The organism is Bradyrhizobium sp. HKCCYLRH3073, from assembly GCF_051167995.1.
In the GTDB taxonomy this organism is placed as follows: Bacteria; Pseudomonadota; Alphaproteobacteria; order Rhizobiales; family Xanthobacteraceae; genus Bradyrhizobium.
This window is the reverse complement of sequence record NZ_JBNPUD010000005.1, coordinates 285,410-341,807: the sequence shown is the minus strand read 5'-3', so window position 1 is coordinate 341,807 and position 56,398 is coordinate 285,410. Positions and strand designations below refer to the sequence as shown.

At 66.4% G+C, this 56,398-nt stretch carries 52 protein-coding genes (2 of these 52 cut by a window edge); 21 read left to right on the top strand and 31 right to left on the bottom strand.

Features of this window, described 5'->3' with window-relative positions; translation table 11 throughout:
- From ACQR1X_RS15340 to ACQR1X_RS15330, 3 genes are all read right to left on the bottom strand, one after another.
- Nucleotides 1–187 carry the start of an NADP-dependent oxidoreductase gene (locus tag ACQR1X_RS15340; protein WP_434899135.1) on the bottom strand. It extends 836 nt beyond the left edge of the window, so only the first 187 of its 1,023 coding nucleotides appear in the window; it begins with the start codon at nt 185–187; its stop codon lies beyond the left edge, outside the window.
- 185 nt (nt 188–372) lie between these two features.
- The gene (gene guaB, locus ACQR1X_RS15335; RefSeq protein WP_434899134.1) at nt 373–1,860 is read right to left on the bottom strand and encodes an IMP dehydrogenase; all 1,488 of its coding nucleotides are present in this window, start codon (nt 1,858–1,860) and stop codon (nt 373–375) included.
- A 263-nt stretch (nt 1,861–2,123) separates the two neighbouring features.
- The gene (locus ACQR1X_RS15330; protein WP_315749790.1) at nt 2,124–2,372 is read right to left on the bottom strand and encodes a hypothetical protein; all 249 of its coding nucleotides are present in this window, start codon (nt 2,370–2,372) and stop codon (nt 2,124–2,126) included.
- Between the two features lie 134 nt (nt 2,373–2,506).
- Here ACQR1X_RS15330 and ACQR1X_RS15325 point away from each other — a divergent pair, with 134 nt between their 5' ends.
- Nucleotides 2,507–3,994: a DHA2 family efflux MFS transporter permease subunit gene (locus tag ACQR1X_RS15325; RefSeq protein WP_316239128.1), complete on the top strand. Its 1,488-nt coding sequence runs from the start codon at nt 2,507–2,509 to the stop codon at nt 3,992–3,994.
- A 15-nt stretch (nt 3,995–4,009) separates the two neighbouring features.
- Here ACQR1X_RS15325 and ACQR1X_RS15320 read toward each other — a convergent pair whose 3' ends face one another.
- Nucleotides 4,010–5,203, bottom strand: coding sequence for a sialate O-acetylesterase (locus ACQR1X_RS15320; protein ID WP_434899133.1), 1,194 nt, complete (start codon nt 5,201–5,203; stop codon nt 4,010–4,012).
- A gap of 155 nt (nt 5,204–5,358) precedes the next feature.
- Here ACQR1X_RS15320 and ACQR1X_RS15315 point away from each other — a divergent pair, with 155 nt between their 5' ends.
- A complete protein-coding gene (locus tag ACQR1X_RS15315; protein WP_434899132.1) occupies nt 5,359–6,783 on the top strand; it encodes an O-antigen ligase family protein in 1,425 nt (474 codons plus the stop codon).
- On the opposite strand, the gene ACQR1X_RS15310 is transcribed toward ACQR1X_RS15315, so the two are convergent.
- The 11 genes from ACQR1X_RS15310 to ACQR1X_RS15260 form a co-directional block, all read right to left on the bottom strand.
- Complete coding sequence (locus ACQR1X_RS15310) at nt 6,768–7,826, bottom strand: acyltransferase family protein (RefSeq protein ID WP_315805040.1); 1,059 nt, start codon at nt 7,824–7,826, stop codon at nt 6,768–6,770. The two genes, ACQR1X_RS15315 and ACQR1X_RS15310, sit on opposite strands and share 16 nt — an antisense overlap.
- Nucleotides 7,827–8,254: 428 nt before the next feature.
- Nucleotides 8,255–10,231 (bottom strand): glycosyltransferase family 2 protein, encoded by a 1,977-nt coding sequence (locus ACQR1X_RS15305; protein ID WP_434899131.1) that lies wholly within the window; start codon nt 10,229–10,231, stop codon nt 8,255–8,257.
- Nucleotides 10,231–11,451, bottom strand: a complete 1,221-nt coding sequence (locus ACQR1X_RS15300) for a hypothetical protein (RefSeq protein ID WP_434899130.1) — start codon at nt 11,449–11,451, stop codon at nt 10,231–10,233. The genes ACQR1X_RS15305 and ACQR1X_RS15300 overlap by 1 nt, the downstream gene beginning before the upstream one ends.
- A complete protein-coding gene (locus ACQR1X_RS15295) occupies nt 11,448–12,923 on the bottom strand; it encodes an HlyD family secretion protein (RefSeq protein WP_434899129.1) in 1,476 nt (491 codons plus the stop codon). Before ACQR1X_RS15295 ends, ACQR1X_RS15300 begins: the two co-directional genes overlap by 4 nt.
- Before the next feature lie 197 nt (nt 12,924–13,120).
- Nucleotides 13,121–14,620, bottom strand: a complete 1,500-nt coding sequence (locus ACQR1X_RS15290; protein ID WP_434899128.1) for a tripartite tricarboxylate transporter permease — start codon at nt 14,618–14,620, stop codon at nt 13,121–13,123.
- Nucleotides 14,620–15,114, bottom strand: a complete 495-nt coding sequence (locus ACQR1X_RS15285) for a tripartite tricarboxylate transporter TctB family protein (RefSeq protein ID WP_434899127.1) — start codon at nt 15,112–15,114, stop codon at nt 14,620–14,622. Before ACQR1X_RS15285 ends, ACQR1X_RS15290 begins: the two co-directional genes overlap by 1 nt.
- Entirely contained in the window at nt 15,111–16,079 is a 969-nt protein-coding gene (locus ACQR1X_RS15280; RefSeq protein WP_315805046.1) for a Bug family tripartite tricarboxylate transporter substrate binding protein, read from the bottom strand. Before ACQR1X_RS15280 ends, ACQR1X_RS15285 begins: the two co-directional genes overlap by 4 nt.
- Before the next feature lie 244 nt (nt 16,080–16,323).
- On the bottom strand, nt 16,324–16,686 hold the full coding sequence (locus tag ACQR1X_RS15275) for a hypothetical protein (RefSeq protein WP_316216328.1): 363 nt from the start codon (nt 16,684–16,686) through the stop codon (nt 16,324–16,326).
- A gap of 80 nt (nt 16,687–16,766) precedes the next feature.
- A complete protein-coding gene (locus tag ACQR1X_RS15270; RefSeq protein ID WP_434885940.1) occupies nt 16,767–17,045 on the bottom strand; it encodes a DUF3551 domain-containing protein in 279 nt (92 codons plus the stop codon).
- A 100-nt stretch (nt 17,046–17,145) separates the two neighbouring features.
- A complete protein-coding gene (locus ACQR1X_RS15265; RefSeq protein WP_316182643.1) occupies nt 17,146–17,841 on the bottom strand; it encodes an RlmE family RNA methyltransferase in 696 nt (231 codons plus the stop codon).
- 146 nt (nt 17,842–17,987) lie between these two features.
- Complete coding sequence (locus ACQR1X_RS15260) at nt 17,988–19,061, bottom strand: Ppx/GppA phosphatase family protein (protein ID WP_434899126.1); 1,074 nt, start codon at nt 19,059–19,061, stop codon at nt 17,988–17,990.
- A gap of 200 nt (nt 19,062–19,261) precedes the next feature.
- Between ACQR1X_RS15260 and ACQR1X_RS15255 the strand changes: the two genes are divergently transcribed.
- The 12 genes from ACQR1X_RS15255 (at nt 19,262) to ACQR1X_RS15200 (ending at nt 29,090) form a co-directional block, all read left to right on the top strand.
- Complete coding sequence (locus ACQR1X_RS15255; RefSeq protein ID WP_434899125.1) at nt 19,262–21,637, top strand: xanthine dehydrogenase family protein molybdopterin-binding subunit; 2,376 nt, start codon at nt 19,262–19,264, stop codon at nt 21,635–21,637.
- A 423-nt stretch (nt 21,638–22,060) separates the two neighbouring features.
- Nucleotides 22,061–22,351, top strand: coding sequence for a RebB family R body protein (locus ACQR1X_RS15250; protein ID WP_315805051.1), 291 nt, complete (start codon nt 22,061–22,063; stop codon nt 22,349–22,351).
- Nucleotides 22,352–22,412: 61 nt separating this feature from the next.
- Nucleotides 22,413–22,682 (top strand): RebB family R body protein, encoded by a 270-nt coding sequence (locus tag ACQR1X_RS15245; protein ID WP_315805052.1) that lies wholly within the window; start codon nt 22,413–22,415, stop codon nt 22,680–22,682.
- Between the two features lie 72 nt (nt 22,683–22,754).
- Complete coding sequence (locus ACQR1X_RS15240; RefSeq protein WP_172108194.1) at nt 22,755–23,024, top strand: RebB family R body protein; 270 nt, start codon at nt 22,755–22,757, stop codon at nt 23,022–23,024.
- Between the two features lie 74 nt (nt 23,025–23,098).
- Entirely contained in the window at nt 23,099–23,371 is a 273-nt protein-coding gene (locus ACQR1X_RS15235; RefSeq protein ID WP_172108192.1) for a RebB family R body protein, read from the top strand.
- A gap of 68 nt (nt 23,372–23,439) precedes the next feature.
- Nucleotides 23,440–23,661, top strand: coding sequence for a RebB family R body protein (locus ACQR1X_RS15230; RefSeq protein WP_315805053.1), 222 nt, complete (start codon nt 23,440–23,442; stop codon nt 23,659–23,661).
- 1 nt (nt 23,662) lies between these two features.
- Nucleotides 23,663–24,295, top strand: a complete 633-nt coding sequence (locus ACQR1X_RS15225) for a RebB family R body protein (protein ID WP_434899124.1) — start codon at nt 23,663–23,665, stop codon at nt 24,293–24,295.
- Nucleotides 24,296–24,393: 98 nt separating this feature from the next.
- Nucleotides 24,394–24,738 carry a hypothetical protein gene (locus ACQR1X_RS15220; RefSeq protein ID WP_315805055.1) on the top strand — a complete coding sequence of 115 codons (345 nt, stop codon included), beginning with the start codon at nt 24,394–24,396 and terminating at the stop codon, nt 24,736–24,738.
- Nucleotides 24,739–24,744: 6 nt separating this feature from the next.
- Entirely contained in the window at nt 24,745–25,800 is a 1,056-nt protein-coding gene (locus tag ACQR1X_RS15215; RefSeq protein ID WP_316216324.1) for a hypothetical protein, read from the top strand.
- Nucleotides 25,801–25,826: 26 nt separating this feature from the next.
- Nucleotides 25,827–26,510 carry a hypothetical protein gene (locus ACQR1X_RS15210; RefSeq protein WP_316182633.1) on the top strand — a complete coding sequence of 228 codons (684 nt, stop codon included), beginning with the start codon at nt 25,827–25,829 and terminating at the stop codon, nt 26,508–26,510.
- 122 nt (nt 26,511–26,632) lie between these two features.
- Nucleotides 26,633–27,355 carry a hypothetical protein gene (locus ACQR1X_RS15205; protein ID WP_315805058.1) on the top strand — a complete coding sequence of 241 codons (723 nt, stop codon included), beginning with the start codon at nt 26,633–26,635 and terminating at the stop codon, nt 27,353–27,355.
- A 178-nt stretch (nt 27,356–27,533) separates the two neighbouring features.
- Nucleotides 27,534–29,090 (top strand): hypothetical protein, encoded by a 1,557-nt coding sequence (locus tag ACQR1X_RS15200; protein ID WP_315805059.1) that lies wholly within the window; start codon nt 27,534–27,536, stop codon nt 29,088–29,090.
- A gap of 102 nt (nt 29,091–29,192) precedes the next feature.
- On the opposite strand, the gene ACQR1X_RS15195 is transcribed toward ACQR1X_RS15200, so the two are convergent.
- Nucleotides 29,193–30,836: a helix-turn-helix domain-containing protein gene (locus ACQR1X_RS15195; RefSeq protein ID WP_434899123.1), complete on the bottom strand. Its 1,644-nt coding sequence runs from the start codon at nt 30,834–30,836 to the stop codon at nt 29,193–29,195.
- A 304-nt stretch (nt 30,837–31,140) separates the two neighbouring features.
- The gene (locus ACQR1X_RS15190) at nt 31,141–31,938 is read right to left on the bottom strand and encodes a hypothetical protein (protein ID WP_316182627.1); all 798 of its coding nucleotides are present in this window, start codon (nt 31,936–31,938) and stop codon (nt 31,141–31,143) included.
- A gap of 125 nt (nt 31,939–32,063) precedes the next feature.
- On the opposite strand from ACQR1X_RS15190, the gene ACQR1X_RS15185 reads away from it, so the two are divergent.
- From ACQR1X_RS15185 to ACQR1X_RS15175, 3 genes are all read left to right on the top strand, one after another.
- Nucleotides 32,064–32,558 carry a YaiI/YqxD family protein gene (locus ACQR1X_RS15185; protein ID WP_316182626.1) on the top strand — a complete coding sequence of 165 codons (495 nt, stop codon included), beginning with the start codon at nt 32,064–32,066 and terminating at the stop codon, nt 32,556–32,558.
- Between the two features lie 4 nt (nt 32,559–32,562).
- On the top strand, nt 32,563–34,374 hold the full coding sequence (locus tag ACQR1X_RS15180) for an ABC-F family ATP-binding cassette domain-containing protein (protein ID WP_434899122.1): 1,812 nt from the start codon (nt 32,563–32,565) through the stop codon (nt 34,372–34,374).
- A 151-nt stretch (nt 34,375–34,525) separates the two neighbouring features.
- A complete protein-coding gene (locus tag ACQR1X_RS15175; RefSeq protein ID WP_434848029.1) occupies nt 34,526–35,605 on the top strand; it encodes a D-TA family PLP-dependent enzyme in 1,080 nt (359 codons plus the stop codon).
- Nucleotides 35,606–35,772: 167 nt separating this feature from the next.
- On the opposite strand, the gene ACQR1X_RS15170 is transcribed toward ACQR1X_RS15175, so the two are convergent.
- The 10 genes from ACQR1X_RS15170 to ACQR1X_RS15125 all read right to left on the bottom strand — a co-directional run bounded on the left by ACQR1X_RS15170 (nt 35,773) and on the right by ACQR1X_RS15125 (nt 46,432).
- Complete coding sequence (locus ACQR1X_RS15170) at nt 35,773–36,060, bottom strand: hypothetical protein (RefSeq protein ID WP_434848028.1); 288 nt, start codon at nt 36,058–36,060, stop codon at nt 35,773–35,775.
- Nucleotides 36,057–37,295, bottom strand: coding sequence for an NAD(P)/FAD-dependent oxidoreductase (locus tag ACQR1X_RS15165; RefSeq protein ID WP_434899121.1), 1,239 nt, complete (start codon nt 37,293–37,295; stop codon nt 36,057–36,059). The genes ACQR1X_RS15170 and ACQR1X_RS15165 overlap by 4 nt, the downstream gene beginning before the upstream one ends.
- 153 nt (nt 37,296–37,448) lie before the next feature.
- Entirely contained in the window at nt 37,449–38,366 is a 918-nt protein-coding gene (locus ACQR1X_RS15160) for an SDR family NAD(P)-dependent oxidoreductase (RefSeq protein ID WP_315803159.1), read from the bottom strand.
- Nucleotides 38,367–38,537: 171 nt separating this feature from the next.
- Entirely contained in the window at nt 38,538–39,014 is a 477-nt protein-coding gene (locus ACQR1X_RS15155; protein WP_434899120.1) for a MaoC family dehydratase, read from the bottom strand.
- A 7-nt stretch (nt 39,015–39,021) separates the two neighbouring features.
- The gene (locus ACQR1X_RS15150) at nt 39,022–40,752 is read right to left on the bottom strand and encodes an AMP-binding protein (RefSeq protein WP_434899119.1); all 1,731 of its coding nucleotides are present in this window, start codon (nt 40,750–40,752) and stop codon (nt 39,022–39,024) included.
- A complete protein-coding gene (mmsB, locus tag ACQR1X_RS15145; protein WP_434895575.1) occupies nt 40,752–41,642 on the bottom strand; it encodes a 3-hydroxyisobutyrate dehydrogenase in 891 nt (296 codons plus the stop codon). The genes ACQR1X_RS15150 and mmsB overlap by 1 nt, the downstream gene beginning before the upstream one ends.
- A gap of 28 nt (nt 41,643–41,670) precedes the next feature.
- Nucleotides 41,671–42,747 (bottom strand): enoyl-CoA hydratase/isomerase family protein, encoded by a 1,077-nt coding sequence (locus tag ACQR1X_RS15140; protein ID WP_434899118.1) that lies wholly within the window; start codon nt 42,745–42,747, stop codon nt 41,671–41,673.
- Nucleotides 42,744–43,889, bottom strand: a complete 1,146-nt coding sequence (locus ACQR1X_RS15135) for an isobutyryl-CoA dehydrogenase (protein WP_434892520.1) — start codon at nt 43,887–43,889, stop codon at nt 42,744–42,746. The genes ACQR1X_RS15140 and ACQR1X_RS15135 overlap by 4 nt, the downstream gene beginning before the upstream one ends.
- A 202-nt stretch (nt 43,890–44,091) precedes the next feature.
- Nucleotides 44,092–45,588, bottom strand: coding sequence for a CoA-acylating methylmalonate-semialdehyde dehydrogenase (locus ACQR1X_RS15130; protein ID WP_434899117.1), 1,497 nt, complete (start codon nt 45,586–45,588; stop codon nt 44,092–44,094).
- A 187-nt stretch (nt 45,589–45,775) separates the two neighbouring features.
- Nucleotides 45,776–46,432, bottom strand: coding sequence for a TetR/AcrR family transcriptional regulator (locus ACQR1X_RS15125; protein WP_315803152.1), 657 nt, complete (start codon nt 46,430–46,432; stop codon nt 45,776–45,778).
- A gap of 154 nt (nt 46,433–46,586) precedes the next feature.
- On the opposite strand from ACQR1X_RS15125, the gene ACQR1X_RS15120 reads away from it, so the two are divergent.
- From ACQR1X_RS15120 to ACQR1X_RS15110, 3 genes are all read left to right on the top strand, one after another.
- Nucleotides 46,587–47,357: an enoyl-CoA hydratase gene (locus ACQR1X_RS15120; RefSeq protein WP_434899116.1), complete on the top strand. Its 771-nt coding sequence runs from the start codon at nt 46,587–46,589 to the stop codon at nt 47,355–47,357.
- Nucleotides 47,358–47,494: 137 nt separating this feature from the next.
- Nucleotides 47,495–48,682, top strand: a complete 1,188-nt coding sequence (locus tag ACQR1X_RS15115; RefSeq protein WP_315803150.1) for a thiolase family protein — start codon at nt 47,495–47,497, stop codon at nt 48,680–48,682.
- 85 nt (nt 48,683–48,767) lie between these two features.
- Entirely contained in the window at nt 48,768–50,051 is a 1,284-nt protein-coding gene (locus ACQR1X_RS15110) for an MFS transporter (protein ID WP_434899115.1), read from the top strand.
- Nucleotides 50,052–50,053: 2 nt separating this feature from the next.
- On the opposite strand, the gene ACQR1X_RS15105 is transcribed toward ACQR1X_RS15110, so the two are convergent.
- Both ACQR1X_RS15105 and ACQR1X_RS15100 read right to left on the bottom strand, forming a co-directional pair.
- Nucleotides 50,054–51,613, bottom strand: a complete 1,560-nt coding sequence (locus tag ACQR1X_RS15105; RefSeq protein ID WP_434899114.1) for an acyl-CoA carboxylase subunit beta — start codon at nt 51,611–51,613, stop codon at nt 50,054–50,056.
- A complete protein-coding gene (locus tag ACQR1X_RS15100) occupies nt 51,543–52,529 on the bottom strand; it encodes an IclR family transcriptional regulator (protein WP_434899113.1) in 987 nt (328 codons plus the stop codon). The genes ACQR1X_RS15105 and ACQR1X_RS15100 overlap by 71 nt, the downstream gene beginning before the upstream one ends.
- Nucleotides 52,530–52,913: 384 nt before the next feature.
- On the opposite strand from ACQR1X_RS15100, the gene glsA reads away from it, so the two are divergent.
- The gene (gene glsA, locus ACQR1X_RS15095) at nt 52,914–54,773 is read left to right on the top strand and encodes a glutaminase A (RefSeq protein WP_434899112.1); all 1,860 of its coding nucleotides are present in this window, start codon (nt 52,914–52,916) and stop codon (nt 54,771–54,773) included.
- 676 nt (nt 54,774–55,449) lie between these two features.
- Here the strand turns inward: glsA and ACQR1X_RS15090 are convergent.
- On the bottom strand, nt 55,450–55,806 hold the full coding sequence (locus ACQR1X_RS15090; RefSeq protein ID WP_315803145.1) for a Zn-ribbon domain-containing OB-fold protein: 357 nt from the start codon (nt 55,804–55,806) through the stop codon (nt 55,450–55,452).
- A protein-coding gene (locus tag ACQR1X_RS15085; protein ID WP_316183646.1) for a thiolase family protein crosses the window boundary here: on the bottom strand, nt 55,803–56,398 show its 3' portion. It continues 541 nt past the right edge of the window; 596 of the gene's 1,137 nt are visible here — the last part of the coding sequence; the start codon falls outside the window, past its right edge — the gene reads right to left on this strand; its stop codon occupies nt 55,803–55,805. Before ACQR1X_RS15085 ends, ACQR1X_RS15090 begins: the two co-directional genes overlap by 4 nt.

Sequence of the window (56,398 nt, the reverse complement as noted above, 5' to 3'; positions counted from 1 at the left end):
GCTGGGCGTAAGACGGCCCGTCGCTCATGCGCCCGCGCATGTAAGGATCGAGCGACAGCCAGATCGTGCGCAACAGCACCTCGCCGGCGCCGGGAGTCGGGATGGTGTGCTCCTCGAGGCGGAAATCAGACGGCTTGGGCTCGCCGACGGGACGGGACGCGAGCACGATGCGCTTGGCTTGGGACATGGTGTTTCCTCTTGTTTGTTGATGTGGCGTTCGGCGCCGACCCCACGGGAGCCGTCATTGCGAGCGAAGCGAAGCAATCCAGGGCCGCGCGCGCAACCCCTGGATTGCTTCCGCCGTCGCCCTTCGGGCTATGGCGGACAAGTCGTCGCTTCGCTCCTCGCGATGACGGAGAGAGCGGTGGTTGTTTACACCCCGCCCGGATAGTTCGGGCTCTCGCGGGTGATCGTCACGTCGTGGACGTGGCTTTCGCGCAAGCCCGCGCCGGTGATGCGGACGAACTCGGCCTTGCCGTGGAATTCGGCGAGATCCTTGGCGCCGACATAGCCCATCGCGGCGCGCAGGCCGCCCGCGAGCTGGTGCATGACGTTGCCGACCGGGCCCTTGTACGGCACCTGGCCCTCGATGCCTTCCGGCACGAGCTTCAAGGTGTCCTTGATGTCCTGCTGGAAGTAGCGGTCGGCCGAGCCGCGGGCCATCGCGCCGACCGAGCCCATGCCGCGATAGGCCTTGTAGGAGCGGCCCTGCCACAGGAACACCTCGCCGGGCGTCTCGTCGGTGCCGGCGAGCAGCGAGCCGACCATGGCGACATCGGCGCCGGCGGCGAGCGCCTTGGCGAGATCGCCCGAGAACTTGATGCCGCCGTCGGCGATGACCGGCACGTCGGCCTTCTTGGCGGCTTCCATCGCATCCATGATCGCGGTGAGCTGCGGCACGCCGACGCCCGCCACGATGCGGGTGGTGCAGATCGAGCCCGGGCCGATGCCGACCTTGACGGCGTCGGCGCCGGCATCGATCAGCGCCTGCGCGCCGTCGCGGGTGGCGATGTTGCCGGCGATCACCTGCACCGCGTTGGAGATGCGCTTGATGCGGTTGACGGCTTCCAGCACGCGCGAGGAATGGCCGTGCGCGGTGTCGACCACGACGAGGTCGACGCCGGCCTCGATCAGCTTCTCGGTGCGCTCGAAGCCGCCCTCGCCCACCGTCGTCGCCGCGGCGACGCGCAAGCGGCCCTGCGCGTCCTTGCACGCGAGCGGATGCGCGACCGCCTTCTCCATGTCCTTCACGGTGATCAGGCCGACGCAGCGGTACTGGTCGTCGACGACGAGCAGCTTCTCGATGCGGTGCTTGTGCAGGATCTTCTTGGCCTCGTCCTGGCCGACGCCCTCGCGCACGGTGACGAGGTTCTCATGCGTCATCAGCTCGGAGATCTTCTGCCGCGGATCGGTGGCGAAGCGGACGTCGCGATTGGTCAGGATGCCGACCAGCTTGCCGGGGATGCCCTTGCCGCCGCCGGTGACGACCGGAATGCCGGAGAAGCCGTAGTCCTTCATCAGCGCCAGCGCGTCGGCCAGCGTCGCCTCCGGCGAGATCGTCAGCGGGTTGACCACCATGCCGGATTCGAACTTCTTGACCTGGCGCACCTGGGCGGCCTGGCCCTCGGGATCGAAATTGCGGTGGATCACCCCGACACCGCCGGCCTGCGCCATCGCAATCGCCATGCGCGCCTCGGTGACGGTATCCATGGCGGACGCCATGATCGGAATGTTGAGCGGGATCTCGCGCGTCACGCGCGAACGGATGTCGACCTCGGAGGGCAGCACATCGGACAGGCCCGGCTTCAAGAGCACGTCGTCGAAGGTGAAGGCTTCGCGAAGTGTCTGGACGGTCGCCATCGTCAACTCCTTGTCTGCGGCCAGAACGGCCGCGATGCGGTTACGGATGAGCGGCGCCGCCGTCGAGACCATGCCTCGCCGTCGAATCGGTGCCCATCGGTGGGGTTGACGCGGGTCGATAGCATGGGCCTGTGACGAATCAAAGAGCCGATCCGCCATCCTCCCGCGATTGCGAAGAACGGCCCAGACCGGCCCTGATCAGGTCCGAAACGCGCAACAAAAGGTCGCGGACGCCCCGATTCCGGAGCAGAAGTTCCGCGCCTCTAGCGCCAGGCGCCCGGCGGCGGCCCATAGCGGCGGATGGCCTCGACCACCTCCCGGTGGCGCCGGTCCTCCCGCCGCATGTGCACGGCGATCAGCGCGTGCGCCGACGGCACCAGCAGCAGCACGTGGAAGAACAGGCCGAGGACGAGGCAGACCAGGCAGAGCAGCAGATTGAAGATGGCCGCGAACGGCTGCCCGTTGAGCAGCAGGCCCAGTGGCGGCACCAGGGCGGCGAGCAGATAGATCATCGGCACATCTCCAATAACGATGACGCGGCAGCGTCACGCTGCATCTAGGGGGCCATGCCAGCAGCGCAATGGCCCCGTTCGTCGCAGGGTGCTACAGCCGCGGCGCCGGCCTTCCCCGTCCCTCCCGAGATTCGATGAACAAGCAACGCGTCATTCCGCTGATCGTCGCCACCGCCCTGTTCATGGAGAACATGGACTCCACGGTGATCGCGACCTCGCTGCCGGCGATCGCCAGGGATATCGGCACCAGCCCGCTGACGCTGAAGCTCGCCATCACGTCTTATCTGCTGTCGCTGGCGGTGTTCATCCCGGCGAGCGGCTGGACCGCCGACCGGTTTGGCGCGCGGCGGGTGTTCTCCAGCGCGGTCGCGGTGTTCATGATCGGCTCGATCGGCTGCGCGCTCGCCAACTCCGTCGAGAACTTCGTGTTCGCGCGCATCCTGCAGGGCATGGGCGGCGCGATGATGACGCCGGTCGGACGTCTTGTCCTCTTGCGGTCCGTCGACAAGAGCGCGCTGGTCGGCGCGATGGCCTGGGTCACGATCCCCGCGCTGATCGGCCCGGTGATCGGGCCGCCGGTCGGCGGCTTCATCACCACCTATTTCTCCTGGCACTGGATCTTCCTGATCAACATCCCGATCGGCATCGTCGGCATCATCATGGCGCTGCGCTTCATCGATCCGATCAAGAGCGACAATCCCGAGCCGTTCGACCTCACTGGCATGGTGCTGGCCGGCATCGGCCTCGCCGGTCTCGCCTTCGGCCTCTCGGTCGCCGGTCTCAACCTGCTGCCGTGGTCGGTGGTCGCCAGTCTCGTTGCAATCGGCGCGATCTCGATGACGCTCTATGTCCGCCACTCCCGGCGAACCAATTCGCCGGTGCTCGACTTCTCGCTGCTGCGGCTGCCGACCCTGCGCGCCTCGATCGTCGGCGGCTTCATGTTTCGCCTGGGCATCGGCGCCCTGCCCTTCCTGCTGCCGCTCTTGATGCAGCTCGGCTTCGGCCTGTCGCCGTTCCAGTCCGGCCTCGTCACCTTCGGCTCCTCTGCCGGCGCAATGGGCATGAAGGCGCTGGCCGCGCGGCTCATCCGCGCCTTCGGCTTCCGTCATCTGATGACGGTCAATGCCGTCGTCAGCTCGGTCTTCCTCGCCGCCTGCGCGCTGTTCACGCCGGCGACGCCGCTGCTGCTGATCCTGATCATTCTCGTGGTCGGCGGCTTCTTCCGCTCGCTGCAGTTCACCGCGATCAACACCGTCGCCTATGCCGAGGTCGAGACCGCCCAGATGAGCCGCGCTACGACGCTCACCAGCGTCAACCAGCAGCTCGCGATCTCCGCCGGCGTCGCGGTCGGCGCGTTCTCGGTGGAGACCACGATGTGGATGCACGGCGCGAGCCAGCTCACCGCGGCGTCCTTCGCGCCCGCCTTCATCGTCGTCGCGATCACGTCGGCGCTGTCGTCGATCCTCTTCTGGCAGATGCCGGATGACGCCGGCAGCGAGATCTCGGGCCGCAAGGTCGCCGCGATCGCCAGTCGCAAGGGCGCCGAGAAGGGCGCGGAGAAGGCCGCCAGGAAGTCGGCGAGCGAGACCACGCAGGATGCGCGGGATCAGCGGCTGGGGTAGCGGACGGTTCTCCGGTCAAGGTCTCCGCGCGCCGGACCTCCAGAATTCGGCCAGGCGATCGGCCCACATCCGCGCGTGCTGCTCGGTGCCGGCGTGGCTCATGTGGCAGCTGTCGTGGCGCAGCGGAAGGCCGATCTGGTCGGTGTCCGGCCCCGGATAGACGCCGATCGCAGGGTTCGGCACGGCGGCCTGTGCCGACCGGATGATCTCGTCGGGAACGCTGCCGCAGAGCGTCGCCGCGGCAACGAAGATCGGCGCGGTCACGTCGGCCGCGCGGAGCCCGGCCACGATCTCGAGATCGTTCCGCAAGTAGGACAGCCGTCCCGCCTCCTTCATCTTCGCGGTGACCTGCAATTGCGTGCCGTCCTCCGCGCCATTGGTCGAGAAGGCGAAGGCGTTGGACTCGCCCTGATGCCAGAGCACCGCGCTCGGCTCGAGACCCGCCTCGCGCAGGCCGGCAAGGGTCGCGAGCAGCACCTCGAAATACTTGCCGCCACGGACACGCCACTCCTCGATATACGTCCCGCCGATCGCAACGGGTGCGATCAGGATCGTCTTCGCCAGCCCGCGATCGATCAATTCGTCGCCCAGCCGCGTGGCGACGTTCTCGCCCTCGCCCGGCGTTCCCAGCAACGGATTGCGCGCCACGTAGCAGCGGCCGTCGAAGCGGTCGAAATTGTAGAACCGGTTGTGCGGCTGATAGAGCCGGCCGCTCTGATCGGGCGCGCCGGTGTTGGAGATGTTCGATTGGCCCGCGGTCAGAAGCACCACCAGCCCCTCGCGCGGAATGGCGTCGCAGGCAATCGGCGTCGCCCTGGCGCGCACCGCCTCGTTGTCCGGCAGGAGACAGCGCGAGGCGCTGCCGCCCGCGATGAAATCCGCGTCAGAACCGTACAGCGCACGGGCCAGGTTGCGTCCCTGCAGCAGGGTCTGCACCTCCGGATCTCCGCTGGCGCCATCGATGCGACGGTCGATGTCGGCAAAGGCGGCGCGCCGCGTGCGCACCTGCTCCAGCAGTGCCAGGAAGCCTGGCGCGGTCGAGACGGGTCCGACGGCGCAGGGAACGCAATTGCCGTCGCGCGATTTGGCCGAGGTGGTCGGCTGGCAGACGTCGCGTGCCGGCAGCACCTCCGCGGCTCCTGCCGTCGCAGTCAACGAGACGGCCAACCACGCGGCGACAAGAGTGGCCACGATTACGCGTCGCATCATGCTCGGATCATTTCTTTCGTCGCCTCGGTTGACGGCCGCCCCAGGCGCCGGGCCTCTGACTTTCCCGGCCATGCGGCTTTCCCAGCCATGCGCGCCGGCACGGTCTCGTTCGAACGTGCGTCGGGAGCCCTGGTTTTCCATTATAGTCCGACTTCATGAAAGAGAGCCGAATCGACCCGCAGCCGCTCGCGGCGATGGCGATGAACTGTTGGCCGTCCGCGCTTCTCCTGGCAGCAACGGCGCTGGCCGTGCCCGCACTCGGCGGTATCGTCAGGCCGGCCTTCGTGCTCGGCTGCGCGGTCGCCGGCTGGTTCGCGTGGCGTCGCAGCCCCGCGGCCCACGTGCAGTCGGCGATCCTGATGTTCGCCTTCGCTCCCTTCGTGCGCCGCCTGGTCGACATCTCCGCGGGATTCGATTCGTCCGGCATCATGCTGAGCGGCCCGCTGCTGTTCATCATCGCGCCAGTTCCAAGTCTGGTGCTCTCGCCCTCGGACAAGGACAGGCCGGGCAATCCATGGCTCGTGGCGCCCTTCATCGTCCTCGCCTGCATCGTTTATGGCGGCGCGCTGTCGATATTCCAGAACGACTGGTTCAACGCCGCCAATGGCGGAATGAAATGGGCCGCGCCCGTGCTCTATGCGATCGCCCTGCAGCAGCGGGCGCGATCCGACGGCGCCCTGCTCGATGCAATCACGCGTGTCTTCCTGCTGGTGCTGCCGGTCACCGGCCTTTACGGCATCTGGCAATATGTCGATCCGCAAGGCTGGGATCGGTTCTGGATGGTGAATGCCAGCATCACCTCGGCCGGCTATCCGCTGCCCTACATGGTCCGCGTGTTCAGCACGATGAACGGCCCCGCCAGCTACGCGACCTTCACGGCCACCGGCCTGCTGCTGGTGGGCTTCCTGCGCCCGGGATGGCTGTCGATGGCGGCGATGGCGCCCGCAGCACTCGGCCTGTTGCTGTCGCTCTATCGTACCAGCTGGATCACGCTCGCGGTGGGCGTGCTGTTCTGCATGCTGCTCCCCGCGACGCGGCGTCGCGCCGTATCGATCACGGTCGGACTGGTCGGCGCGGTGATCGTCACCGTCATGTTCACGCCGTTCGCGGAGGTCATCACCTCCCGTCTGGAATCGCTCGGCAGCGTGTCGCAGGACAGCAGCGGCAGCGAGCGGCTGGATGAGTTCGTCACGCTGTGGAATGCGCCGAACAGCATGGTCCTGGGATCGGGCTTCACCATCACCGACGTCGGCGTCGCGGGCGCGATGCCGATCGACGGGCAGATCATCGCAAGCTGGGTGACGATGGGCATTCCGGTCGGACTGATCTGCCTCGCGGCCTATGTCTGGGTCGGGCTCGCCGCCACCGGAGCCGCGTGGCGGATGCCGACGCGCGAGGGCGCCGTGCTCGGGGCGCTCGCCATCAGTGCGCTCTTGGTTCAGCTGCCGCTGACCAGCATCTCGTCCGGTGAGGTCTCGGCGCTGTTCTGGATGCTCGTCGCCATGGCCTGTCCGCTCGACCAGTCGGCCGGCGCAGCACGGCGCACCGTTGCCGCGCGGCAGCATCAGGCCGGCGCCTGATCGGACGTTGCAACGCGCGGCGTGATCGCCGCAGTCTGCGGCTTGCGGGAGGCCAGTGGTGCGAGCCCGAAGACGGCCAGCAGATTGAGCCGCCGCAGGATGGCATGCGCGATCAGAGGAAGCACCACGCCGGCCACCGTTCCGGCCAGCAGGTAGACCCATGGCAATGGCGGGATGTGCAGCTTCAGCATGATGATCCGCACGCCCGAGCCGGCAAGGATGTGCAGCACATAGATCGTCATCGACGCGACGCCCGCGGCCGCAAGCCAGCGATGGCGCGTTGGCGCGAGCAGCTTGCAGAGCCCGACCGTGCCGGCGATCCCGAGCACACAGGCCGGCAGGGAGGCGAGCCCGTTGGCGTCCATGCCGGACAGCTGGCCGCCCAGCGCCACTGCGGCCGCAAACGCAATCCCGATCACGACCGGAGAGGACCAGCCGAACGGCCGCCATTCCGCCACCACGCGGGTGCCGTAGATGCCCGCAACGTAGAACGGCAGATGATGCAGGGTGAGTGCGAGGTCAGGCCGGATCGGCAGCGCGAGGAACACGCCGAGCCCGGCCAGCGCGAGCGTGATCAAAACCGTCCGCGACGGAACCAGCACCGCGAACACATGGCAGATCATCAGCGCGTAGAGGAACCAGAACTGTGCGATCGGACGATACCATATCGCGGCGAGATCTCCGGGATGGATCGGGATGTTGGCATCCCGCGCCAGCAGCATCGTGATCCCGCCTTGGATCAACGACCACAGCACGTAGGGATAGGCGATGGTCCAGAGCTTGGAGGTGAGGAAGGAACGCGCGCCGCGCCGCAAGCTGTGCTGCACGTTCAAGCCGGCCAGGAAGAAGAACAGCGGCATGTGGAACGTATAGAGCGTGTAGTCCATCCAGCGCGCGACGGCTCCATCCGGGAAGATGCCCGGGCGCACGAGACCGCCAAGCACATGACCGTACACCACCAGGATGACGCCAAGGCCACGCGCGAAATCGATCCACGCCGTGCGCGCGGTGTCAGCCGTTGCCCTCTGCGTTCCAGCGTCCATGCCCGACATGTCCTGCTTCTGTCGCGCAGCCCGCGTCCAGTCCGCGATGCTGCGAAGTCAGCGCGCCCCAAGTCATATCGCAGCCGGCTTTGCAACGCCGTCGGCGCCTGCAAGGACATCGGGGGTATTCTCGCGTTAGTCTTAACCAACCGATAAGCCTCTGCCGGATGGCTGCACCTCCGCCGGGGATCGCGAGCGAAGCCAGGCACGAGGTGGAGACGCTCGCCATCCCGCCGAGCCGGTGGGTACGCTGCCGCCTGCGGCGGCTGCTTTGCCCACCCTACCGCTGGATCCGGAATGTCGGTAGCCGCCCGTAGCATCTCGTAGCCCGCATGAGCGGAGCGACATGCGGGTTCACACGAGCTGTGCCGGAGAACCCGGGGTCGCTGCGCTCGCCCGGGCTACGCGAACTACGCAGCAGGTCCGCATCAACGCCCCACAAAGCCGCGGCGCGCCAACCCTGCGAGGGCGCCGCGCAGGCGGGCGCGGCCGGTGATGACGCCGCAAGAGGAGCTGAACAGGCGGACGACCAACTGGCGCCGCTGCGCTTCGGTCGGGTGCATGCGGAGGTGCATCGTCGTCCTGGAAACATCGCTCACCAAGGCCTCGATCCATCCGAGGCCATCGAGATGCACCGGCAGCAGCGCCCCTGGCCGCATCGTTGCGCGGCCGCGCGACCGGGCCACGCGTGCCGACGACAGAGACAGCGCCTCGATCTTGCACGGCACGACCTCGCCGTTCTGCGCCATCCAGCCCGCCTCGTCGCTCGGAAACAGGTCCTCGCCGCGCGGCAGCTCGAAGCAGACGAGAAACGCGATGAAGGCGATCAGCATCGCGATGCCGGCCCATAACAGATTGAAGTAGTCGATCGACGAGATCTCGCTGGCTGCATTCGGCGACACGAACGCCCAGACGATGGCCGCCGCCGAGCTCGCGGCGATCGCGCCGAAAATCGCGGCGAGCTTGCCGTGGACGCGCGGCTTGGAGCGGTCGCCGCCCTTGTCGGTCACCTTGAAGGGACGGCCGAACGGCCGGACCAGCGCGCTGAGCAAGGTGGCAGTGACGGCAAAGCAGGTCACTGCATGGGTCGCTTCCATGAACAGCGGCAGGGTCTTGGAACGCGAGATCCAGCCCATGTAGATGATCGTCCCGAGCAGCGCCGGCACGCCGTAGCGCAGGAACGACAGATAGTCGGCCTCGAACGCCGGCAGCCCGGCGAACCAGTAGATCGGCGGCGCGATCAGAAGCAGCACCATGAACGGCTTGCAGGCCCAGTTGAGCACGCCATGCAGGAAGTGCCAGCGCTGGGTGAAGCTGTAGCCGCGGCTGCGCAGCGGGCCATCGCGCAAGAGCGCGACCTGGATCGTGCCGAGGCACCAGCGGGCGCGCTGGGTGATGTATTCGGGCACGCCTTCCGCCGAGAGGCCGAAGCTGAGCGGCTCGTTCAGCCAGACCGTGCGATGGCCGCGCTTGAGCAGCGTGTAGGTGAGGTTGAGATCCTCGGAGATCGCCGCATGCGGGAAGCCGCCGATCTCCATGAGCCGCTCGCGGCGGACGACGAAGGAGGTGCCGACACAGAACGCGCAGCCCCAGGCATCCTTGGCCGGCTGGAACACGTCGAAGAAGAAGCGCTGGTCGTCGACCCAATGGCCTGATGACAGCAGATTGTGCTGGATCGGATCGGGGTTGTAGTAGAATTGCGGCGTCTGCACGACGGCGATATCGGGCTCGGACAGCAGCAGGCCGACCGTGCGCTGGAGAAAGTCACGGCGCGGGGCGAAGTCGGCATCGAGCACCAGGATCACCGGCGCGTTCGACAGCTGCGCCGTCGCCGCAAGCGCGTTGTTGAGATTGCCGGCCTTGGCGCCCTTGTTGTCGGGCCGCGTCAGATGGCGCGCGCCGACCTCGTCGCAGAACGCGCGGAGCCGATCACGCCGGGTGTCGTCGAGCACCCAGACGGTCTTGTTGGGATGGTCGAGCGCGAGCGCGGCCAGGATCGAGCGCTCGACAATCTCCATGGGCTCGTCATAGGTGCAGATGAAGACGTCCACGGCCGGCTGCTCGCCCCGTGCCGCCAGCGCGCGCTGCGCGGCGTCGGCCTGTCCCGAGCGGTCGACGCTGCGGGTCAGAATCAGGATCGACATCAGCGTGTAGGAGATCGCCACGATCTCGAGCGTGATGAACAGCCGCGGCCACAGCGCCTGCAGGGTCAGGTCGAACACCGGCAGCGTGTCGTGCCAGCGCCATAGCGTGTAGATCAGGAGGAACGACGCTGCGGTAGCGCCGAACAGCAGGCGGTCGCGCCGGCGCGTCGGATCGAGCAGGCGAGCCATCACGAGGAGCCCGAGCAGGACTCCGAGATCGGTGGTCAACACCGAGGCGTCATTGCTGGGGAGCGGAAACATCAGGGCACCCTTGCGCCAGTGAAAGGATTCCAGCCGGTCTCGGCGAGCACGGCCCAGGCAGTGGCACCGAGATGCGGACGCTTGTAGTAGAAGAAGTCCTGAATGGTGGTCGCGCCCGTCGGATCGATCGACAGCCCCGTGGTAAGGCGCGCGTTGCGCGTCGCGTTCAGCAGTCCCGTTGCCGTGCGGTCGGCACGCAATCCTGCAAGCAGCCGCTGGCTGGCAGCGGCGTCCCCGACCATGCGATAGGCCAGCGCCGCCTGCGCGGTGCCCTCGACCCAGACGCCGTCGCGATCGCCGTTGAAGTCGAAGCCGCCGTCGACGGCGAGATGAGTTTCGGCAAAGCGCAGCGCCCTGCGCCAGTCGGGCGCATCCGTCACCGCCATCCACGGCCAGAGCTGGACGTCGAGCGCGAGCAGATTGCCGTCGGCGAGGTGGCCGTCGGGCTTGGTGCCGAGCAGGAAGTGATCGCCGCGGAACGTGCGATCGAGCAGCCGGCGCGCCGTCTGCGCGGCATCCCGATAGCGCGGCTCCGATGTGATACGAGAGAGCCAGGAGGCCACGGCGTAGACATCGGCATTGTGCTCGGTCGACATCCAGCTGAGGCGCACCTGCTGCGGATCGTAACCGTGATAACCGCCGCTAAAGCCGTCCGCGCCGTTCGTTGCGTGGGCCATGATCCAGTCCATCAGGCGCCGCGCGCCGGACAAGTAGTCCTCCTCACCGGTCGCCTGATGCAGCGTCAGCAGCGCCAACGCTGCCCAGGCAACGTTGCCGGTCGCGGTGCCGTCCTGCGCGGCGTCCTCGCCCCAGATCCTCTTGTGGTCGTCCCACCAGCCCGGCAGAAGCGCCGCGCCGGGGCTGACAGGACCGGCGCGATAAGCGTTGCGCAGGCGGCCATCGCCGAAGCTGCGATCATGAGCGCCGGCATGCACCAGCGCGTTGCCGATCACGCGGCCCTCGTCGATGCGACCGCATGCGACCAGCGCGATGGCGGCCAGGGCGTTGTCATAGGTGAACGCCGTCGTCGAAAGGCCGAGCGGCAGCCCCTCCTCGTCGGCACCCGGCTCGTAGCTGCGGATGAACGCCGCGTCACGGCCGGCGAGGCCAGGCTCGACGGCCTGCATCAGTCCCGCACAGAGCGACGACGTCTCGGCGCGCATCGGCGATGCGCCGCCGAGCAGAGCGATCACCGCCATCGCCATGGAGAGAAGCCTCATTGTGCCGAGACCGCGCGCGCTGTCGGCAGCCACTGCTCGTCGAAGACCGGCTGCTGCGCCGGGTGCGACCGCAAGGCGGAGTCGAGCTTGCTGACGCCGGCACGGCGCGTCGCTTCGTCCGGCTCAGACGGGTCCAGATCGGTCAGCGACGCAACGAGGTGGCCGAGCCGGCGCCATGTCACCGACATCGACGGCACGATGCCATTGTCGCGCGTCACGGTGACCCACTGCCCCACCGTGCAGGCCGGCGTCGCCGCGGAGGTCGGCTGCGCTGCCGGCTTCTCGTCGGCAGCGTCAGGCGTGATCATGACATAGAGTTCGCGCCGCTCGGTCTGTGGAAATGGCACGGCAAAGCGCTCGTCGACCTTGTCGCTCGTCTTCGGCAGCACGGCGCTGACGATGCCGCTATGGAACCCGCCGCCATCGATGCGCACCTTGGTGCCCGGCTTCATCGCTTCGCCCTGGCGATAGGAGAAGATCGCGACCACGAAGCGTTTGTCGCAATCGACCACCGAGGCGATCGTATCGCCGGCGCTGACGTGGCGTCCGGTGTCGGCGCCCACCGCCAGCACCTTGCCGGGACCGGGCGAGAGCACGTCCGCGGCAGCGAGCCGCGCCAGCCGCGCGCGCTCCGACTTGATCAATCCCTCGAGATCGTCGAGCACGGCCGCCTGCTGCTTCTCCTCGATCTCCATCCGCCTTGCATCGAGATCGATGTCACGGCGCTTCTGACTGAGCATGTTCAGCGCGACCAGATCCTCGCCGACATAGACGCCGGCGTCGAGCGCCTTCAGCTGCGTCAGCTTCTGGTTCAGCTTGGCAGTCTGCGCATCGGTGTCGTGCAGCGCCGCCGCATATTGCTGCTCGGTCGGCTTCAGCATCTCGACGCTGGCGGCATCGCGCGCGACCATGCGGTTCTGGCGGTCGACGATGGCCTTCTTCTCGCTGCTCTGCGCGTTCGACTGCGCGACGCGGGCACGCAGCTCCTCGATCTGGGACTGCAGCTGCGCCTTCAACTGACCGGCCTGGCTCGCGATCTCCTGATCGAGCGAGCTGACATAAGCGACATCAGACTGATGCTTGGCACGCGTGGCGTCGAGCTTCTGACGCGCGTCGCCCGCCTTTTCTTCCAGCGAGATGAGCGTGGTGCGGTCGAGCCGCGGATTGGTGATCTCTGCGAGGCGGTCGCCAGACCGAACCTCGCCACCCGGCTTGGCCGTGAGCGAATCGACCTGGCCCGCGATCGGGGACGTCAGCAGCATCACCGGCGCATCGACCACGGCGCGATCGGACTGGTCGGCCACGATCGGCGGCACCACCGCGGTCAGCATCAACGCCGAAAGGATGCCGGCCACACCGAGCGCCGACACCCTGAGGATCACGGGATGGCGCGGCGGCTGGGTTGCGGTCTTTGGAGCGGCGGGACGTTGCGCGGGGGCTGGCTTGAAACCGTCATCGAAGCGATCGGTCATCGGGTCTCTTTCGGTTTGGGGTGACACGCCCCGAAAGACGCTTCCTCGGCTGATCCGGAGTTCCAGGCTCCGGTCTCGATGGCTCAACCCAAACCGGATCGCGGGCACATCGTTTCACGCCGCGCCCGATCTCCGCGCTCCCCTCCGGTCACGTTATGTTGCACTGCGATGGCGCGGTTTCCGCTTGCGGGCCGCACTCAATCCTCATTCGCCTTGAAGCGCCCGAGTCCCTTCAAGATGAACGGCGCGATCAGCGCGATCAGCGCGATGACCAGAAGAGTTGCAGAGATCGGCGACTGCAGCAGGGTCATGGGATCGCCGAGGCTGATCGCGAGCGCCCGCCGCAACTGGCTCTCAGCGATCGGTCCGAGGATCAGCCCGACCACGACCGGCGCAATCGGGAAATCGAACCGGCGCATCAGGAATCCGAGCACGCCGAAGCCGGCCAGCATCGACAGTTCCACGACCGACGGCTTTGCCGCGATCGTGCCCATGGTCGCGAACACGAGGATGCCAGCATAGAGCCAGGGTGTCGGGATCGCGAGCAGCTTCACCCACAGCCCGACCAGCGGCAGGTTGAGCACGAGCAGCATCGTGTTGGCGATGAACAGGCTCGCGATCAGGCCCCAGACCAGATCGGGCCGCTCGGCAAACAGCAGCGGTCCCGGATTGAGGCCATATTGCTGGAAGCCGGCGAGCATCATCGCGGCGGTCGCCGAGGTGGGCAGGCCGAGGGTCAGCAGCGGCACCAAGGTGCCCGCGGCAGAGGCGTTGTTGGCGGCCTCAGGGCCGGCGACGCCTTCGATCGCGCCCTTGCCGAACTGATCGGGATATTTGGTCAGCCGCCGCTCGGCCGAATAGGACAGGAAGGTTGGAATCTCGGCGCCGCCCGCCGGCAGCGCGCCGATCGGAAAGCCGAACAGCGTGCCGCGCAGCCACGGCTTCCACGACCGCTTCCAGTCCTCGCGCGTCATCCACAGCGAGCCCTTGATGGCCTCGATCTTCTCCTCGCTATGGTGACGGCGCGAGGCGACGTAGAGCGCCTCGCCGACTGCGAACAGGCCGACCGCCAACGTCGTCACCTCGACACCGTCGAGCAGTTCCGGCACGCCGAAGGCGAGCCGCGCCTGCCCCGTCAGCTTGTCGATGCCGATGAGACCGAGCGTCAGCCCGATGAACAGGCTGGTGAGGCCACGGATCGGTGAATCGCCGAAGGTCGCGGACACCGTGACGAAGGCGACGCACATCAGCGCGAAGTAGTCCTCCGGACCGAAGCGCACGGCGATGTCGACGAGGTAAGGCGACAGGAAGGCGAGACCGATGGTGGCGATGGTGCCGGCGACGAAGGAGCCGATCGCCGAGGTCGCCAGCGCCGGGCCGCCGCGGCCGGACTTGGCCATCTTGTTGCCCTCGAGCGCGGTCGCCATCGAGGCGCTCTCGCCTGGCGTGTTGATCAGGATCGCGGTGGTCGATCCGCCATACATGCCGCCATAATAGATGCCGGCGAACATGATCAGCGAACCGCCGGGATCGAGCTTGTAGGTGACCGGCAGCAGCAGGGCGACCGTGAGCGCCGGCCCGATGCCCGGCAGCACCCCGACGGCGGTGCCGAGGAACACGCCGACCAGCGCATAGAGCAGGTTCATGGGCTGGACGGCGATCGCCATCCCATGCGCGAGCGCGGCAAAGGTGTCCATCAGAGCAGTCTTTCGAGCGGACCGGCGGGAAGGCTCAGGGTGAGGAGACGGTCGAAGGCGAGATAGATCACGGTCGTCAGCACGGTGCCGATGACGAGATCGGTGACGAAGGCGCGCCGGCCGAACGCGGCCGACGTCGTCACGAACAGCGTCGTCGTCGCCAGGATGAAGCCGCCACCGAAGCCGATGATCGCGATCAAGAGCGCAAGGCCGGCGAGGATCAGCAGCGCCGCAACCGGATCGGAGCTCTCGCGCGGCGGCAGCTTGCCTCTGACGGCATCGATCAGATTGGCCAGCGCAAGAATGCCGAGCCCGATCGCGATCACGACCGGCATGACCTGCGGGCCCATGCCGTACATCGTGGTCGCCGGGATCTGATTGGCGTCGTAGACCAGCACGAGCGCAACGGCCGCGAGCAGCGCCGCAATGACGATGCCGGCCTTGTCGACGCCTCCCGAGGCGGGTGTCTCGGCGCCGGCGCGCTCCGTCGTCATGATTTGACGAGGCCGACCGACTTCAACACGTCGGTGACACGGACGTTCTCCTTTTTCAGGAAGTCGGCGAACGCATCCCCCGGAAGATAGGCGTCGTCCCAGCCCTTCTGCTTCAGGATCTCCTTCCAGGCATCCGACTTCACCATCTTCTCGACGGCGTCGCTGAGCACCTTCTTCTGCTCCGGCGTGATGCCGGGCGGCGCGACCACCGAGCGCCAATTCGCGAGCACGAGGTCGATGCCCTGCTCCTTGAAGGTCGGGATGTCGACCCCGGGAATGCGCTTCTCCGAGGACACGCCGATCGCGCGCAGCTTGCCGCTCTTGATCTGCCCGTCATACTCCGACAGGCCGGAGATGCCCGCCGTGACCTTGCCGCCGAGGATCGCCGCCAGCGACTCGCCGCCGCCCGAGAACGGGATGTAGTTGACCTTCTTGGCGTCGGCGCCGACGGCGCCGGCGAACAGCGCCGCCATCACGTGATCGACGCCGCCGGCCGAGCCGCCGGCGAAGGTGACCTTGGCGATATCGGCCTTCAGCGCCGCGGCGAGGTCCTGCGCCGTCTTGATCGGCGAGTTGGCCGGCACGACGATGACCTGGATCTCCTCGGTCAGCCGCGCGATCGGCGTCACCTGCTCCAGCGTCACCGGCGACTTGTTCATGGCGAGCGCGCCGACCATCACGAAGCCGTTCACCATCAGCTGGTTGCCGTCGCCCTTGGCGCCGGTGACGAACTGCGCGATGCCGACGGTGCCGCCGGCGCCGGCGACGTTGGTCACCTGGACGCTGCGCGCCACGCCCGACGCCACGAAGGCCTGCTGCATGGCCCGCGCGGTCTGGTCCCAGCCGCCGCCGGGCGCGGCCGGCGCCATCACCTTCAGCTCCAATTGCTGGGCAGAGACCGGTGCACCGGCCAGGAATGTCAACGCAACAGCTGCGCCGGACAGGCGCGCACAGAATGACTTCAAGGACCCCTCCACGGCCGCCCCGGCGGCTCACGTTTCTCTATCCGCGTCTCAACCCCGATCATGCGGCACCAAGACGCGCACGGCTGCACGATCGACTGCGCACGGACCGGTCAGATCAGCTCTTGGATTCTCGAGACACAGCAAAAGCTTACAGGCCCAAAGGGGGCATTCAAGGCGCTACCCTGCGACAGGATGGCGCACCCCCTTTACGCGAGGCACTTTGCCGCTCAGTGGCCTGGAGGGCTCAGCCGCAAGTCCAGACCATTCCCACCGGCGTCCGCGTCCAGCACGGGCCGAAGCTGCCGCCATTATAATGGCCGCGATAGAAGCCGGGCTGGCCGAAATAATGCCACTCGCCGTTGTAGAGCATGTATTTCGGGGTGCCGTCGATGTACCAGTGGCGGCGGCTGCCGCGCGGCGGGCCGTTGCGCATCGCTTCCTTGTCCGCATAGAGCGGCAGGCTGTTGTTGGGCGGCTGCTTATAGCCGGGCAGGAAGCCATAGCCCTGCCAGCGGTGCGCCTTGCGCTTGTGCGACGGCGCGGCGGTCGCGATCGCGGGCAACAGCAGCAGGAGCATCACGATCGAGACGATGAAACGATGCGGCATGGCGGCAGCCCGATGGAGAGGAGGTCGCGAATCTTCAGTCCGATTGCGGCACGGCAACGGCCGCAGCGTCATGAAATGTTTCAGCGATGCCGCCGATGCGCGCGGCGCGGCGGAGGCGACGGCGGGGCGTAGAACGGATTGAGGTCGCACATCGCGGCCCGGCCGGACGCCGTCGCGCGGCATTGCGGCAGCGACGTGTAGCTGCAGTCGATCCACTCGCCACCGCCAAACCGGCCGCCTTCATAGACCTTCATGCACACGGGATAGCGCGGATCGTAGGCCTGGGCATGAGCCGGCGCCGATATGGCCGAGCCCACCATCAAAGCGACCGCGACAGCGCTGCAGGTCAGGACACGCATTCGGGGACCTCCGGAAGGGGTCTCGTCGGCCCAAGCCGATTCCCGAGACCGTGTTGCATCTGCTCTGTATCGCCGGCGCGGGCCGCTCGCAATGACGCCATTACAACAGGTCGGCCTGCTCTCCGCCGCGGAAACCCATCGCCAGCACGTAGCGCTCCGACGAATCCTGCCGGCTCGCGGCCGGCTTGACGTGGCGGACGCTGGCGTAATCGCGCTTGAGCTGCGCCATCAAGTCGGCATCGGCGCCGCTCTGGAACGTCTTGGCGAGAAAGCTGCCGCCCGGCTTGAGCACCTCGCTGGCGAAATGCGCGGCAAGTTCGACGAGACCGACGATGCGCAGCTGGTCGGTCTTGCGATGGCCGGTGGTGTTGGCCGCCATGTCCGACATCACCACGTCGGCACGGCCGCCGAGCATCGCGCGGAGCTTTTCCGGGGCATCCTGGGCATGGAAGTCGAGCTGGGTGAAGGTGACGCCGGGGATCTCGCCCATCTCCAGCAGATCGATCGCGATCACCTTGCCCTTCCCGGCTTCGGCCCCGACCCGACGCGCCGCGATCTGGCTCCAGCCGCCGGGCGCAGCGCCGAGATCGACCACCGTCATGCCAGGCTTCAGCAAATGATACTTGTCGTCGATCTCGAGCAGCTTGTAGGCCGCGCGCGAGCGGTAGCCGTCGCGCTTGGCCTTCATGACATAGGGATCGTTGAGCTGGCGCTCCAGCCAGAGTTTCGAGGACAGCTTGCGCTTGCCCCCGGTCTTGACCTGCACATGCATGCGGCCAGTGGTGTCTTTTGCCATCTTGATCTCTGAGGTCATTCCGGGACCGCCCGTCAGGGCGGGACCCGGAATCCAGAAGTTGCGGAGCGAGATTCCGGGTTCGCGCCAAACGAAAGCAGCTTCGCTGCTTTCGTCCGACCGCACCGGAATGACGTCGTCAATTCTTGCTACGCCGTCCTGAGCGCGCCGTCCTCGCGCATCATCTCGACCAGCATGCCCTCGCGCAGGCCGCGATCGGCGACGCGCAGCCGCGGCAGCGGAAACGCCAGGCGAATCGCGTCGAGAATGGCGCAGCCCGCCAGCACGAGGTCGGCGCGGTCGATGCTGATGCAGTTGTTCTCGGCGCGCTCCTGGTAGCTCATCGCCAGCAGCTTGGCGATCGTCGTCGTGATGTCGGCATCGTTGATCCAGATGCCGTCGACCCGGCGCCGATCGTAGCGCGCGAGGTTCAGATGAATGCCGCCGAGCGTCGTCACGGTGCCGGAGGTGCCGAGCAGATGCATGCCGGAGAGGTCGCGGCCATTCTCGGCCGCGAACGGCCCGACATGCTCGGCCACGGCCTCGACCATGGCGGCATAGATCTCCGGCGTCACGTCGCGACCGCCGAAGCGTTCGGCCAAGGTCACGACGCCGAGCGGGATCGACATCCAGGCCTTGATGCGCGGCTCGGCGTTGCGGTCGGCCGGATCGCGCTCGATCCTGACCAGCTCGCTGGAGCCGCCGCCGATATCGAACAGGATGGCCCCGCGCCCGCCCGGATCGAGCAGCGGCGCGCAGCCCTTGACGGCCAGCGTCGCCTCGGTCTCACGGTCGATCACCTCGAGCTCGATGCCGGTCTCGGCCACCACCCGGCTGCGGAACCCGTCGGCATTGGTGGCGGCGCGGCAGGCCTCGGTCGCGATCAGGCGCAGGCGGCTGGCCTTCTTGGATTGGATCTTGTCCCGGCAGATGCTGAGGGCGGCGATGGCCCGATCCATCGCCGCATCGCTGATACAGCCGGTGCTCGAGATGCCCTCGCCCAGCCGGACGATGCGCGAGAACGAGTCGACCACGCGGAAGCTGTCGCCCGAAGGACAGGCGATCAGGAGCCGGCAATTGTTGGTTCCGAGGTCCAGGGCCGCGTAGACGCTGCTGCCATTGCTGGCGCAGGAAGGCGTCGCGACGTCCAGACCCGGACGCAAGCCGGGCTCCAGGTTCCCGCGCGGCGTGGGACTCTCCCGCAGCCGCGTGTCATTGATCATTCAAATGTCTTTCCGCTGGCCGGACCGGCCCAGATGGAAGTTCTCTTTCCCTAGACATTATCAGTGGATAGCGCCGGCGCAACAGCCCCTCCGTCAGGCGTGATGCACCATTCCTAATCAACCGTTGTCCGGCCGCGGGCGCTGCACTATCTGGGAACAGCCCGCATTTGCGACCAATCCAGCCCGTTGGGTCCTCATTCATGCAAGATCACACCTCCCCGGCCTCCCTCGAAAACGCGATCGCGCTGCAGAAATTCGGCGTCGGGCAGCCGGTCCGGCGCAAGGAGGACGACACGCTGGTGCGCGGCCACGGCAAATATACCGACGATTTCAACCTGCCCGGGCAGGCCCATGCCTGGATCGTGCGCTCCAGCCATGCCCATGGCATCATCAAGGGCATCGACACCACTGCCGCGAAGGCCATGCCGGGGGTGCTCGGGGTGTGGACCGGCGCCGACCTCGCGGCGGCCGCCTATGGCCCGTTCACCTGCGGCCTGCCGCTGAAGGGCCGGGACGGCTCACCGCTGCTGCAGACCAATCGCCCGGCGCTGGCGACCGACAAGGTGCGCTTCGTCGGCGACCCCGTCGCCTTCGTCGTGGCGGAAACCGCCGCGCAGGCCCGCGATGCGGCCGAGGCGGTCGAGCTCGATATCGAGCCCCTGCCCGCGGTCACCAATGCCGAGGAAGCCGCCAGGCCCGGCGCGCCGCTTCTCTACGACCACATCCCGAACAACGTCGCCCTCGACTACCACTATGGCGACACCGCCAAGATCGAGGAGGCCTTCGCCAAGGCGGCGCACGTCACCAAGCTCGACATCGTCAACACCCGCGTCGCCGTGGTGTCGATGGAGCCGCGCGTTGCGCTGGCGGCCTTCGACGGCAAGACCGAGCGCTTCACCTTGCAAGTGCCGACCCAGGGCGTCTCCGGCAACAAGGCAACGCTCGCCAAGATCCTCAACGTCGCGCCGGACAAGGTCCGCATCCTCACCACCAATGTCGGCGGCTCCTTCGGGATGAAGAACGTCTCCTATCCCGAATATGTCTGCATCCTGCATGCGGCCAAGGCGCTGGGCCGTCCGGTGAAGTGGCGCGACGAGCGTACCACCGCCTTCCTGTCCGACAGCCAGGGCCGCGACCAGATCATCCATGGCGAGCTGGCGCTCGACGCCGACGGCAAGTTCCTCGCTGTCAGGCTGTCCGGCTACGGCAATCTCGGCGCCTACATCATGGGCGTGGCGCCGCTGCCGCTGTCGCTCAACACCGGCAAGAACCTCGCCAGCGTCTACAAGACGCCGCTGCTCGGCGTCGACATCAAGACGGTGCTGACCAACGTCACCCTGATGGGCGCCTATCGCGGCGCCGGCCGGCCCGAGGCGAACTACTTCATGGAGCGGCTGATCGATACCGCCGCGCGCGAGATGGGCATCGACCGCCTCACCATCCGCAAGCGCAACTTCATCAAGCCGAGCCAGATGCCGTTCCCGGCGGCGTCCGGAGTCACCTATGATTCCGGCGACTTCGCCGCGGTGTTCGAGAAGGCGCTGGAGGTCTCGGACTACGCCGGCTTTGCCAGGCGCAAGCGCGAGAGCCGCAAGAACGGCAAGCTGCGCGGCATCGCGGTCGGCTCGTATCTCGAGGTGACCGCGCCGCCGTCGGGCGAGCTCGGCAAGATCACCTTCGACGCCGATGGCGGCGTGACGCTGACCACCGGCACGCTCGATTACGGCCAGGGTCACGCGACCCCGTTCTCGCAGGTGCTGTCGGCGCAGCTCGGCGTGCCCTTCGAGAAGATCCGGCTGGAGCAGAGCGATTCCGACCTCGTTCGCTTCGGCAACGGCACCGGCGGCTCGCGCTCGATCACCGCGACCGGCCAGGCGATCGTCGAGTCCTCGCAGCTCGTCATCGCCAAGGGCAAGCAGGCGGCGGCGCATCTGCTCGAGGCCTCGGAAGCCGATATCGAGTTCGCGGGCGGCCAGTTCACCATCGCCGGCACCGACCGCAGCATCGACATCATGGAGCTGGCGCGGCGCATGCGCGAGGGCAAGATGCCCGAGGGCGTGCCGGCCTCGCTCGACGTCGACCACAATTCGACCGCGACCGAGTCGACGTTTCCGAACGGCTGCCATGTCTGCGAGGTCGAGATCGAGCCCGACACCGGCGTCGCGCGGATCGTCGCCTACACCGCGATCAACGACTTCGGCACGGTGATCAACCCGATGATCGTCGCCGGCCAGCTCCATGGCGGCGTCGCGCAGGGCATCGGCCAGGCGCTGATGGAGCACCTGCGTTACGACGAGAGCGGCCAGCCGATCACGGGATCGCTGATGGACTACGCGCTGCCGCGCGCCTCCGACGTGCCGATGATGACGGTCGACAACCATCCGGTGCCGGCGAAGTCCAACCCGTTGGGCACCAAGGGCTGCGGCGAAGCCGGCTGCGCCGGCTCGATGGCATCCGTGATCAACGCGGTGATCGACGCACTGTCCGACTACGGCGTGAAGCATCTCGATATGCCGCTGACCACCGAGAAGCTCTGGCGCGCAATCCAGGACGGCAAGGCGAGGACCGCGGCGTAGAACCGTCGTCTTCGGCGCATCGCCGTCGCTTTTGCCTGATCAAGCCCGGCCCGAACGGCCGGGCTTTCGTTTGCGCAGATGGCAGAGGATCCGTTCGCACGGCGACGTTGCCGCGCGCCGGTCTCACGCTCCCTCCATACGCGATCGCCCTGCCCGCAGCGGGGGATGCCAGTCGCGATCACCGCAGCAGGCGTGCGGAAAAATCGCTGAATTGCGGCAGAACCGATGAAGTCATCCGGTTATTTTCGCCGGGATTCGTCCCTGAGTTCCATCCCTTTCGACTATCGCGAGCGTCCCGATCTTCCTTAGGTTGCTGCAACGCCGGTTGGCATCTTCAACACACGCCGGACGCCGGTGCCACGCCAAACGACGCACGACTGCGTCACGCGGTGGATGTCGGCTCAAACGAGGGAGAATGACGAGATGGCTTTCCCGACGTCGGTCAACGACCAGATCACCGATTCCGTCACCCAGGCGAATACCAAGGTGCTCGGAGATGCGCCCGCGATTGCGATGGGCAACCTCTATCAGGCCACGGCGCAGGCGCTCGCCAATGCGGCTCACAACGCGACCAATGCGCAGCAGCAGAGCTACGTGACCACGCAGGCCGCCACCACCATGGGCGTCGCCACGCTCTACTCGCTCGACACCGCCACCACCGGCGTCGCGACGGCCGACATCCTCAACACCGGCGTCAAGGGCCTGACGAGCTGACGCGCACGTCCCGTTCGACCACCCACCTGCTGAAATGACCTCCACCTGAAAGGATCGAGCCATGGCATTTCCGACCTCAGTCAACAATCAGATCACTGATTCCGTCACCCAGGCGAACACCAAGGTGCTCGGCGACGCGCCGGCGATCGCGATGGGCAACCTGTTCCAGGCAACCGCGCAGGCGCTCGCGAACGCTGCGCACAATGCCACCAATTCGCAGCAGCAGAGCTATGTGACCGCGCAGGCGGCAACGACCATGGGCGTCGCCACGCTCTACTCGCTCGACACCGCCTCCACCGGCGTCGCCACCAAGGACATCCTGTCGTCCTGACCAGGCCCGAGCGCGGGATCGGGACACTCCCCGATCTTGGCCCTCGCCTCATGATCCCAGGGAGCTGGTGAGATGGCATTTCCCACGGCAGTCAACAGTCAGATCACGGACTCCGTGACCCAGAGCAACGTCCAGGTCCTCGGTACGGCACCTGCGATCGCAATGGGCAACCTGTATCAGGCGACGGCGCAGGCGCTGGCGAATGCAGCGCACAACGCCACCCTGGCGCAGCAACAGATGTACGTCACTGCGCAGGCAGCGACGACGGCAGGCGTCGCGCTGCTCTACTCACTCGACACGGCGTCGACCGGACTGGCGACGTCGACCATCCTGAAGAGCTAGGCACCATCCGCGCGTGATGCCCGGCTGATCGAAAGACGACCCCACGCCAACAGCACTCGCAAAGGAGAGACATCATGGCATTCCCCACCGCCGTCAACAGTCAGATCACGGACTCCATCAGCCAGGTGAACACCAAGGTGCTCGGCGACGCGCCGGCCGTCGCGATGGGCAACCTGTTCATCGCCACCAGCCAGGCGCTGTCCAACGCGGCCCACAACGCGACCAACAACCAGCAGCAGTCCTACGTGACGATGCAGGCCTCGACCACGCAGGGCATCTCCACCCTGCTGACCCTCGATACCGGCACGACCGGCATCGCCACCGAAAAGGTGCTCGGCCTGGTGTAGCGGTCCGTCCACCGACGGTGCCACCCGGCTAGCCGCAGGCTTGCGTCCGGCCAAGGGAGCCGTTCGTCGTGCCAGCCGCCTCCGCATCGTTGACGGCCGTGGTCGACGGCAACGTCGTCAATGTCGGGCTCGCCCCATCGGTCGCCATGGGCATGACCTATGTGGCGATGGCCGACAGCCTCGGGCTCGCCATGGCGAACGCCGCGGCCAATCAGCAACGTGGCCAGGTCCTGGCCGGCGCGGCGCTCGCGCAGGTCCTGGCGATGATCATTGCGCAAGGGAGTTCGTGACATGAGCGATCCGGGTACGGTCAACGGCCAGATCATCGACTCGACGACCGGCGTGGTCACGCTTCTGACCGGTCAGTCTCCGTCGCAGGCTTTCGGACTGCTCGACGCCGTGATGGTCGAGACGCTCGGCATGGCCATGCACAATGCGATCGGGCGGCAGCAGGGCGCGAGCGTGATCGGCTCGGCGGCAGTGACCGCGGCGTGTGCCAAGATGCTGTCGGTGCCGCTTCCCATTGCACCGCCGCCCGCGCCGAAGCCCCCGCCGCCCGCCGTCGATCCGCTCCCCGGACCGCCGCCCAATCCGTCGCCGAGCGCAGCCGTCGCCGCCGCCTTTGCCGAAGCGGAAAGCGCGGTGACCGCGCTGAAACTGCAGGCCAGCTCGGCCTCCAGCCTGGCGCAGACCGCGCAGGCAGATCTCAACCAGATCGTCACCGACGCCGGCGGCACGACGCCCTCGACGCCGCCACCCCCGAGCAGCTCGATCGCGACCGCCTATGCGGATGCGGCGAGCGCGATCGACACGCTGAAGGCCCAGGCCGCGACCGCGAATGGCCTGGCGCAGACCGCGGAGAGCGACCTCAACAAGCTGATCACCGAGGCCGGCGGCACCCCGCCCGCTCCTCTGAAGACCTGACCAGATCCTGAGCCGAAGACCCGACGACGAGACCGCCATGATCCGGGGCGCCGCAACCAGCACCGGCCGCAGCCTTCGGATCGGTTGAGGATACGCAGATGCCCAGCAATGTCGACGCCCAGATCATCGACGTGATCAACCAGGTCCAGAAGGCGACCATGGCGCCGCAGGTCGTACTCACCAGCGGCGCCGGCAAGGCCTATCAGTCGGTGGCGCAATCGGCGGCCATCGCCATCCAGGACGCGGCCGATGCGCTGCGCAACGTCTCGACCATCGCGACCACGGCCTCCGGCGTCGCCATGGCGCAGTTGCTGGCGACCGGCGAGCCGAAATACGCCGAAGCGCTGGTGACGGCGCAGAGCATGATGAAATCGGCGACCGACGACTTTGCCCAGATCGGCGCGGCCGCTTCCACGATCCTCAAGAACTTCCCGTCGGGGTAATGTGTCATGTCGGTGACGGTCGCAAACAGGCTGATCCAAGGCCGTGGCGGCCTCTCCGAGATCGGCGCGGTGGTTCTGGCGTTCATCGACGGCGGCGTGCAGTGGCTCGAATGGGCGGTGCGGGCGCCGACGGCGAGCTACAGCTTCCCCGACGAAACCAGCATGATGGCCGAAATCCAGGACGGGCTGCACGGCTCGCCGCTGGCGCTGCTGCCCGGTCTGGGCCTGCAGGTCAGCCCGGTCAAGCTCCTGACCTTCAATCTCGGTGACCTGCGCGCGATTGCCAAGGCAGAGACCGGCGCGCAAGACGCCGCGACGGCGAGCCAGACCGAGAGCATCCTCAACGCCCACGGCATCCATGCGCAGTCAGATCTCGCAGCGGTCCCGGCCCTGCTCTCGCAGTTTGGCGTGGCCACGTCGCCGCTGTTCCAGTGTCTTGGCCTCAACGAGACGATCGCGCTGTGGGAGCTGATTGCGCTGCCGCAGCCGCAGGACGGCGAGCCCGACATCCGCAACGACGCGGCCGCCTTCGCCGTGCAGCAGGCCCGCACGCCCGAGGAGTTCTGCGACTACTACCGCATCTACATGGCGCTGACGGCCAAGCTGAAGACCGCCGCCAGCTCTGCCGAGCAACGCCTGTCCCAGGCCAATGGCGCGGTTCAGACGCTGCTGCCGATGATGTTCGGCGCGCTCGACTGTCCGCAGGTGCGGGGCCTGGTGCCCCCGCACGAGGTCGCCGCGGCCGTCAACAACTGGCTGCGGCAGGGACGGCGGCTCGGTTTCGCCCGGCTGTCGGAGGGCGTCTGCCGCATCATCGAGAGCACGACATTCACGCAGGAGACCGGCGCGGCGGCCCAGCAGGTCGTCACGCTGTATCTCGCCAACGCGCAGTCGTTCCTCTCGGCCAATCATCCGAAGACCGGCCGGATCAGCCAGGACGGACGCTCCTGCATCCTGCCGACGCAATCCGGCAATCTCTACGCCGAGCTCTACCTCGGCGCCGACGGCGACATCACCTTGCGCCAATTCAGGCGGATCGCGCCGCCCGCCGAAAAGAGTTGAGTCCGACACCCCATGAGGCAGGCATCATGAGCGAGCAGCCCCCGTCCCAGACCTCTCCGCCGGAGAACGAGCCCGACATCCTGCTCGACAATCCCTATGCCAGCCCGATGTTGCCTGAAGCATTCATCGAGCAGATCGAGGAGCAGTCGGCGGCTCAGTCGGCGCGCGATACCGAAGTCGAAGCCGAGCTGATCGAGAGCGCCACCGACGAGGTCGTGTCGATCGAGGAGCATCTGGGCGAGATGGACGAGGCTGTGATCGAGGTGGACGAGCAGGTCGCCAGTCCCCTCTCCTCGCACTCCATCCACCAGATCGAGCATCGCCTGCTGGAGGCCTCCCGCGCGATCGCCGCGGCCCAGCAGGCGTTCAACGAAGCGGTTGGTCGCACGGCGGCCTCGATGGAGCGCAAGATGGCCGCGGCGCAGGCCGCCATGCTGTCACGCCGGGCGCAGGTCGAACCGCTGCAGCCGCCCGCGGACTACGCGCCGCCCACGGTCGAGACGGCCGAGCAGGCCGTCGCGGCCTCGATCGTCGCCACGCGCCAGGCCACCAACTTCACCGATCGTCAGCTCGCGGCGATGGCCGCCACCGGCCGCGCCATCATCGCCGAGGCCCAGCAGGCGGCCGAGCAGAGCGTCATCGCCGCCGAACGCTCGATCAGCGCCGCGCTGGCGGCGAGCCAGCCACAGAAGACGGCGGCTTCCGCCTGACGCCACGCAAACCACCTCGCTGCGGCTGCGGGTGATCCGACCTGCTGTGTCAGCGATACTCCCGAAGCGGTCGTAAGAACACCGCCTCCGGCACCGCCTATCACGCGGAAGGATCCAATCCGATGTGCTGCATCATCTTCGATCTCGCCAGCACCGGTGGCCTGGACACCCTCGCCTCGCCGGGTGCCGGCCTCCCTGGCGCGCTGCCCCAAGGCATGGGAACCCAAGGCGGCCTCTACGTGATCGTCAACGTTCCCACCAACAACAGATACATCGGGAAAGCCGGCAATCTGGCGGACCGCTTCGATGGTCGTATGCTCACCGTGAACGAGTTCGGACTGAGCACCAACAATCTCAGGGGCGTCGGCGCGTTCTGGGGTGTCGCCTACGCCTTCAACACGCCGCAACCTCCGTCGCCGCCACTGCCAGTCTTCAAGGTCGAGGCCGGCATCACCTACAACGCCCAAACGAACGATGGCCGCCTCGCCAACCTCCTCTTGCCCGGCCAATTCGCTCCGGGAACTCCACAATATGCTTTCGCCAGCGCGCTGCAGATGAACACGATGGAAACCTGCAGGGTCGCAGATCCCATCTATTCCCTTAAAGATCCAACGGTCTACATCGATTCAACGACAGTCGACGTCGAACAACTACTCATTCGATTCTTCAAGATGGCGATCGGCAGCGGCGGAACTCTCACAAACAAGCAAAAAAGTCTGAATGCGTTCGTGAATTCAACCGGCAACAGCATGATCGTTGCGGTGTCGTGGGGCGCATGCCAAGCGCTCGGATTCCCGACCAGCGGCTTCACCATCATCACGATCGCCAACGGCGGCGCGCTTTGACGATCGCCGCGGGACTACCGTCCCGCCGCAGCGCGCGGGCCGTGCCGATCGACCCCGAGCGTAACGCCAACGGCAAAACGGTGAACATCAGAACTGATTCCCATTCGATTGCGCCGGGGGATGCGAGGCTTGCAGGCATACGGTGCTCACATCAAACAAAGAGAAGAGGACGATCAGGATGCCAAAAGGCGACGAACCAACGATCTTCGTGACCAAGGACGACAGGCAAGTCGTCATCGCGTCAGGAGGCGAGCAGATCAGCCCCAACAGCTACGGCTTCGAGATCGAATTCTGCAGCCACAACAGCTGGGTGTTCCAATTCACTCACGTTGAAGCAGCCGACATCGAATTGACGGTTGGAGACTCGCCGGAAGCAAAAGCCGTCTGGACGATCGAGACCGATTCGGACAACGTCTTCGAACTCACCACGGGCAAGACGTGGTTTTCGACCGTCGCGGACGCCTACCTTGCCAAAGACCGACTTGCTGAATATCTCGTCGCTTCTGTATCCGGGACATCGACGCAAAAATATGTGACTTTCCTGCAATGGAAGGCGGCGCTCGCAAGCGAGGCCTTCGATACCCTCGTCAAGAATTTCTTTGGCAAAGCGTTGAAAAAAGCCGAGGCGAAGAATCGCAGCTCCACTCAAGTTCTTGTTCAACTGAACGAAAACAACATTGACGATACGACTAATGTCGGCGCGGCCCTATGGACGTTCGCCAAGAACGAGGGAAGCCCCCAAGATCCACAACCGTGGAACGATTACCTCAACAACATCCTCCTTGGGCGCAGCCAGAAAGACCCAAAAGAAGGCTTTTCTTCGCAGGTCAACATGCCCATGACCTTGCAAGGTTATTTTTTATACCAAATGGCGTGGAAACTACCTCGTGAAAATCTGCGCTTCAGCAAGGGCGTGGTACGGCCATCCTGGATCTGGTTGAACGTCATGGCCGAAGTCTATAGCGGATACATGTCATTGCTTACAAAGATCTATAAGGACGTCGGTCAGATTGATCCGGCGAAAGTTCCAGTCGAACTGAACATGACTATTGCAGAACTCAAGAAGTCCGCGTTTGTTTTCCTTGTTACGAACAAGGTGGTATGCGGTGCAATGGGCGCTCTGAGCGAGATGAATCAGCTCAAGCTCCAGGAAATCGCATACGCCGAAAAATCGACGTTGATCTTTCGGGATCCATACCCCTTTGAGGAACAGATCAATTCATATCAAGTGGACCAATTCCCGGGCTGGTGGCGCTGGTTGCCATTTCATAGCTACCTGAAGGATTTAACGGCACTCTGGTTTAAAGCTGCGCTGCTGGACGTGATCAGCAAGGAAGACTTTGATCGCACGTTTTACGGCAAGCTCGGCGAAGTTCTCTTGTCCGGAGAAACGGCTGCGATTTGGCTGGACGCACTCGCAAAATTTCAACGCGAGTACATAGAGAAGGCCGGAAAGAAACCTTACTCACGGCTCGCGACGTACGACGTCAAATCTCTCTGTAAAGCGATCAACATGGTGGAGAAAGCGCTGGGCGCAATGCTCCTGAACGCGAGCAATCCATCCACCGATCTTGCTTTCAATCTGCCGCCGCCAAATGCGCGCCCGTTTCTTGACTATTCCAGAGCACCGAAGTGGGAAGGACGCTACGACACCATGTGGTCTTCGATCAAACTACCGGGGTCCTCGCCGTCGACCGGTGATTGGACGTACCTCGTTGAGCATCGCCGGCATTAGGCGACGGAGAATGCCTTGGGTGGAAATGCGTCTTTTTCATACCAACCCTCGGCGGCGCTTACATGTTTCCAAAGCCTCTGTGAAAGAGGACAACCGCCCCCCTCACTCCGCCGCCATGCGCCGGTACTCGCGCGGGGTGCGGCCGACCTGACGGCGGAAGTATTTCTCGAAATGGCTGAGATCGGCGAAGCCGACCTGTAGCGCCACATCGGTGATCGGCTGCCGCGCATTCGTTGCCAGCAACTCCTTGGCTTTCTCGACCCGAATGCGCGACAGCATTGCCTTGCACGAGGTCTGCAGGCTGTGGCGAAACAGGAAGCTCAGATGCGACTGGCTGACATGGGCCTGGCGTGCCAGGCTGCCGAGCCGGATCGGCTCGGCATAGTGATCGACGAGATACAGAAGTGCCCGGCGCAGATTGGGATGCAGGCGCGACAGCGCCGTGATGTCCTTGTTGAGCACGTGGCGAATCCAATCATCCGCTTCCGCCCCGATTTCCGGCCTCGCGGACGCTTGCTCGCGAACGGCTTCGGCCGGCGGCAACGCCGGTGACGGTGCCGCCGACGTCACCGTCACGCGCTCGGCCCGCGCGTGGAGAGCCGGGAAATAGCGCCTGATGTCCTCGGCACGGATCCTCGCACGTCCGGTCATGACCGCGAGCCGGGCGACCACGCGCTCGACCTCGAACGCGTTCTCCGGCCACGGATAGCTGCGGCACAGATCGAGCATCTCGGCGCTGATCTTGTCTTCGGCGCGATGACCATGTCCCTCGAGCGCAGCGATGACGAGCGGCTCGATGTCGTCGCAGCGCTCGCGCAGCGGCGGCACGCTGACGGGCAGAAAGTCGAGCTCGGCCAGCAATTGGCGCGAGAAGGAGCGCTCGGCCACCATGCGCGGCAGATCGCCGCCGGCCGAGGCGATCACGCGCACGCGCGTCGTGTTCGACACGTCCAGCCATTGTCCCAGGCGAGAATGCATGTGCTGCGGCAATTCGTTCTGCAGACCGGGCGCCAGCATGTCGATGTCGCTGAAGAACAGCGTGCCGCCCTCGGCCTGCCGAAACCAGTCCTGCGGCGCCCCCCGCGGCTGCGCGCAATTGACCTGCACGAACGGCAGATCGCGGCGCGGCCCGCAGCAATGGATCGCGGCGGCCAGATACGGCGTCTCGGTCCCGAACTCGCCCTGCAACAGGCACGGCAGATCGCTGTGCGACGCCTTCTCGACGAAGATCTCGAGATTTCGGACCGCCTCGCTCACACCCACCAACAGCAGCGAGCGGCCCAGGCGCTGCCGTGCCCACTCGCAGACCTCGTGGCGCTTGATCACGAAGGCGAGCTGGCGCGCGCAATCCGCCAGCGCGTCGGACAGGTCCGGCCCGCCCCGCCGCCCCTCCCAGGCCAACGTCAAACGGCCGATCCCGACGTCGGCATAGACCAGCGGCGCCGTCACGGATGGCGTCGGTTCGAGCCGCCATTCCGGCGCACGCCGCGGCTCGCGCTCGGCGGTGGCCGCAACACCGCCGTCTCTTTCGCTGAGCCAGTCCTGCACGGTTTCCGATCCGGATCGGGACAGGACGATGCGGCCGAGATCGGCGACGGCAATCTCCACAGTCGCCGCCCGCGACAGCTCCGCCAGACGCTGTGCATAGCTTGCCAGGAAATCGACGACGTTGAGATACGGCCGGCTCATCCTGGACAGATCGCGCCAGGCCTGATCGCCGCCGTCGAGTCCCCGCTGGTCTTTCATGACCCGGCTCAGCGCACGGACGCGTTGTGTCGATGATCCAACATGGCGGGCACGTTACCGCGGCTCCGACGCCGCTTCCGACCGAAGCGGCCGGCCCGATCTGCCCACCTTGTGCATCGCTTGCCAGAATTCATGGTCCCCCATGACGCAGCCCGCGGCCACGCCGCATCTCCCATGTCCGATCATTGGCCCTTCCCCCTCACAACTACGGGCCAACCAAACCATACACAATTTTAGATTGAGTGTGAATGAATTCACAAGCAGGCCATCAAATGGTCTTGATGACTGATGCGATTCGTCGCGGCTATCCGCGCTGTTCGCGTGGCTGATAGATCGCCACGTGATGGCAATGCGCGAGCGGGCGGTCGCCATTGGCGACCACCAGCGCATCGAGCTCGACGAAGCGGTGACCCTTCTTCTCGTAGTTGGCAACCACACGGCCGCGCGCGGTGATCTCGTCGGCTTCTTCGATCGCCGACAGCAGTTGCATGCGGCTGCCGACGTGAATCCAGGGGCCGAGGACGACGTTGTCGACGAGCAGCCGGTTCATCACCCGCTGCAGCATGCCGGGATGGCCGAGCCGCTCGTTGGCATAGATCGGATCGCGCTCGCGAATCTCAGAAAGATAGGCGGTAGCCGCCTGCCCTGGCCACGCGCGCGGCGCCGTGCCGAGCCAGCTGCCGACAGCGAAAGACTCCGCACTGACGAGCGGCCGCACCGCCGCGGCCGGAACATCCCGGTACTCGGCCAGCACGACATCCGGCACCGACGCGGGCAGCGAGGCTGAACCGGTGGCGCAGAGCTGCCCTCGGCTGATCACCTCAAGGGCGAGCCCGTCGGAGGTCTCGTTCGCGACGACCTCCGCGATCTCGCCGTCATAGACCGGCTTGGTGAACCGTGCCTCGATCAGCCCACGCTCCAGGAACGCCCGCCCCCAGCGTGCGACGGGCTGATGCAGCATATAGGCCAGCACCTCGACGCCGGGTACGAGACCGCCGGCGAAGCCGAATCGCCGCGCCACACTGTCGTCGTGCATCTTGTTCTCGGACTGCTTGGCCGTGTTGAACGCCTCGACCGCATACGTCGCGATTCTGCCCGACATCCTTGCCTCCCTTTCACCGTTTTCGGGCGATGGTAGCGGCCGGAAAGGCCCTGGCAAGCGGCGCGTTTGGCTCGCAATTCCCGGCGCGATGGAGTACCAACCGGACCATTCCAACCGATGGCCCGATGACGACCGAAACCGCCCCGATCCGCATCTATGTCGACGCCGACGCCTGCCCGGTGAAGGACGAGATCTACCGCGTTGCGATCCGGCATGGCCTGCCGGTGACCGTCGTCGCCGGTGGCTTCATCCGCGTGCCCGAGGATCCCCTGATCACGCGCGTGGCGGCCGGCAGCGCCATGGATGCCGCGGATGACTGGATCGCCGAGCGCACCGGCGCTGACGACATCGTCATCACGGCGGACATTCCGCTGGCCAGCCGCTGCGTCAAGGCCGGCAGCGCCGTGATCGCGCCGAACGGCAAGCCGTTCACGGCGGAGTCGATCGGCATGACGCTCGCCGTGCGCAACCTCATGACCGATCTGCGGTCATCGGGCGAGGTGACCGGCGGCCCGCGCTCGTTCACGCCGCGCGACCGCTCCACCTTCCTTTCCACCCTCGACACCACGATCCGCCGCCTGCAGCGCCAGCGCGCGGCGCGGACCCAGCAGCAGAGCTAACCTCATGGCGCCGCCTCTCATCCAACTCAAGGACATCCGCCTGACCTTCGGCGGCACGGCCCTGCTGCAGGGTGTCGAGCTGTCGGTCTCGCCAGGCGAGCGCGTCTGCCTGATCGGCCGCAACGGCTCCGGCAAGTCGACGCTGCTCAAGATCGCCGCCGGCCTGGTCGAATGCGACAGCGGCACCCGCTTCGTGCAGCCGGGCGCCACGGTGCGCTATCTGCCGCAGGAGCCGGATTTCTCCGGCCATGCCACCACGCTGTCCTATGTCGAGGCCGGACTCGGGCCGGGCGACGATCACTATCAGGCACGCTATCTCGTCGAGCAGCTCGGAATGACCGGAGAAGAGGATCCCGCTGAAGTCTCCGGCGGCGAGGCGCGCCGCGCGGCGCTGGCGCGCGTGCTCGCGCCCAACCCCGACATCCTGCTGCTGGACGAGCCGACCAACCACCTCGACCTCACGACCATCGAGTGGCTGGAAAACGAGCTCGACGGCCGAAGCTCGGCGCTGGTGCTGATCAGTCACGATCGTCGCTTCCTCACCAATCTGTCGCGCGCGACCGCTTGGCTCGACCGCGGCCAGATCAGGCAGATCGATCGCGGCTTTGCGGCATTCGAGGCGTGGCGCGACGAGGTGCTGGCGGAAGAAGAGCGTGAGCAGCACAAGCTCGACCGCAAGATCGTCAACGAGGAGCACTGGCTGCGCTACGGCGTCTCCGGCCGGCGCAAGCGCAACGTCAAGCGGCTCGCCAATCTGCATGCGCTCAGGCAGCAGCGCCGCGACTATCGCGGTACGGCCGGCAGCGCCAATCTCGCCGCGGCGGAAGCCGACAAGTCCGGCAAGCTGGTGATCGAGGCCAAGGGCGCATCGAAGAGCTATGGCGACCGCAGGATCGTCGACAATTTCTCCATCCGCATCCAGCGCGGCGACCGCATCGGCATCGTCGGCCCCAACGGCGCCGGCAAGACCACGCTGGTCAATCTGCTCACCGGCGGCAGCGAGCCCGACAGCGGCAGCATCAGGCTCGGCGTCAATCTGGAGACGGCGACGCTCGACCAGCACCGCGAGAGCCTCGATCCCCGGACGACGCTCGCCGACGCGCTGACGGGCGGCCGCGGCGATCACGTCATGGTGGCCGGCAAGCCGAGGCACGTCGTCGGCTACATGGAGGACTTCCTGTTCTCGCGCGAGCAGATGCGCACGCCGCTCGAAGTGCTATCGGGGGGCGAGCGCGGCCGGCTGATGCTGGCGCGCGCGCTGGCCAAGCCATCGAACCTCTTGGTGCTGGACGAGCCGACCAACGATCTCGACCTCGAGACGCTCGACGTGCTCGAGGACATGCTCGGCGACTACGAAGGCACGGTGATCCTGATCAGCCACGACCGCGACTTCCTGGACCGCGTCGTGACCTCGGTGATCGTGCCCGAGGGCAACGGCAAATGGCAGGAATATGCCGGCGGCTACAGCGACATGCTGGCGCAGCGCGGCGCCGACCTGAAGCGCGAGCATGCCAAGGCGGCTGAGGAGAAGAAGGAGGCCAAGCCGGCTGCGACAGTGCCGGCGAGCGCGCCGAAGCGCAAGCTCTCCTTCAACGAGAAGCACGCGCTGGAGACCCTGCCGAAGACGATCGCGAAGCTGCAGGCCGAGATTGCCAAGCAGCAGGCCGTGCTCGCGGATCCTGCTCTTTACGCCAAGGACCGCAAAAAGTTCGACGCCGCCTCCCTCGCCATCGCCACCGCGCAGGCCGAGCTCACCGCCGCGGAAGACCGCTGGCTGGAGCTGGAAGTGCTGCGCGAGGAAATCGAGGGGGCTTGATGTTTACGTAGGATGGGCAAAGGCGCGCAAGCGCCGTGCCCACCACGAGCTTGCGCAACAGAAGACGGTGGGCACGCTTCGTTTTGCCCACCCGACATTCTCTCCGTCATCGCTTCGCTCCTCGCAATGACGGCAACATGGAGTGAATGACATGACCACCCCGCTCGCCGCCAGGATCGCCCGTGAGTACGGCACGCCCTGCGCCGTCATCGACATGGACAGGGTCGAGCGCAACATCGCGCGCATCCAGGCCCAGTGCGAGGCCGCGGGCGTCGCCAACCGACCGCACATCAAGACGCACAAGAGCCCGGTGCTCGCGAAACTGCAGATCGAGGCCGGCGCGCAAGGAATCACCTGCCAGAAGATCGGCGAGGCCGAGATCATGGCGGACGCCGGCATCGCCGACATCCTGATCAGCTACAATCTGATCGGAGAGGAGAAGATGGCCCGCCTCGCCGCGCTGCAGGCCAAGGCCGACATGACCGTCGCCGCCGATAACGCGACCGTCATCGCCGGCCTGCCGCAGGCGGCAAAGCAGTCGGGCCGCACGCTGTCGGTCGTGGTCGAATGCGACACCGGGCGCAAGCGGGCCGGGGTCGAGACGCCGGCCGAGGCGATCCAGCTCGCGCGCCAGATCAAAGCCTCCGAGGGACTGCGCTTCGCCGGCTTCATGCTGTACCCGACCGAGAGCGGCTGGGACGAGGCACAGCGCTTTTACGACGATGCGCTGGCCGGCGTGCGCGCCGAGGGGCTGGACGCTGCCATCGTCTCGACCGGCGGCTCGCCGAACCTGAAGAATCTCGGCAAGCTCAGGGGCGCGACCGAGCATCGGCCGGGTACCTATATCTACAACGACCGCATGCAGGTCGCCGCCGGCGTCGCCACCTGGGACGACTGCGCGCTGCACATCTACTCGACCGTCGTCAGCCGCGCCGCGCCCGAGCGCGGCATTCTCGATGCCGGCTCGAAGACGCTGACGACCGACACTGGCGGGCTCGACGGCCACGGCCTGATCCTGGAACACCCCGAAGCCAAGATCGCGCGCTTCGCCGAGGAACACGGCTTCCTCGATCTGTCGCGCAGCAACACCCGCCCCCATGTCGGCGACGTCGTCCGCATCGTCCCCAACCACGTCTGCGTCGTCGTCAACATGATGGACGAGGTGGTGATGGTGCGCGGCGAGGAGATTTTGGGCACGCTGCCGGTCGCGGCGCGGGGGAAGCTGCGATAGGGGGCGCTCTCTCAGCCCGTCATTGCGAGGAGCGAAGCGACAAAGCAATCCAGAGCCGCACGTGCCGCCCTGGATTGCTTCCGCCGTCGCCCTTCGGGCTCTGGCGGACAAGTCGCTTCGCTCGCAATGACCGCGGAAACTGAGGTTGGCTCCTTCCGACATCACGATCAGTCGAGAGACATACGCCAATCATCGAGCGAGTCGTAGATCACGGTTGTCGGCCACCGCAGGTCAGCTTCACGACAGCCAGACCACGTGAGGTGCACTACAGCCACGCGGCCGTCACTCAATGCAACGAGGACATCATCACAATCGTCACGCTTTGCGATGATGCTGCTGGGCAGATTTGCCAGCGCGTGACCTGGAGCAATTTCGCGCGCCAGCTCGGCCTCGAATGTTGTCCGCACATGATCTTCGGTGAGCGCACACCAGGGCTCAGGGAGCAGCTCGATCACGACAGCCCAGCCCCTCTCAGCCACTTCAACACGCCCTTCCCCGCAGCCGCGCCAGTCGCAAACGACGCCTGCAGCAGATAGCCGCCGGTCGGCGCCTCCCAGTTCAGCATCTCTCCAGCGGCGAACACGCCGGGCAGTCGCCGCAGCATGTAGTCGGCGTCGAGCTCATCGCGGGCGATGCCGCCGGCGCTGGAGATGGCGCGCGCGAGCCCGGCGGTGCCGGTCAGCTTGATCGGCAGGGCGTTGATCAGTGCCGCGAGACGGTCGGGCGGTAGCGACGACAACGACAGCCCTTGCGTCTTTGCTGCCTCCTGCAGCAGGCCGATCGCGACCGGCGACAACTGCAACGCCTTGCGGAGCACATTCGAGAACGACTGCTTGCCGCGTGGAGCCGATAGCTTCTTGATCAGATCAGCGGCAGCGAGATCGGGCCGCAGCGCGACGTGCAGGACAGCCTCGCCATGAACAGCCACGGCCTCCCGCAGCTCGGCCGACAGTGCATAGACCGCGCCGCCTTCGATGCCGTCCCGCGTCACGACCGCCTCGCCGCGCACGCTGCGCTCGCCGAACGCCAGCGCGATGCCCTTCAGCGGCTGGCCCTCGAAGCGGTCGCGGAAGATGTCGGACCAGCCGACGGTGAAGCCGCAATTGGCGGGCCGCAGCGGCGCGATCGCGACGCCCTTGGCGGCGAGGATCGGCACCCAGCCGCCGTCGGATCCGAGCCGCGGCCAGGAGGCGCCGCCGAGTGCCAGCACGGTCGCGTCGGCTGCCACGGTGTGCGGACCGTTCGGCGTCTCGAAGGTCAGATGTTCCCGGTCGTCCCAGCCGGTCCAGCGATGCCGTAGCGCGACGCGCACGCCCTGCGCATCGAGCCGGCGCAGCCACGCCCGCAGCAACGGCGAGGCTTTCATTGCGACCGGAAACACGCGGCCCGAGGAGCCGACGAAGGTCGGCTCGCCCAACGCCTCGCACCAGTCGCGCAGTTGTTGCGGCGAGAAAGCCTGGATGGCCGGCGCAAGCCACGACGCAGCGTCGCGATAGCGCGACAGGAACAGCGGCAGCTCTTCGCTGTGCGTGAGATTGAGGCCCCCTCGCCCCGCCATCAGGAACTTGCGGGCAACCGACGGCATCGCGTCGTAGACGGTGACGGCGACGCCGCCGCCCGCCAGCACCTCGGCGGCCATGAGCCCAGCCGGGCCGGCCCCGATGACCGCAATGTGCTTTAAAGAGGACATGTCGTCAGTTTAGGCCCCCCACCGCACCAAGCCAAAGGTCGTCATGCCCGGGCTTGTCCCGGGCATCCACGCCCGTCCACGCCGCAGTGCCAAAGACGTGGATGGCCGGGTCAAGCCCGGCCATGACGGTGAGTGTGGAGCGGGCTTCGTGCCCTACAGCTTGATCCCCAGCCGTGCCGCTGCCTGCGACACGTACTTCTGGGTCTGCTCGAACGCACCCTGCAGCGCTCGCGCCTTCGACATGTCGCTGATCTCTTGGAAATGCGCGGCGACCGCGTCCGGCGTCCACTCCTCCGGCGGCAGATTGATGCCCTCGCTCTCCAGGATCCTGATCACCGCGAACGAGCCCGCACCCGCACCCATGATGGTGCGCGTGGGCGCGTCCTCGCTGAGCAGATACTCCACCGCAGGCGTGATCGATTCCGGCTTCATCAGCTCCAGCGCCTGCGGCGGCAGCAGCTCCTCGGTCATGCGCGTGGCCGCGGTCGGCGAGATGATGTTGACGCGGATGTTGGTCTTGCGGCCCTCTTCCGCCAGCACGTTCATCAGGCCGACCATGCCGGTCTTCGCCGCGCCGTAATTGGCCTGGCCGAAATTGCCGAACAGGCCGGAGGACGAGGTCGTCATGACGATGCGGCCGTAGTTGCGCTCGCGCATGCCGTTCCACACCGCCTTGCAGCAGTAGAAGGTGCCGACCAGATGCACGTCCAGCACCTTGGCGAAATCCGCCACCTCCATCTTGGCGAACGACTTGTCTCTGAGGATGCCGGCATTGGCGCACATGATGTCGACGCTGCCCCACTCCTTGGTGGCGCGCTCGACCATCGCCGTGACCTGCTCGAAATTCGAGACGTCGGCGCCGTCGGCCATCGCGGTGCCGCCGGCCTTGCGGATCTCCTCGACCACCGTCTCGGCAGCGGTCATCGAGCCGCCGGTGCCATCGCGCGCGCCGCCGAAATCATTGACCACGACCTTGGCGCCGCGGCTCGCCAGTCCCAGCGCATGCGCGCGTCCGAGACCATTGCCTGCGCCGGTAACGATGGCGACGCGTCCGTCAAATCTGATTGCCATGATCTTTTCCTTCAGTGAGGTCGTCATGCCCGGGCCTGACCCGCCTGCGGGGCCGAAGCCCCTTCGGCGCGGCGAAGGCCCGGGCATCCATCCACTTCGAAAGACTCTCAGTCTTGATGGATCGCCGGGTCACGCCCGGCGATGACGATGGGTGGGTTGTGACGAAGATTGTTAGCTCAGATAGATCAGCCCGATCCAGTCGGCGACCAGCGCGGGCTTGTCTTCGCCCTCGATCTCGACCGTGACATGGGTGCGCGACTGCAACTCCTTCGGCTTGCGCAGCGTGGCTTCCGCCAGCACGAAGCGGCCGCGCACGCGTTTTCCCGATTTCACCGGCGAGATGAAGCGCAGCTTGTCGAAGCCGTAGTTGACGCCCATCGCCGTGCCCTCGATCGCCGGCATGACCTCGTAGGACATCACCGACAGCAGCGACATGGTGAGGAAGCCGTGCGCGATGGTCGTGCCGAACGGCGTCCCCTTGGCCTTCTCCGGATCGACGTGGATGAACTGATGATCCTCAATGACATCGGCATAGGTGTCGATGCGCTTCTGATCGAGCACGTGCCATGACGACACGCCGATCTCCCGGCCGACCATGGCCTGGTAGGCTTCAAGCGAAATCGGCGGCTTCTTCCAGATCTGGTTCATGCGTTTCCTACACCTCGTGCCCGGACGGCCTGGTCTTCAGCTCCGGGAAATCCTCTTCCTTGAACTCCGTGCCGCGCAGATGATCCGTGCGGTTGTTCTCGTGCTCCAGCCGGCGCAACTGCACGCGGCGGATTTTTCCGGAGATCGTCTTCGGCAGCTCGCTGACCAGCTCGAGCCGGCGGATCCGCTTGAACGGCGCGAGCCGCGCCTGCAGATGCGCGAAGATCGACAGCGCCGTCGCGCGCGAGCGCTCCGCGCCGGAGGTCAACAGCACGTAGGCTTTCGGGATCGCAAGCCTGATCGGATCAGGGCTTGGCACCACGGCGGCCTCGGCGACCGCCTCGTGCTCCAACAACACGCTCTCCAACTCGAACGGCGAGATGCGGTAGTCGGACGATTTGAACACGTCGTCGGAGCGGCCGACGAAGGTGAGGTAGCCCTCATCGTCCCGGAACACGACGTCGCCAGTGCGATAGCGCGTGCCGTCGGCGCCGGACAGCTTGCCGTCGTCGCCCTGATAGCCCTGCATCAGCCCGGCCGGGCGCTCGCCTGACAGCGCCAGCGTGATCTCGCCCTCGCTTGCCAGATTGCCGTCGATGTCGGCGACCTCGACGCGATAGCCCGGCAGCGGCCGGCCCATCGAGCCGATCTTCAATTTCTGGCCCGGCGAGTTACCGACGATCGCGGCGGTCTCGGTCTGGCCATAGCCGTCGCGGATCGTCAGCCCCCAGGCGGCGCGCACCTGATCGATGACTTCCGGATTGAGCGGCTCGCCGGCGCCGCAGGCCTCGCGCAGGCTGACCTTGAAGTCGGCGAGATGCTCCTGGATGAACAGCCGCCACACCGTCGGCGGCGCGCACAGCGTGGTGACGCCGCAACGTTTGATGATCGCGAGCAGCCCCTTGGCGTCGAAGCGCGGCTGGTTGACGACGAACACTGTCGCGCCGGCATTCCACGGCGAGAAGAAGCAGCTCCAGGCATGCTTGGCCCAGCCCGGGGAGGAGATGTTGAGATGCACGTCGCCCGGCTGCAGGCCGAGCCAGTACATCGTGGAGAGATGGCCGACCGGGTAGCTGCGATGGCTGTGCCGCACCAGCTTCGGCTTGGCCGTGGTGCCCGAGGTGAAATAGAGCAGCATCGGATCATCCGGCTGCGTCGGCCCATCCGGAGTGAACGCCTCGGCCGTATCAGCCGCCTGCTCGAACGGCAGCCAGCCGGCAGGTGCCGCCGGCGCGCCGACGACGATGCGGACGAGATCATCTGCGCCGAGATCGGCGAACTTCGCCACCTGATCCTGCGCGGCGACGACGGCTTTCGCGCGGCCGCGCTCCAGGCGATCACGCAACTCGTCGGTGGTCAGCAGCGTGGTCGCGGGGATCACGACGACGCCGAGCTTCATCGCCGCCAGCATGGTCTCCCACAGCGGCACGACGTTGCCGAGCAGCAGCAGCAGATGGTCGCCGCGTTTCAGCCCCTGCGCGCGCAGGAAATTCGCAACCTGGTTGGAGCGGCGCGACAGCGCGGCAAAGGACAGCTTGGTCTGGCGGTCCTGCGCGGCATCGAAGATCCATAACGCCGTGCGGTCGCGGCTCTCCGGATCGGATGCAAGCTCGGCATCGAACCAGTCGAGCGCCCAGTTGAAGGGCGCCGGATCGGGCCAGCGAAAACCCTGCACCGCGGCATCGTAGTCGGTGCGATGCGCCAGCAGAAACGCGCGTGCGTCCTTGAATGTCGTCATCAGGTGGTCCCGGCGAGCTTGCGGACGTGCTGAATGATCCCGGAGAAATCGACGCCACCATGGCCGGCGGCCTCGAACGCCTTGTAGATCTCCTGCGCGTGCTGCCCGAGCGGCGTCGCCGCGCCGGCGGCCTTGGCGGCGTCCTGCGACAGCGTGAGATCCTTCAGCATCAGCGCGGTCGCGAAGCCCGGCTTGTAGTCGTTGTTGGCGGGCGAGGCCGGCACCGGGCCCGGCACCGGGCAATAGGACGTCAGCGACCAGCACTGGCCCGACGAGGTCGAGGCGACGTCGAACAGCGCCTGATGCGACAGGCCGAGCTTTTCGCCTAGCGCAAAGGCCTCGCTGACCGCGATCATCGAAATGCCCAGGATCATGTTGTTGCAGATCTTGGCCGCCTGACCGGCGCCGGCGCCGCCGCAATGGACGATCTTCTTGCCCATCTTCTCCAGGATCGGCTGGGCCGCGGCGAACGCGCCCTCCTCGCCGCCGCACATGAAGGTGAGCGTCGCGGCCTTGGCGCCGCCGGTACCGCCGGACACCGGTGCATCGACGGCAGCGATGCCGTGCTTGGCGGCCAGCGCATGCGCGGCGCGCGCGCTCTCGACGTCGATGGTCGAGGAGTCGATGATGACAGCGCCCTTGGACATCGCCGGCACGACCTCGTTCCAGACCGCCAGCACATGCTTGCCGGCCGGCAGCATGGTGACGACGGCGTCGGCGCCTTTGGCCGCCGCGACGGCGCTGTGGGCGATCTCGGCGCCATCGGCCTTGGCCTGCGCACGCGAGGCTTCGACCAGATCGAATGCCACCACCTTGTGGCCGGCCTTGACCAGGTTGGCGGCCATCGGGCCGCCCATGTTGCCGAGGCCGATGAATGCGATCGTTGCCATGGTTCGTTCTCTCCCCTCGACCTGATTGTTATCTCGTTTGCGGAAATGCCAGCTCGTCGGCGCCGATCTCAGCTAGATAGCGCGCCAGCATCTCCGGCGTCACCTGATCGACATCCGGCGGCGACCATTTGGGATTGCGGTCCTTGTCGATGATCGCGGCGCGGACGCCTTCGCGAAAGTCGTCGCTGCGGAACACTTCGAGTGCCGCACGATACTCGCGCACCAGGCATTCCTCCAGCGACGCCGCTCCGCGCGCCAGCCGCAGCAGCTTGAGCGTCACGACCATGCCGCGCGGCGACTTCTCCTTGAGCATCTTCTGCGTCGCCAGCGCCAGCTCCGATCCATCCGCGTCCAGCGCCGCGAAGATGTCGTGCATGCTGTCCTGGGCAAACCAGGCGTCGATCTTGGCCTGCTGCGCAGCCACCGGCCCGGCCGTCTCGTCCGTTGCGAAGCCCGCGATCAGCCGATCGATCTCGATCGAGAGCGTGCCCGGCCGGACCTTGGTCAGAACCTCGCGCAGCGCCGGCCAGCTCGAAGTCGGCACGACGGCATCGGCAAAGCGCGCATGGATCGCATCGGGCCCGTTCATGGTCTGCCCGGTCAGGCCGAAATAGGCGCCGAGTTCGCCCGGCGCGCGCGATAACAGCCAGGTGCCGCCGACGTCGGGAAAGAAGCCGAGGCCGACCTCGGGCATCGCAAGCTTCGTTTTCTCGGTCACGATGCGGTGGCGGCCATGCGCCGACAGGCCGACGCCACCACCCATCACGAGCCCATCCATGTAGGCGACATAGGGTTTTGGGAACGCCGCGATGCGCGCGTTCATGATGTATTCCTGACGCCAGAACACCTTGCCAAGGTCGCCATTCACCTTCGAGCTTTCATAGAGCCCGCGAATGTCGCCGCCCGCGCAAAGTCCCCGCTCGCCCGCGCCTTCCAGCACGACAACCGCGACGGCCGGATCGACCTCGAACTGATCCAGCGCGGCGTCGATGCCCATCGACATCTCCAGCGTCATCGCATTGATCGCCTTCGGCCGGTTCAGCCGGATGATGCCGGCCGAGCCCTCGCGGCGGACGATCAGGTCGCCTTCGAGGACCTCGCTCATCGCGCGGCCTCGATCAGCTTGCGCGACACGATCAGCCGCATGATCTCATTGGTGCCTTCGAGGATCTGGTGTACGCGCAGGTCACGCACGATCTTCTCGATGCCGTATTCGCTCAAATAGCCGTAGCCGCCATGCAGCTGCAGCGCCTGGTTGGCGACCTCGAAGCCGACATCGGTACCGAAGCGCTTGGCCATTGCGCACAGCATGGTCGCGTCAGCATCCTTGCGGTCGAGCGCGGCCGCCGCACGCCAGACGAAGGTGCGCGCCGCCTCCAGCTCGATCGCCATGTCGGCGATGCGAAACTGCAGCGCCTGGAATTCGTCGAGCCGCTTGCCGAACGCCTTGCGCTCTTTCGTATAGGCCAACGTCTTGTCGAGCGCCGCCTGCGCACCACCGAGCGAGCACGCGGCAATGTTGAGGCGGCCGCCGTCGAGCCCGGCCATCGCGATCTTGAAGCCGATGCCCTCCTCGCCCAGCCGGTTGGCGACCGGCACGCGCGCATTCTCGAAGATCACGGCGCGGGTCGGCTGCGCATTCCAGCCCATCTTGCGTTCATTGGCACCGAACGACACGCCGGGGGTATTGGCGTCGATCACCAGCGTCGAGATGCCGCCGGGACCGTCTGCTCCCGTGCGCACCATTGCGACCAGGATGTCGGTCGCGCCCGCGCCGGAGATGAACTGCTTCTGCCCGTTGAGCACATAGTCGTCGCCGTCCCGCACCGCGCGCGTGCGTAGCGCCGCCGCATCGGAGCCAGCGCCCGGCTCGGTCAAACAATAGCTCGCGATCAGGTCCATGGCGCAGAGCTTCGGCAGGTAAGCCTGGCGCTGCGCCTCGGTGCCGAAGGTGTCGATCATCCACGAGGCCATGTTGTGGATCGAGATGAAGGCCGAGACCGTGGGGCAGCCGGTCGCCAGCGCCTCGAAGATCAGCGCCGCGTCGAGCCGGGTCAGGCCGGAGCCGCCGACGTCATCGCGGATGTAGATGCCGCCCATGCCAAGACTTGCGGCCTCGCGCATCACATCCACCGGAAAATGCTTCTCCTCGTCCCAGCGCAGCGCATGCGGGGCGATCTTCTCCGCGGCGAAGGCGCGCGCCATGTCGCGCACCGCGATCTGATCCTCATTGAGAGCGAACTGCATTCGTTCTCCGCGTTTCCCTGGCTTGTTATGTTGGCTTCGGCGCTTCTCCGAACTCCGTCATTGCGAGCGTAGCGACTTGTCCGCCGAAGCCTCTGGGCGGAGGCGGAAGCAATCCAGAATCGTTCCACCGCGGCAGTCTGGATTGCTTCGTCGCTTCGTTCCTCGCAATGACGACGGAAAGGGCCCTTAACGGACCCTGACGTCACTTCATCAGCGGGATCGAGAACTCCGCGCCTTCCTTGACACCGGAGGGCCAGCGCGAGGTGACGGTCTTGGTCTTGGTGTAGAAGCGGATGGAATCCGGGCCGTGCTGGTTGAGATCGCCGAAACCGGACTTCTTCCAGCCGCCAAAGGTGTAATAGGCGATCGGCACCGGGATCGGCACGTTGATGCCGACCATGCCGACATTGACCTTGGCCGCGAAGTCGCGCGCGGCGTCGCCGTCGCGGGTGAAGATCGCAACACCGTTGCCGTAATCATGCTCCGACGGCAGCGCCAGCGCCTCGGCATAGTCCTTGGCACGCACGACCGAGAGCACCGGTCCGAAGATCTCTTCCTTGTAGATCCGCATATCCTTGGTGACGTTGTCGAACAGACAGCCGCCCATGTAGAAGCCGTTCTCGTAGCCCTGCATCTTGAAGCCGCGACCGTCGACGGCGAGCGTCGCGCCCTCCTTGACGCCGATCTCGACATAGTTCTTGACGCGCTCGACCGCCTCGCGGGTCACCAGCGGGCCGAAATCGGCGGACGGATCGACGGACGTGCCGATCTTGAGGCTTTCGACGCGCGGGATCAGCTTATCCATCAGCCGATCGGCGGTGGTCTTGCCGACGGGCACCGCGACCGACACCGCCATGCAGCGCTCGCCGGCCGAGCCGTAGCCGGCGCCGATCAGCGCGTCGACCGCCTGGTCGAGATCGGCGTCGGGCATGATGATGGCGTGGTTCTTGGCGCCGCCGAAGCACTGGCAGCGCTTGCCGCGGGCGGCGGCGCGCTCATAGATGTACTGCGCGATCGGCGACGAGCCGACGAAGCCGATCGCCATGATGTCCGGATCCTCGAGGATGGCGTCGACCGCCTCCTTGTCGCCGTTGACGACGTTGAGGATGCCCGGCGGCAGACCGGCCTCGATCATCAGCTCGGCGAGCTTCATCGGCACGCCCGGATCGCGCTCCGAGGGCTTCAGGATGAAGGCATTGCCGCAGGCGATGGCAGGGGCGAACTTCCACATCGGAATCATCGCCGGGAAATTGAACGGCGTGATGCCGGCAACGACACCGAGCGGCTGGCGCATCGAATAGATGTCGATGCCCGGGCCCGCGCCTTCGGTATATTCGCCCTTCATCAGGTGCGGAATGCCGCATGCGAACTCGACGACCTCGAGCCCGCGCTGGATGTCGCCCTTGGCATCGGGGACGGTCTTGCCGTGCTCACGCGCGAGCAACTCGGCGAGCTGGTCATAATCGCGCTGGGCGAGTTCCAGAAACTTCATCATCACGCGCGCGCGGCGCTGCGGATTGGTGGCGGCCCAGGCCGGCTGCGCGGCCTTGGCGTTCTCGACCGCGGCGCGGAGCTCGGCGCGGGATGCCAACGCGACCTTGGCCTGAACATCGCCGGTCATGGGCTCGAAGACATCGGCCGTCCGTCCGGACGTGCCCTTGACCTCTTTGCCGCCAATGAAATGACCGATCGAACGCATGGGGTATCCTCCGCAGGGGTAAGCAGTGCCGATTTGGCCGGCATCTTGCAGTCTTTGCGGCGTTTGGGAAGGGTCTAGGCGCTGATCGGCGCTGCGAAAATGCAGCCCCTTCGCTCGGTCGGCACGATCACGGCAGACCCCGCGACGTGCAGCGTGCCGCGTCCAGCATCCGACCCCACACGAGGGATCAGCGCTTTGCGGCGGCCGTCTTCTTCGCAGGCCTGTTCGCGGGCGTTCGCGCGGGGGATTTCCCCGCCGGTCCGCCGCCACTGGCGACGGCCAGCGCCACCTCGCGCCCGGAGCTCAGAATATCGTCGGACAATTCGCCGCTGCCGGTCAGTCGCGCCATCACGAGCGTCCCCGTCAGCGTCGCAAGCATCGCCGAAGCGCGCTTTCGCGCCGTCCTGGCCGGAACGTCGACGATGTACTCGGCGAACAGGTCGATCAGCTCTTCCAGCTTCGCGGCAAAAGCCTTGCGGGTCTTGGCGCTCTCACGGGCGATTTCCGCCCCGAGCGCAGGAACCGCGCAGCCGTGACCGACATCGTCACGATGCCCCGCGGACAGATAGCCATCGACGATCGCCGCAAGCCGCTTCTGCGGCGGCAACTGGTCCAGCAGCTTGCGCCAATGCTCCATCGAACGGTCGATCGCATAACCGAACGCCTCCACCACCAGCGCCTCGCGCGAATCGAAATGCGCGTAGAAGCCGCCGTGAGTCAGTCCGGCCTCCTTCATCAGGTCGGCAACCCCGACGCCGTGAGCGCCGCGCTCGCGCAGCCGCACCGATGCCTTGCGCACGATCCGCGCGTGGGTTTCCGCCTTGTGTTCCGGAGAGTAGCGCATTGCCGTCCCATTGAATGTCTGCGGTCATACTATAACAGCTCTGCGTCCTGCTCGCTGCAGCTATTTGATGAATTCGAGTTGATCTAAATCAACTTCGCTGGCCTGATTTATTCCCGACACACCCCTGTTGCCCAGGAACCCGACGAGGACGACGATGGACATGCTCAATTCCCACTGCGGCGTGAGTCGTGACGGCCGCGGCGTGGTCCGGCTGACGATCTGCAATGCCGGCCCGCTCAATATTCTCGGTTCGGCGGCGATTCTCGACGTGGAAGCCGGCCTGCAATCGCTCGCTTCCGAGGCCGGCATTCGCGTTCTCGTTTTGGCCGGCGAAAGCGGGAAGAGCATGATCGGCGGCGCCGACATCAAGGAGATGGCGACGCTCGACCAGGCGTCAGCGGAAACCTTCATCTCGCGACTTGCCGGGCTCTGCGAAGCGGTGCGACATTTTCCTGTCCCCGTGATTGCGCGGATGCCGGGGTGGTGCCTGGGTGGCGGATTGGAGGTCGCAGCAGCCTGCGATATCCGCGTCGCGGGGCATGATGCCAAGTTCGGCATGCCCGAAGTGCGTGTCGGCATCCCGTCGGTCATTCATGCCGCGCTGTTGCCACGTCTCATCGGCTGGGGCCGCACGCGCTGGCTGCTGATGACCGCCGAGACGATCGACGCGCCGACCGCGCTCGCCTGGGGCCTCGTCGATGCCGTCGCCGCCGAGGGAGAACTCGACATCGCGGTCGAGAAGGCCGTGGCATCCCTGCTCGCCTGCGGCCCCGAAGCGCTGCGGACTCAGAAGGCCCTGCTGCGTCAATGGGAGGAGCTGCCGCTGAAGGAGTCGGTCGAGATATCGATCCGCGCCTTCGGACGGTCGTTCCTGACCGATGAGCCAAAACGGCTGATGCAACATTTCATCGACCGCAAGCGATAGCAATTTCCTCCAAGTCTCGGCTCTCGGAGCCCGGCAGTCTTGCGCCAGCTTCACGATGGTTCAGCAGGGATCGCCGGGGTTTCCTTTTGCGAGACGCTATTATATGATGGTCATCATCTTTTATCAGGGAGCCTGTCATGGCCTCATCCGATTCCGTCGTGATCCTGTCCGCCGCCCGCACTCCGTTGGGCCGTTTCATGGGCGAATTGTCACCGCTGAGTGCGAACAAGCTCGGCGCGCACGTGATCGGATCGGCGCTCGAACGCGCCACCGTCTCGCCCGATGCGGTCCAGGAGGTGTTCATGGGCAACGTACTGTCGGCCGGCCAGGGCCAGGCTCCGGCACGGCAGGCCGCGCGCGGTTCCGGCCTGCCGGACGCCACGGGCGCGACCACGATCAACAAGGTCTGCGGCTCCGGCATGAAGGCGACGATGTTGGCGCTCGACATCATTCGGGCGGGCTCGGCCGAGATCGTCGTATCAGGCGGCATGGAGAGCATGAGCAACGCGCCGTATCTGCTGACCAAGGCGCGCGGCGGCTATCGTGCCGGCCACGACCGGATCCTCGATCACATGATGCTGGATGGCCTGGAGGACGCCTATGAGACCGGACGCTCGATGGGCGATTTCGGCGAGGCCACGGCCGAGGCCTATCAGTTCACCCGCGCCGACCAGGATGCCTACGCCATCGAGACGCTGACGCGTGCGCGCAAGGCGGTCGAAGGCGGGGCATTCAAGGCCGAGATCGCCCCGATCACGATCGTCGAGAAATCCGGCCCCCGCCTGGTCGTCAATGACGAGCATCCGCTGAAGGTCGATCCGGCGAAGATCCCGGCACTGAAGCCGGCGTTCCGCAAGGATGGCACGATTACGCCCGCGGCGTCCTCCGCGAATGCGGATGGTGCTGCGGCACTCGTGCTCGCCACGCGATCGCGTGCCGACCGCGACGGGCTGCCTGTCCTCGCGGAGATCAAGGGCCACGCCACGCACAGCCAGGAGCCGCAATGGTTCACGACGGCGCCGATCCCGGCGATCCGGAAGCTGCTCGACAAGGTCGGCTGGCAGGTCGAGGATGTCGACCTGTTCGAGATCAACGAGGCGTTTGCGGTCGTCGCCATGGCCGCGCAGCGCGACCTCGGCATTGCGCGCGACCGGCTGAACGTCAACGGCGGCGCCTGCGCACTGGGCCATCCGATCGGCGCCACCGGCGCGCGGCTGATCGTGACGCTGCTGCATGCGATGCAGGCCCGTGGACTGAAGCGCGGTGTCGCCGCGCTATGCATCGGCGGCGGCGAGGCGACGGCGATCGCGCTCGAGCGACCGTGATGTCCTGAATCGAGGGAACTTAGCCATTTATGTCGTCGACGCGTCCTGGCAAAATGGGCGCAATCCTCATCGGACTGAGAAGCACATGATCTCGAACCGGCTCGCGGCAGCACTCGCACGGCGCAACATCCACTATGGCTGGGTCATGGTGGCCGTAACATTCTTTACGGCCCTGGTGTCGGCCGGCACGGTGGGGGCGCCGGGCGTGTTCATCGTGCCCCTCCAGCAGGAGTTCGGCTGGAGCACCGCCGAGATCTCCTCGGCACTCTCCATCCGCTTCGTGCTGTTCGGGCTGATGGCCCCGTTCGCCGCCGCCTTGCTCAACCGCTATGGCCTGCGCAACATCACGTTGCTGGCCCAACTGATCGTGGTCACTGCGCTGCTTTCGTCGTTGGCGATGAGCCAGGTCTGGCACCTCGTGCTGCTGTGGGGCGTCGTGATCGGCATCGGCACTGGCATGACCGCCTTGGTGCTGGGCGCGACCATCGCCACGCGCTGGTTCGTCGCGCGTCGCGGCCTCGTGGTCGGGGTTCTCACCGCCAGCGTCGCCACCGGACAGCTGGTGTTCCTGCCGCTGCTCGCCAGCCTCACCGAGCGGCTCGGCTGGCGCGTCGCGCTTGCGCTCGTCTGCATCGCGCTCGGCGTGTCCGCGACCGCCGTGCTGCTCTTGATGCGCGACCGGCCGAGCGACCTTGGCCTGCGCCCGTACGGCGACAAGGGCACCGAGCCGATCGCAACGCCCGCGCCCGTCACGACGCCGATCCTGACGGCTGCGCTCGGCACCCTCCGCGACGCGGCGCGCGCGCCGGTGTTCTGGATGCTGTTTGCGACCTTCTTCATCTGCGGCGCCTCGACCAACGGCCTCGTCCAGGTGCACCTGATCCCGATGTGCCTCGACTTCGGCATCCCGCAGGTCCAGGCCGCCAGTCTGCTCGCCGCAATGGGCATGTTCGACTTCGTCGGCACGATCGTGTCGGGCTGGCTGTCCGACCGCTACGACAATCGCTGGCTACTGTTCTGGTACTACGGCCTGCGGGGGCTCTCGCTGCTGTTCCTGCCGTTCACCGACTTCTCGTTCTATGGCCTGTCGCTGTTCGCGATGTTCTACGGCCTCGACTGGATCGCCACCGTGCCGCCGACGGTGCGGCTGACGGCGCAGCGGTTCGGGCCCGAGCGGGCCAACCTGGTGTTCGGCTGGGTGTTCGCCGGACATCAGCTCGGCGCCGGCACCGCGGCGTTCGGCGCGGGGCTGTCGCGCACGCTGTTGCAGAGCTATCTCCCGGCGTTCTTCATCGCCGGCGCTCTCTGCATCATCGCCGCGCTGCTCGCGCTGGCTATCTCGCGGCAGGCCAAGCCTGCCGCGGCGTGAGCTCACGGCCGCGTCGTCATCGCCGTCGGCGGCCCCGGCGTGCGCAGCGGCTCGGCGAGACGCGCGAACTCGCACAGCAGCGCGCGCGTCTTGCGGGGGTCGATGATCTCCTCGACCCAGAACTTCTCGGCGGAGCGGAACGGCGAGCGCAGCTTGGTCAGCCGCTCCTCGATCTCCTTCAGCTTCGCCTTCGGATCAGGTGCGGCATCGATCTCCGCGCGATAGGCCGCCTCGATGCCACCCTCGAGCGGCAGCGAGCCCCAATGGGCCGACGGCCAGGCATAGCGGATCGAGAAGCGATCGGCCGGCTGATGCACGACGCCGGCGACGCCGAAATTGTTGCGCACGATCACCGTGCACCACGGCACCGTCGACTGGTTGACCGCGGCCATCGCGCGCACGCCGTGGCGGATGGTCGCCGCCTTCTCCGCCTCCAAACCGACCATGAAGCCCGGGCAGTCCATCAGGTAGACGATCGGCAGATGGAAGGTCTCGGCGAAGTCGACCCAGCGGATCACCTTCTGGCAGGCGTCAGCGGTCCATGAGCCGCCGTAGTGATAAGGATCGCTCGCCAGCACCATCACCGCACGGCCTTCGAGCCGGGCGAGGCCGACGATGAGCGGGCGGCCGTAATTCTGTGACACCTCGAAGAACGAGCCGTTGTCGACGACGGACTCGATGATCGGGCGCATCTTGTAGACGCGGCGGCGATCCCGCGGCACGGCGCTGATCAACTGATCGTCCGCGCGCTGCGGATCGTCGGTGCAGGGCAAGGTCGGCGGCAGCTCATGGACCGACGACGGCAAATAGGACAGGAAGCGGCGCGCGCAGGCGAACGCTTCCGCCTCAGTGTCGACCGCGTGGTCGACGCCGCCCGCCTTGGTCTGGATGTCGGCGCCGCCGAGCTCCATCTTGCCAAGGTCCTGGCCCAGCCGCTTCACCACCGGCGGACCGGCGACGAACATCGCCGACTGCCTGGTCATGACGGAGTAGTGGCTCGCCGCGAGTCGCGCTGCGCCCAGGCCGGCAACCGAGCCGAGGCCGAGCGCGACCACCGGGACCAGCGACATGTTCTCGGTCGTGTAGCGGTACCAGCGATTGCCGCCGATGCCGCCAGGCAGGTTCGCCGCGCCCTTGGTCTCGATGGTCTTGACCGAGCCGCCGCCGCCGGAGCCTTCGATGATGCGGATGATCGGCAGACGGAAGTCGTGCGCCATCTCCTCCGCCATCAGCGGCTTGGCGGCGATCGACGCATCGGCCGAGCCGCCGCGCACGGTGAAATCGTCACCGACCACGACCACGGTGCGGCCGTCGACGCGCGCGCGCCCGAACACGCAATTCGCAGGCGTGACGTGCTTGAGCTCGCCCTGCTCGTCATACTCGCCGAGGCCGGCGACCGCGCCGATCTCGTGGAAGCTGCCGGGATCGACGACGCCGTCGATGCGCTCGCGAACGGTGAGACGGCCCTGGTCGTGCTGACGCTTGACCTTGTCAGGCCCGCCCATCTCCCGCGCGAAGGCTTCGCGCCGGGCCAGTTCCTCGAGCTCCGGCTGCCAACTCATTCGTTCCCCCTGCCCCGGTGATGGTCTTGTTCTTATGGTTGGTCTTCGCGTTCACCTGGAGCGGTTTTCTGTCCATCCGGCTGTTGAAGACGTCGGCTTCGGCGCCCTGCAATAGCGCCGCGATGCTGCGGCCCAGCTCGCGCATCGGCTGGGCGACCTCGTCGTGCAGCCGCTGCTCGTCGTACATCGCCGACAACAGCCCGATCGTGAGCACGACATAGGTCTGGTATTGCGGCGACCACAGCGGCAGCGCGACGCCGTTGATGTGAGCACTCCACAGGCCGCAGGCCACGACGTAGCCGTGCTCCTTGAGAAACTGCCTGTTGTGCTCGAGGCGTGGCCGCAGCAGCTTGGCCGCGTCCGGCATCTCGCGCTCCATCTCGGCCAGCAGGGCGTCGCCGACCTCCGGCTCGAGCGCGGCGACATAGGCATGCCCGGCCGCGGTCGAGGCCATCGAGATGCGGCTGCCGGTGGTCTCATGCAGGCCGAGCGCGTTGGCGGCGCGGCCGAACTCGAGATAGACGAGGTGGAAGCGGTCGGGAATCACGAAGCCGACCGTTCCGGGCAACTGCTCGGCGACGTCCTGCAGCCGCTGCCGGATCAGATTGCGCAACTGCAAGCCGCGGGTCATCGACGTGCTCATCGCCACCGCGCTCGGGCCGATGCGGTATTTCTGATCGCGCGGCAGGTAGACCAGCTGGCCCATGCGGGTCAGCGTGTGCGTGAGCCGCGACACCGTCGACCGCGGCAGACCGCAGCGGTTGGAGATTTCGAGATTGCCGAGCCGCGCCTCGTGCCCTTCGAAACAGCGAAGCACGTCGAACGCCCGCGACACCACCTGAATGACCTCGCCCTCGCCGGCGAGATCTCCGGGCAGCATGCTGCCCCTGCTCAATCGCTCAGACCGTCGTCCCATCCGTTTCCCACCAATTCCGTCATGCGGAATGATATTCCGCTTATCGAACAAGCTAGCCCAGCCATTTTGCCGTCACAACAGTAGACCGTCTCTAAAAGCCACCGTTCTTCAGCGTGTTGGCACAAGACTCGACGCCCTCGCACAATCGGCAGCGGGATGCGGGAGTAACGATCATCGCCGGTTCCAAATGGCGGTACCGGAGCGCTGGCTTTCGATCGGCATCCCCTCCTGCGCATGGCAACACCGGGCGGTCATCACGCCCGCGAGCCCGCTCAAACGGTGGGCAGCGGCAACATTTGACCAGCCTTGCGACAAGTGTGGGCTGGCTGCGCCCTCGCGGCTGCGACATAACCGGCGCGAGACCTTGTTCCCGCCGAGCTTCCGATGACCACCCACCCGACGCCGATCAGAAATCCTCAGCATTGGGCGACGGCCGCCATGCCGCCGCTGCAGCGCTTCCTGTCCGCATGCCATGCCGACTTCTGGCCCGATCATGACGGCGCCGTCGCGAACTACATCCCCGAGCTCGGCAAGGCCGACCCGTCGCATTTCGGCATCAGCCTCGCTACGCTCGACGGCCACATCTACGAGGTCGGCGACAGCCGTGTGCCGTTCACGATCCAGTCGATGTCGAAGCCGTTCGTGTTTGCGCTCGCGCTCGATACGCTCGGCTCCGACGAGGTCGAACGCGTGATCGGGGTCGAGCCGTCGGGCGATCCCTTCAATTCGATCCGGCTCAATGCGCAGAACCATCCGTTCAATCCGATGGTCAATGCCGGCGCGATCGCCTGCAGCGGCCTGATCCGCAGGGCCCGGCATGACGGCGCCTTCGAGACCATCCGCGACGCGCTCGGCCGCTTCGCCGGCCGCAAGCTCGATGTCGACGACGCGGTGTTCGCGTCGGAAGCGGCCACCGGCGATCGCAACCGCGCGATCGCCTATCTGCTGCGGACGTCGGAGGTCATCAGGGAGCCTGTCGACGAGGTGCTCGCGGTCTACTTCCGACAATGCGCCGTGCTCGTCACCGCGCGCGACTGCGCGATCATGGCGGCGACGCTCGCCAATCGCGGCGTCAATCCGGTCACCGGCGAGCAGGTGGTGACGCCCTATGCGGTGTCGCGCACGCTGTCGGTAATGACCTCCTCGGGCATGTATGACTTCGCCGGCGAGTGGATCTACCGCGTCGGCATTCCCGCCAAGAGCGGCGTCGGCGGCGGCATCCTGGCGAGCCTGCCGGCGCGGCTCGGGCTCGGCAGCTATTCGCCCCGGCTCGACGGCCACGGCAACAGCGTGCGCGGCATCAAGGTCTGCGAGGCGCTGTCGGCCCATTACGGCCTGCACATGCTCAACCGCTCCGACGATGCGCGCACCACGATCATCGCCGACTACGACATCGGCGCCAGCCCGTCGCGGCGCAGCCGCCGCGCCCAGGAGCGCAACATCCTCGCCGCGCATCCCGACGCAGTACGCGTGCTCGAGCTGGTCGGCACGCTGTCCCTCTCCAACGTCGACTACGTCTCGCGCCAGCTTGCGGCGGGCACACGGCCGCAATTCGTCATCGTCGACCTCCATCGCGTCACCGCGATGACGCAAGCCGGCCTGCGCCTGCTCTCCGAGCTGTTTCACGAGCTGGCCGACTTTCACGTCACCGTCGTGCTGTCGGGCATCCGCCGCAGCTCGCCGGAATGGCAGGAGATCGCGGCCCGCACCGGCGACATCAAGAACGTGCGCGACTTCTACCTTCTCGACACCGCGATCGAATGGGCCGAGGACCAGATCGTCTATCGCTATGGCGGGGCGATCGACTTCCTCGAAACCACCGAGCTCGCCGAGCAGCCGCTGCTTGCGGGGATCACCGAAGACGAGCGCCACGAGCTCGCGGCGCTGGCAACCATCCGGCACTATCAGCAGGGCGAACGCATCCTGGCGGCCGGCGATGTGGCGGCCTCGCTGTTCTTCCTGCGCTCCGGCGTCGTCCACGTCACCCTGCCCGACGGCATCCGGCTGGCGACGCTGACGGCAGGGCAATGCTTCGGCGAGATGGCGTTGCTTGAGCCCGTGCGCTCCGCCGACGTCGTCGCTGATTTCTCCGCCACCGCCTTCGAGATCTCGCTGGTGGATTTCGAACGTTTCCGCGTGCGACATCCGAAAGCCGGCGAGCGCATCATGCGCAATCTCGCGCAACTGCTGGCCGAGCGTCTGACAATCGCCAATGCGCGGCTCAACCTGCTCGCGGCAGACTGATTTCGCTGCATCGGCCTTCGTCATCGACGTGTCGCACGCGGCCGAAGCAGACAAATACTCAAGGTTGCATTTCACAGCAGTTAGTAGTTCCGGTCGATATCTTTCATCACTCGTATTTGTACGGGCTCGCCCAAACGTTACCGGGACTCGGTCGCAGGACAACCATAAGCGAGCCCAATTCGCGCCGCATTACCCGACGATGTTCTGAACCGTCGATGAACGCCGAGTGGGGACTCGCAAAGCGGACATCGAAGTGGGGTGTTCCGAGTAAAATTCCAGCCGACGTAGCGTGTGTAATTGCGCCACGGAGAGTCGTGTCCAGTGTCCAGGGAGGAAACGGCATGAAGGAAGCCACTAAGAGGGCAACGTCGGAGGCACTCGCGCATATGCTGGCGGTGACGTCCATGATCGTCATCGCCAGCGTCCTGTTCTACGGGCGATGAAGGGCTGTCTGGAGGTTCTGCGTCGCAGTTTCTTCATCGCCCGTAGGTAGGGTTGTGAGCTTGATTGCTCACGCGAACGACCGAGTTGAGTTGCGTTTGAGTTAGTGAGCGTAGCGTAACAGTATTGCGTCAATCGCGCGGCGATCCGGGTCGGGACGAATTTGTGATGCGTATCGTCCCGCCTCGGCCGCCCGCGGTCGGCCTCTCCCCCGACGTCGCCCTGTTTTCCATCATCATTTGGCTTTCCCGAAGTAAGGCACGATGCCGCCTGCGAAGGTGACGAAGCGGGCCGTGACGGGATCGCCGATCGCAAGTTCGTGGTCGCCATGGGCCATGATGCGAAAGCCCTCGCGCATATCCACCAGCACGATGTTGTAGGGCACGTGCGCGCGCGTCTCCGGCGTCGCCGCGCGGCACACGAGTGATGCCGCATAGATGGTGCCTTCACCCGTCGCCGCGTGGTCGGTCAGCGCAAGCGAGCCGCAGGCCGCGCAGAAGTCGCGGCGGAAATACTGCAGGTGGGCGCAGCACGCGCAGCGCTGAAAGCGAATCGCTGCAACACCCCTGGTCCAGTCCGCCGATTCGCTCATCGCACACGCTCCCAGAACATGCTGACATGCGACGACAGCACGCCGCCATCGCCGTGCAGCAGCGCCAGCTCTGCTTCGCGTACCTGGCGAGGTCCGGCGCGCCCCGTCATCTGCAGATGCGCTTCGCTCAGATGCGCCATGGCGCCGCCGACGCCGCAATGGCCGTAGCTCAAGAGGCCGCCATGGGTGTTGAGCGGCACGGCGCCGTCGCGGCCGAAATGACCGGCCCTGACCCGCGCCGCCGCCTCGCCGCGGCCGGCCAGGCCAAGATCCTCGAGCAGCATGCAGAGCGTGATGGTGAAGCTGTCATAGACGGCGGCGTAGTCGACGTCCTGGATGTCCACACCCGCTGCTGCCTTCGCCTTCGCGATCGCAATCTCGGCGCCGAGCGCGCTCAGGGCCGGCGCCGCCGTGACGTGCTGATGCGTGTGCGCCTGGGCGCAGCCGCGCACGCGCACCGCCGTCGCTCCGGTCGGCTCGCGGCTGATGATGATGGCGGCACCGCCGTCGGAGACCGGACAACAGTCGAGCAGCTTCAGCGGCCGCGCGACCGGCTTCGATGCCATGACGTCGGCCACCGTGATGGACTCGT

Excerpts from the sequence above, each read along its gene's own strand:
- guaB (WP_434899134.1), bottom strand. The coding sequence starts at position 1,860 with ATGGCGACCGTCCAGACACTTCGCGAAGCCTTCACCTTCGACGACGTG.
- ACQR1X_RS15330 (WP_315749790.1), bottom strand. The coding sequence starts at position 2,372 with ATGATCTATCTGCTCGCCGCCCTGGTGCCGCCACTGGGCCTGCTGCTC.
- ACQR1X_RS15325 (WP_316239128.1), top strand. The coding sequence starts at position 2,507 with ATGAACAAGCAACGCGTCATTCCGCTGATCGTCGCCACCGCCCTGTTC.
- ACQR1X_RS15320 (WP_434899133.1), bottom strand. The coding sequence starts at position 5,203 with ATGATGCGACGCGTAATCGTGGCCACTCTTGTCGCCGCGTGGTTGGCC.
- ACQR1X_RS15315 (WP_434899132.1), top strand. The coding sequence starts at position 5,359 with ATGAAAGAGAGCCGAATCGACCCGCAGCCGCTCGCGGCGATGGCGATG.
- ACQR1X_RS15310 (WP_315805040.1), bottom strand. The coding sequence starts at position 7,826 with ATGGACGCTGGAACGCAGAGGGCAACGGCTGACACCGCGCGCACGGCG.
- ACQR1X_RS15305 (WP_434899131.1), bottom strand. The coding sequence starts at position 10,231 with ATGTTTCCGCTCCCCAGCAATGACGCCTCGGTGTTGACCACCGATCTC.
- ACQR1X_RS15300 (WP_434899130.1), bottom strand. The coding sequence starts at position 11,451 with ATGAGGCTTCTCTCCATGGCGATGGCGGTGATCGCTCTGCTCGGCGGC.
- ACQR1X_RS15295 (WP_434899129.1), bottom strand. The coding sequence starts at position 12,923 with ATGACCGATCGCTTCGATGACGGTTTCAAGCCAGCCCCCGCGCAACGT.
- ACQR1X_RS15290 (WP_434899128.1), bottom strand. The coding sequence starts at position 14,620 with ATGGACACCTTTGCCGCGCTCGCGCATGGGATGGCGATCGCCGTCCAG.
- ACQR1X_RS15285 (WP_434899127.1), bottom strand. The coding sequence starts at position 15,114 with ATGACGACGGAGCGCGCCGGCGCCGAGACACCCGCCTCGGGAGGCGTC.
- ACQR1X_RS15275 (WP_316216328.1), bottom strand. The coding sequence starts at position 16,686 with ATGCCGCATCGTTTCATCGTCTCGATCGTGATGCTCCTGCTGCTGTTG.
- ACQR1X_RS15270 (WP_434885940.1), bottom strand. The coding sequence starts at position 17,045 with ATGCGTGTCCTGACCTGCAGCGCTGTCGCGGTCGCTTTGATGGTGGGC.
- ACQR1X_RS15265 (WP_316182643.1), bottom strand. The coding sequence starts at position 17,841 with ATGGCAAAAGACACCACTGGCCGCATGCATGTGCAGGTCAAGACCGGG.
- ACQR1X_RS15260 (WP_434899126.1), bottom strand. The coding sequence starts at position 19,061 with ATGATCAATGACACGCGGCTGCGGGAGAGTCCCACGCCGCGCGGGAAC.
- ACQR1X_RS15255 (WP_434899125.1), top strand. The coding sequence starts at position 19,262 with ATGCAAGATCACACCTCCCCGGCCTCCCTCGAAAACGCGATCGCGCTG.
- ACQR1X_RS15250 (WP_315805051.1), top strand. The coding sequence starts at position 22,061 with ATGGCTTTCCCGACGTCGGTCAACGACCAGATCACCGATTCCGTCACC.
- ACQR1X_RS15245 (WP_315805052.1), top strand. The coding sequence starts at position 22,413 with ATGGCATTTCCGACCTCAGTCAACAATCAGATCACTGATTCCGTCACC.
- ACQR1X_RS15240 (WP_172108194.1), top strand. The coding sequence starts at position 22,755 with ATGGCATTTCCCACGGCAGTCAACAGTCAGATCACGGACTCCGTGACC.
- ACQR1X_RS15235 (WP_172108192.1), top strand. The coding sequence starts at position 23,099 with ATGGCATTCCCCACCGCCGTCAACAGTCAGATCACGGACTCCATCAGC.
- ACQR1X_RS15225 (WP_434899124.1), top strand. The coding sequence starts at position 23,663 with ATGAGCGATCCGGGTACGGTCAACGGCCAGATCATCGACTCGACGACC.
- ACQR1X_RS15220 (WP_315805055.1), top strand. The coding sequence starts at position 24,394 with ATGCCCAGCAATGTCGACGCCCAGATCATCGACGTGATCAACCAGGTC.
- ACQR1X_RS15215 (WP_316216324.1), top strand. The coding sequence starts at position 24,745 with ATGTCGGTGACGGTCGCAAACAGGCTGATCCAAGGCCGTGGCGGCCTC.
- ACQR1X_RS15210 (WP_316182633.1), top strand. The coding sequence starts at position 25,827 with ATGAGCGAGCAGCCCCCGTCCCAGACCTCTCCGCCGGAGAACGAGCCC.
- ACQR1X_RS15205 (WP_315805058.1), top strand. The coding sequence starts at position 26,633 with ATGTGCTGCATCATCTTCGATCTCGCCAGCACCGGTGGCCTGGACACC.
- ACQR1X_RS15200 (WP_315805059.1), top strand. The coding sequence starts at position 27,534 with ATGCCAAAAGGCGACGAACCAACGATCTTCGTGACCAAGGACGACAGG.
- ACQR1X_RS15195 (WP_434899123.1), bottom strand. The coding sequence starts at position 30,836 with ATGAAAGACCAGCGGGGACTCGACGGCGGCGATCAGGCCTGGCGCGAT.
- ACQR1X_RS15190 (WP_316182627.1), bottom strand. The coding sequence starts at position 31,938 with ATGTCGGGCAGAATCGCGACGTATGCGGTCGAGGCGTTCAACACGGCC.
- ACQR1X_RS15185 (WP_316182626.1), top strand. The coding sequence starts at position 32,064 with ATGACGACCGAAACCGCCCCGATCCGCATCTATGTCGACGCCGACGCC.
- ACQR1X_RS15180 (WP_434899122.1), top strand. The coding sequence starts at position 32,563 with ATGGCGCCGCCTCTCATCCAACTCAAGGACATCCGCCTGACCTTCGGC.
- ACQR1X_RS15175 (WP_434848029.1), top strand. The coding sequence starts at position 34,526 with ATGACCACCCCGCTCGCCGCCAGGATCGCCCGTGAGTACGGCACGCCC.
- ACQR1X_RS15165 (WP_434899121.1), bottom strand. The coding sequence starts at position 37,295 with ATGTCCTCTTTAAAGCACATTGCGGTCATCGGGGCCGGCCCGGCTGGG.
- ACQR1X_RS15160 (WP_315803159.1), bottom strand. The coding sequence starts at position 38,366 with ATGGCAATCAGATTTGACGGACGCGTCGCCATCGTTACCGGCGCAGGC.
- ACQR1X_RS15155 (WP_434899120.1), bottom strand. The coding sequence starts at position 39,014 with ATGAACCAGATCTGGAAGAAGCCGCCGATTTCGCTTGAAGCCTACCAG.
- ACQR1X_RS15150 (WP_434899119.1), bottom strand. The coding sequence starts at position 40,752 with ATGACGACATTCAAGGACGCACGCGCGTTTCTGCTGGCGCATCGCACC.
- mmsB (WP_434895575.1), bottom strand. The coding sequence starts at position 41,642 with ATGGCAACGATCGCATTCATCGGCCTCGGCAACATGGGCGGCCCGATG.
- ACQR1X_RS15140 (WP_434899118.1), bottom strand. The coding sequence starts at position 42,747 with ATGAGCGAGGTCCTCGAAGGCGACCTGATCGTCCGCCGCGAGGGCTCG.
- ACQR1X_RS15135 (WP_434892520.1), bottom strand. The coding sequence starts at position 43,889 with ATGCAGTTCGCTCTCAATGAGGATCAGATCGCGGTGCGCGACATGGCG.
- ACQR1X_RS15130 (WP_434899117.1), bottom strand. The coding sequence starts at position 45,588 with ATGCGTTCGATCGGTCATTTCATTGGCGGCAAAGAGGTCAAGGGCACG.
- ACQR1X_RS15125 (WP_315803152.1), bottom strand. The coding sequence starts at position 46,432 with ATGCGCTACTCTCCGGAACACAAGGCGGAAACCCACGCGCGGATCGTG.
- ACQR1X_RS15120 (WP_434899116.1), top strand. The coding sequence starts at position 46,587 with ATGGACATGCTCAATTCCCACTGCGGCGTGAGTCGTGACGGCCGCGGC.
- ACQR1X_RS15115 (WP_315803150.1), top strand. The coding sequence starts at position 47,495 with ATGGCCTCATCCGATTCCGTCGTGATCCTGTCCGCCGCCCGCACTCCG.
- ACQR1X_RS15110 (WP_434899115.1), top strand. The coding sequence starts at position 48,768 with ATGATCTCGAACCGGCTCGCGGCAGCACTCGCACGGCGCAACATCCAC.
- ACQR1X_RS15105 (WP_434899114.1), bottom strand. The coding sequence starts at position 51,613 with ATGAGTTGGCAGCCGGAGCTCGAGGAACTGGCCCGGCGCGAAGCCTTC.
- ACQR1X_RS15100 (WP_434899113.1), bottom strand. The coding sequence starts at position 52,529 with ATGGGACGACGGTCTGAGCGATTGAGCAGGGGCAGCATGCTGCCCGGA.
- glsA (WP_434899112.1), top strand. The coding sequence starts at position 52,914 with ATGACCACCCACCCGACGCCGATCAGAAATCCTCAGCATTGGGCGACG.
- ACQR1X_RS15090 (WP_315803145.1), bottom strand. The coding sequence starts at position 55,806 with ATGAGCGAATCGGCGGACTGGACCAGGGGTGTTGCAGCGATTCGCTTT.